Origin of the sequence: Nocardiopsis xinjiangensis YIM 90004, from assembly GCF_000341145.1 — a bacterium.
Classification (GTDB): domain Bacteria; phylum Actinomycetota; class Actinomycetes; order Streptosporangiales; family Streptosporangiaceae; genus Nocardiopsis; species Nocardiopsis xinjiangensis.
Genome location: NZ_ANBE01000056.1, coordinates 1 through 46,572 on the forward strand (window position 1 = coordinate 1; position 46,572 = coordinate 46,572).

Annotated in this window: 34 protein-coding genes, 1 pseudogene and 1 riboswitch; of the genes and pseudogenes, 17 read left to right on the forward strand and 18 right to left on the reverse strand. The window is 70.4% G+C overall.

Annotated features, from left to right (window positions below; all coding sequences use genetic code 11):
* The 4 genes from D473_RS27350 to D473_RS0122335 all read right to left on the reverse strand — a co-directional run.
* Positions 1–1,581 (reverse strand): DUF2510 domain-containing protein (locus tag D473_RS27350; protein WP_017611264.1); only part of this gene is annotated, 1,581 nt, incomplete at its 3' end.
* A gap of 100 nt (positions 1,582–1,681) precedes the next feature.
* On the reverse strand, positions 1,682–2,320 hold the full coding sequence (locus D473_RS0122325) for a hypothetical protein (RefSeq protein ID WP_026127206.1): 639 nt from the start codon (positions 2,318–2,320) through the stop codon (positions 1,682–1,684).
* A gap of 291 nt (positions 2,321–2,611) precedes the next feature.
* Positions 2,612–4,375, reverse strand: a complete 1,764-nt coding sequence (locus D473_RS0122330) for a substrate-binding domain-containing protein (RefSeq protein ID WP_017611266.1) — start codon at positions 4,373–4,375, stop codon at positions 2,612–2,614.
* Positions 4,376–4,676: 301 nt separating this feature from the next.
* Entirely contained in the window at positions 4,677–6,353 is a 1,677-nt protein-coding gene (locus tag D473_RS0122335; protein ID WP_017611267.1) for a substrate-binding domain-containing protein, read from the reverse strand.
* 515 nt (positions 6,354–6,868) lie between these two features.
* On the opposite strand from D473_RS0122335, the gene D473_RS0122340 reads away from it, so the two are divergent.
* The 5 genes from D473_RS0122340 to D473_RS0122360 all read left to right on the forward strand — a co-directional run bounded on the left by D473_RS0122340 (position 6,869) and on the right by D473_RS0122360 (position 13,048).
* Entirely contained in the window at positions 6,869–7,501 is a 633-nt protein-coding gene (locus tag D473_RS0122340) for a hypothetical protein (RefSeq protein WP_026127208.1), read from the forward strand.
* 193 nt (positions 7,502–7,694) lie between these two features.
* Positions 7,695–8,507 (forward strand): TrmH family RNA methyltransferase, encoded by an 813-nt coding sequence (locus D473_RS0122345; protein WP_026127209.1) that lies wholly within the window; start codon positions 7,695–7,697, stop codon positions 8,505–8,507.
* A 272-nt stretch (positions 8,508–8,779) separates the two neighbouring features.
* A complete protein-coding gene (locus D473_RS0122350; protein ID WP_017611269.1) occupies positions 8,780–9,700 on the forward strand; it encodes a 2-hydroxyacid dehydrogenase in 921 nt (306 codons plus the stop codon).
* Positions 9,701–9,831: 131 nt separating this feature from the next.
* Complete coding sequence (locus D473_RS0122355; protein WP_017611270.1) at positions 9,832–11,499, forward strand: bifunctional 3'-5' exonuclease/DNA polymerase; 1,668 nt, start codon at positions 9,832–9,834, stop codon at positions 11,497–11,499.
* 340 nt (positions 11,500–11,839) lie between these two features.
* Positions 11,840–13,048, forward strand: coding sequence for a C40 family peptidase (locus D473_RS0122360; RefSeq protein WP_026127210.1), 1,209 nt, complete (start codon positions 11,840–11,842; stop codon positions 13,046–13,048).
* A gap of 516 nt (positions 13,049–13,564) precedes the next feature.
* Here D473_RS0122360 and D473_RS0122365 read toward each other — a convergent pair.
* Together D473_RS0122365 and D473_RS27525 are read right to left on the reverse strand one after the other, a co-directional pair.
* Positions 13,565–15,376 carry a gamma-glutamyltransferase family protein gene (locus D473_RS0122365; RefSeq protein ID WP_017611272.1) on the reverse strand — a complete coding sequence of 604 codons (1,812 nt, stop codon included), beginning with the start codon at positions 15,374–15,376 and terminating at the stop codon, positions 13,565–13,567.
* Positions 15,377–15,690: 314 nt separating this feature from the next.
* Complete coding sequence (locus D473_RS27525; protein WP_017611273.1) at positions 15,691–15,828, reverse strand: hypothetical protein; 138 nt, start codon at positions 15,826–15,828, stop codon at positions 15,691–15,693.
* Positions 15,829–16,081: 253 nt separating this feature from the next.
* On the opposite strand from D473_RS27525, the gene D473_RS0122375 reads away from it, so the two are divergent.
* Positions 16,082–17,014 carry a glycerophosphodiester phosphodiesterase gene (locus D473_RS0122375; protein WP_033353858.1) on the forward strand — a complete coding sequence of 311 codons (933 nt, stop codon included), beginning with the start codon at positions 16,082–16,084 and terminating at the stop codon, positions 17,012–17,014.
* Positions 17,015–17,208: 194 nt separating this feature from the next.
* Positions 17,209–18,447 carry an alanine racemase gene (locus D473_RS0122380; protein ID WP_017611275.1) on the forward strand — a complete coding sequence of 413 codons (1,239 nt, stop codon included), beginning with the start codon at positions 17,209–17,211 and terminating at the stop codon, positions 18,445–18,447.
* A 58-nt stretch (positions 18,448–18,505) separates the two neighbouring features.
* Here the strand turns inward: D473_RS0122380 and D473_RS0122385 are convergent, their stop codons facing one another.
* Positions 18,506–20,164, reverse strand: coding sequence for a beta-N-acetylhexosaminidase (locus D473_RS0122385; protein ID WP_051043205.1), 1,659 nt, complete (start codon positions 20,162–20,164; stop codon positions 18,506–18,508).
* 292 nt (positions 20,165–20,456) lie between these two features.
* Here D473_RS0122385 and D473_RS0122390 point away from each other — a divergent pair, with 292 nt between their 5' ends.
* The 3 genes from D473_RS0122390 to D473_RS0122400 all read left to right on the forward strand — a co-directional run bounded on the left by D473_RS0122390 (position 20,457) and on the right by D473_RS0122400 (position 22,989).
* Entirely contained in the window at positions 20,457–21,335 is an 879-nt protein-coding gene (locus D473_RS0122390; RefSeq protein WP_017611277.1) for a DMT family transporter, read from the forward strand.
* A 16-nt stretch (positions 21,336–21,351) separates the two neighbouring features.
* The gene (locus D473_RS0122395; RefSeq protein WP_017611278.1) at positions 21,352–22,608 is read left to right on the forward strand and encodes a glycosyltransferase; all 1,257 of its coding nucleotides are present in this window, start codon (positions 21,352–21,354) and stop codon (positions 22,606–22,608) included.
* A 63-nt stretch (positions 22,609–22,671) separates the two neighbouring features.
* On the forward strand, positions 22,672–22,989 hold the full coding sequence (locus D473_RS0122400; RefSeq protein ID WP_017611279.1) for a hypothetical protein: 318 nt from the start codon (positions 22,672–22,674) through the stop codon (positions 22,987–22,989).
* A 95-nt stretch (positions 22,990–23,084) separates the two neighbouring features.
* On the opposite strand, the gene D473_RS0122405 is transcribed toward D473_RS0122400, so the two are convergent.
* Positions 23,085–24,044, reverse strand: a complete 960-nt coding sequence (locus tag D473_RS0122405; protein WP_017611280.1) for a LysR family transcriptional regulator — start codon at positions 24,042–24,044, stop codon at positions 23,085–23,087.
* A gap of 130 nt (positions 24,045–24,174) precedes the next feature.
* On the opposite strand from D473_RS0122405, the gene D473_RS0122410 reads away from it, so the two are divergent.
* Entirely contained in the window at positions 24,175–25,494 is a 1,320-nt protein-coding gene (locus tag D473_RS0122410) for a pyridoxal phosphate-dependent aminotransferase (protein WP_017611281.1), read from the forward strand.
* Positions 25,495–25,855: 361 nt separating this feature from the next.
* On the opposite strand, the gene pabB is transcribed toward D473_RS0122410, so the two are convergent.
* The 5 genes and pseudogenes from pabB to D473_RS27790 form a co-directional block, all read right to left on the reverse strand.
* Complete coding sequence (pabB, locus tag D473_RS0122415; RefSeq protein ID WP_017611282.1) at positions 25,856–27,931, reverse strand: aminodeoxychorismate synthase component I; 2,076 nt, start codon at positions 27,929–27,931, stop codon at positions 25,856–25,858.
* Positions 27,932–27,996: 65 nt separating this feature from the next.
* Positions 27,997–28,221 carry an aminotransferase class IV gene (locus D473_RS26165; protein WP_017611283.1) on the reverse strand — a complete coding sequence of 75 codons (225 nt, stop codon included), beginning with the start codon at positions 28,219–28,221 and terminating at the stop codon, positions 27,997–27,999.
* Positions 28,218–28,487, reverse strand: a pseudogene (locus tag D473_RS28755) (aminotransferase class IV); the annotation flags it as partial. The gene D473_RS26165 and the pseudogene D473_RS28755, both read right to left, overlap by 4 nt.
* 441 nt (positions 28,488–28,928) lie before the next feature.
* The gene (locus tag D473_RS28265) at positions 28,929–29,672 is read right to left on the reverse strand and encodes an SDR family oxidoreductase (protein ID WP_033353855.1); all 744 of its coding nucleotides are present in this window, start codon (positions 29,670–29,672) and stop codon (positions 28,929–28,931) included.
* A gap of 305 nt (positions 29,673–29,977) precedes the next feature.
* Positions 29,978–30,142, reverse strand: coding sequence for a hypothetical protein (locus D473_RS27790; protein WP_017611286.1), 165 nt, complete (start codon positions 30,140–30,142; stop codon positions 29,978–29,980).
* A gap of 257 nt (positions 30,143–30,399) precedes the next feature.
* On the opposite strand from D473_RS27790, the gene D473_RS0122440 reads away from it, so the two are divergent.
* Both D473_RS0122440 and D473_RS0122445 read left to right on the forward strand, forming a co-directional pair.
* Complete coding sequence (locus D473_RS0122440) at positions 30,400–30,642, forward strand: DUF6457 domain-containing protein (RefSeq protein WP_026127212.1); 243 nt, start codon at positions 30,400–30,402, stop codon at positions 30,640–30,642.
* A 194-nt stretch (positions 30,643–30,836) separates the two neighbouring features.
* Positions 30,837–32,252, forward strand: coding sequence for an alanine/glycine:cation symporter family protein (locus tag D473_RS0122445; RefSeq protein ID WP_017611288.1), 1,416 nt, complete (start codon positions 30,837–30,839; stop codon positions 32,250–32,252).
* 85 nt (positions 32,253–32,337) lie between these two features.
* On the opposite strand, the gene thiD is transcribed toward D473_RS0122445, so the two are convergent.
* The 3 genes from thiD to D473_RS0122460 form a co-directional block, all read right to left on the reverse strand.
* Positions 32,338–33,141 carry a bifunctional hydroxymethylpyrimidine kinase/phosphomethylpyrimidine kinase gene (gene thiD / locus D473_RS0122450; RefSeq protein ID WP_017611289.1) on the reverse strand — a complete coding sequence of 268 codons (804 nt, stop codon included), beginning with the start codon at positions 33,139–33,141 and terminating at the stop codon, positions 32,338–32,340.
* Positions 33,129–33,230: riboswitch (TPP riboswitch) on the reverse strand. Its footprint overlaps the gene before it by 13 nt.
* A 23-nt stretch (positions 33,231–33,253) precedes the next feature.
* Positions 33,254–34,183, reverse strand: coding sequence for a DUF368 domain-containing protein (locus D473_RS0122455; protein WP_017611290.1), 930 nt, complete (start codon positions 34,181–34,183; stop codon positions 33,254–33,256).
* A 325-nt stretch (positions 34,184–34,508) separates the two neighbouring features.
* Positions 34,509–36,194, reverse strand: a complete 1,686-nt coding sequence (locus tag D473_RS0122460; RefSeq protein WP_017611291.1) for an acyl-CoA synthetase — start codon at positions 36,192–36,194, stop codon at positions 34,509–34,511.
* A 368-nt stretch (positions 36,195–36,562) separates the two neighbouring features.
* Here D473_RS0122460 and rocD point away from each other — a divergent pair, with 368 nt between their 5' ends.
* Positions 36,563–37,831 (forward strand): ornithine--oxo-acid transaminase, encoded by a 1,269-nt coding sequence (rocD, locus tag D473_RS0122465; protein WP_017611292.1) that lies wholly within the window; start codon positions 36,563–36,565, stop codon positions 37,829–37,831.
* Between the two features lie 76 nt (positions 37,832–37,907).
* Here the strand turns inward: rocD and D473_RS0122470 are convergent, their stop codons facing one another.
* Together D473_RS0122470 and D473_RS0122475 are read right to left on the reverse strand one after the other, a co-directional pair.
* Positions 37,908–39,269: an SGNH/GDSL hydrolase family protein gene (locus D473_RS0122470; RefSeq protein ID WP_017611293.1), complete on the reverse strand. Its 1,362-nt coding sequence runs from the start codon at positions 39,267–39,269 to the stop codon at positions 37,908–37,910.
* A gap of 526 nt (positions 39,270–39,795) precedes the next feature.
* Positions 39,796–40,410, reverse strand: a complete 615-nt coding sequence (locus tag D473_RS0122475) for a superoxide dismutase (protein ID WP_017611294.1) — start codon at positions 40,408–40,410, stop codon at positions 39,796–39,798.
* Positions 40,411–40,703: 293 nt separating this feature from the next.
* On the opposite strand from D473_RS0122475, the gene D473_RS0122480 reads away from it, so the two are divergent.
* The 3 genes from D473_RS0122480 (at position 40,704) to D473_RS0122490 (ending at position 46,448) form a co-directional block, all read left to right on the forward strand.
* Positions 40,704–42,743: an acyltransferase family protein gene (locus D473_RS0122480; RefSeq protein WP_017611295.1), complete on the forward strand. Its 2,040-nt coding sequence runs from the start codon at positions 40,704–40,706 to the stop codon at positions 42,741–42,743.
* A 600-nt stretch (positions 42,744–43,343) separates the two neighbouring features.
* Positions 43,344–44,390: a class I SAM-dependent methyltransferase gene (locus D473_RS0122485; RefSeq protein ID WP_017611296.1), complete on the forward strand. Its 1,047-nt coding sequence runs from the start codon at positions 43,344–43,346 to the stop codon at positions 44,388–44,390.
* Positions 44,391–44,429: 39 nt separating this feature from the next.
* Positions 44,430–46,448, forward strand: coding sequence for a glycosyltransferase (locus tag D473_RS0122490; RefSeq protein ID WP_017611297.1), 2,019 nt, complete (start codon positions 44,430–44,432; stop codon positions 46,446–46,448).
* Positions 46,449–46,572 lie beyond the last annotated feature (124 nt).

Consider the following 46,572-nt stretch of genomic DNA (forward strand, 5'->3'; position numbering starts at 1 on the left):
GGGGGGCCCGCCGGGCCCACCGGGGTGGCCCATCGGTGCCCCGGGCGGCGGGGGCTGTCCCGGACCGCCCATGGGGCCGGGCGGCGGATACCCGCCGGGCGGCGGATATCCACCGGGCGGGGGGTATCCGCCGGGCGGGGGCGGGCCGAAGCCCTGCTGCCCGCCGGAGTAGGGGTTCGGCCCACCGGGGTAGGGGCCCTGTCCACCGGGATGAGGGGGCTGCCCCCCGGAGTGGTGCGGGGGCTGGTAGCCGGGCTGGGGGCCCGACGGCGGATACGGGGGAGCGCCGGCGCCGTACTGGGCACCGGATGCGGGGGCCTGCGGGGGCTGGCCGGGGGGCCGACCCTGCTGGGGACCGCTCGCGGGCCCGGGCTGTGCCCCGCTGGGTGCGTTCCCGGGGGCCTGCGCGGCGCCTGCGCCGGCAGCACCTGCGGCCGCCTCGCCGTGGCCGGGGGACTCGCCCGGGGCCTGAGCGGGCGTTTCACCCTGCGCGGGACCCTGACCGTGGTCCTGCCCGGGCCCCTGCTGCTCCTGCTCCGGAGCCTGGTCCGGGGCCCCCTGCCCCGCTGCCGCCGTTCCGCCGGACTCGGGGGCTGCGGGCTGCGGCTGTTGGGCGGCTTGGGCCTCGGCCTGGCGCTGGGCCTCGGCCTCCTGCCGGGCGCGCTCCTCGTCGGCCTGGCGCTTGGCCTCGTCACGCTGCTCGCGGCGCTCCTCGGACAGGTCGGCCCAGCCTTCCTTGAGGTTGCCCAGGAGCTGGTTGAACCGGCCGCCCTTCTTGCCGCCCTCTTCGTCCTGCGGGCCCTGTTCCTGCCCGGGAGCGCCACCGGAGAAGGCCGGGTCGTTCGGGTCGAAGACCGCCGTTCCGGCCACACCGCCGGGGGCCGCACCACCGGCCCCGCCTGCGGCACCGGGGTCGAAGACCGCCGTTCCGGCCGGGTTGCCGGCGTCTGCGTCGGGGGCGAACACGGCGGTACCGGCGGGACCGTCGGAGCCCGCATCGGGGTCGAACACGGCGGTACGCGGGGCCTGGTCGGTGGCGTCGGGCCCGCCCGGTCCGGCATCCGGAGCGGTCCGTTCGGGGTCGGATCCCTGGGCCTCGCGGAGTTGCTCGGCCAGATCGGCGGTGGGGATCTCGTCGCCGTCGGTGAGGTCGGCGGTCGTCAGCTCGTCGTCGTCACTGCCCGACGCGCTCCCGTGACCGGGCAGGGCGTCGGGGCTGATGCGTACGGTGCTGGGCTCGTCCTCGACCGGGGTGGGGGATTGGGGGGACGGCGCGGGGGAGGAGTCCTGTGCCGGGGGCCGGGGGTCGGAGGGGCTGATGCGTACGGTGCTGGGCTCGTCCTCGACCGGTTGGGGTTCCGGCCCGGACGTTCCCAGGCGTACGGTTCCTTCCTCGTCCTCACCCGTGTCGGGGCCGCCGAGCCGGGTCGTGGGGGGTTCGTCGTCCTCGGCGCCGCTCCCACCTCGAAGTTCGCTCAGTGAACGGGTATGGCGCGTCCACTCGTCACCGTTCCACCATCTGAGCGTCTGTGCGTCGCCCTGCGGGTCCGCGTACCAACCCGGCTCGATAGATCCACCCATGGCGGACAGACTAAGGGGTTTTGGTGCTGTGCTTAACCAGCAGTACCCGATTAGTGACGTTTGTCAGTAGGCGTTCCTGTTTTGGTTCCATGGCCAAATTTCACGAGATTGCTGTGGCGCGTGCGTTGTGGGATGCGTGCAGCCCGTTCTCGATGATTTCGGGGGTGAGCAGGCGCCCCACGTCCAGAAGCCCCGGGCCGGGTAGAAGCGAACCCGGAACCTGGTCGTGGCCGAAGTGCCCACCGCGCGCCCACATACGCGCCGTGCGCTCGCGCGCGAGCCGGTCACGGTCCGCAATCTCCGCTCCGGGAGGGCCTGCCGGCCAACGACGCGCCACCCCCCACGAGCCCAGCCAGTCCATGATCGCGGTCAGTCCCAGCATCGGACCGTCGGTGAAGGGAGCGCCTCGCTGCGCCACCACCGCCACCACCAGGCACACACGCCCCTCGTCGGCGTGGTCGACGTACTGTTCGTAGTACCGGGTCTCGCCCAGGGGCAGCTCGCTGCGGCGTGTGGCCGCCAGGGTCTGCACGGTCTCGCCGGAGAGCGGGTGCCACACCAGGTGCGGGGCACGGCCCTCCGCGACCAGCCGTTCGGCCTCCGCGCGGGCCGGGCCCGCTCCCGGGGCCGGGTCCGTTCCGGTCACGGTCCACACCGCTCGGGGCGCGCCCGCGCCCGGCGGCGCGTGTTCGTTCCCCCCTGTGAGTCGCTGCGCGCCGGGCATCCACGCGTCGGCCATGGCATTCCCCAATCCGGTCGTCTCGGGGCCGGTCCCGCGAGGGGAAGCGGGGCCGGCAAGACCTCTGGTCCCTTCTGGGTACGCCAGGGCCGGGGAGAAGTCCATAGCCGTTCGGCGCGGGGACAGGGTCATGTCACCTCGGGGACGTGTACGGGGTCCCCCGAGTCTCTCTCGCACACTCCGCGCGCCCGCACGTGTCTTGTGCACAAGATGTACGTATCGATCGCACGCCGCACACAAGGCGGGGCCCGGCCGACGGCCGGACCCCGCCCCAGGGGTGTCTTCCGCGGGTCAGCTGCCGCCGTCCTCGCCGCCGTCGTCATCGATCCGCAGCGAGAACGCCTGCACGAAGATCTCCCCGATGTCGCGGGGGTCCTCGGTCATGTAGGCGGCCCCGCCGGTGGCGGCGGCGATCTCCTGCAGCGGCTCCAGGTGCTGCACGTCCGGGCCGAAAGCGATCGTGATGATCGGGATCGGCCGCGAGGGACTGGAGAGCTCGTCGATGCCGTCCAACAGCTCCTGCAGCTCCATGCCGCCGGGGTGGTCGTTGTCGCCGTCGGTCAGCATGAGGATGACGTTGGTCCGGTCGGGTCGGTAGGTGCGCGACATCTCCTCGTAGGCGGCCAGATAGGTCTCGTACATGGCCGTGTCACCGTCGGGCCGCGGCTGGAGGCTCTCGAGTTCCTGGGCCATGACCTCGCGGTGGTCCGTGCCGTCCTCGCCGGAGGCCTGCAGTTCCCGGACGGGTGCGAGCTCCTGGTGGTGCAACCCGTCGTTGACGTCGGTGGAGAACTCCCACAGCCCCAGTTCCGAGGAGGGGGTGAACATGTCCAACCCGTCGTCGGCGGCGGCCCCGGTGACCTGGATGCGGCTCATGCCGGTGCCGGGGACCTCGGCCAGCATCGACCCGGACACGTCGACGATGGTCAGGACCCGCGAGTCCATCTTCAGCTGGTTCCAGGAGCGGGTGAGTTCCTCTACCGTCCCCCCGGAGGGGACCGGGAGCTCCTCGGGCACCTCTTCCCGGAACCCGGCGTCGGCGGCGAGCACCTCGGGGTCCATGTCGTCGTCGGTGTCGCGGAAGCCCTCCTTCAGGAAATACTCCTGGTTCTCCTCGGCACGCACCGCGTTGCGGAACTCCTCGGCGGCGCGGGTGATGGCGCTCTCCTCGCTGCGCACCACGTAGGGGTAGTCGAGGTAGTAGGTGCTGTCCATGTACCCGGCCCGGGCGGGGGCCTCGGAGTGCAGGTTGTTGTAGCGCCACACCGCCTGCTCTGACATGACCATGAGCGGCGGGGACTCCTCGCTGCCGCCGCTGAGCGCCAGGAACGCGGCCTCCTCGTCGGCGGAGGCGCCCTGGTGCAGGGACTGCAGGGCCGCGGTCATCTGCGTGTTGAAGGTGTCGGCGTCGGAGGAGGACTCCTGCAGGGTCCCGTGCAGGAGATAGAGGGTCCCCAGACCGGTGGAGCTGCGGACGGGGTCGACCACACGCACCGTGCGGTCCTGGCCCTCGCCGGGTGTGCCGGTGGGTGCGACGTCCTCCCAGGTGCTCTCCTGCGAGTCGTCGGCGAACTCCGCCAATTCGGCCGGCACAAGGGGCGTGCGGGCCAGGGAGGTACCGGTCTCGGTGATGATCGCGTCGCCGGCCTCGTTCTGCACCTGGCGCGGCCACACCGAGGAGTCGGGGATCCACACGTGGGACTCGGTGTCGCCCATGGTGGCGCCCGCGCCGGTCATGGAGTAGGCCACGTCGGCGGGGTCGGCCTGGCGCACGTCCACACGCACGCAATCGCCGTCGACGGTGTGCTCCTCGGCGTTGAACTCATCGGCCACGGTCTGCACGGGCGGGGTCATCTCGGGGGCCACGGCCACGTCCAGATCCAGCTGGGAACCGCAGCCGTCGGAGCGGTCGATGAGTATGTAGACGCCGGCCACCACGATGGCGAGCACGATCACCAGCGCGCCGGCCAGGGTGGCGATGGCGCCGCCTCGCCCGCGTCGTCCCCGGCGACCGCCGGAGGGCTCCTCTGCGTATTTTCCGCGGTGACGTCCCACAGCTTTCCTCACGGGGTGGTGTGCGGACCGTGCGTCCTCAGGGGGTGGACGCGGTCCGTCGGTAGGGGAGTGAACGGACCAAAACGGTGTTATTGGAGGGAACGGTACTCAACCGTGCCGAACCTTCGGGCGGTTCCTGTCATGTTTCGTGACCGAACCGGGGGACCCGTACGACCGGTCACCTCGGTGATCCCCGCCTGGTCCACCGAACCGGGCGGGGAGGGGACCGGTGCATTCCGATACCCGATCGAGACTCCTCCGGTGGGGTCCACGGGCGGATCCCAGGGCCCCGGTACGGTCCTCACTCGCAGTCGGGCACGCACAGGCGCCGGGAGATGGAACTGAGGAAGATGTCGCCGATCTCGTCCGGGTCGTCGGTGACGAAGGCCGAACCGCTCGTGGCCGACGCGACCGACTGCAGTTCGCTCTCCTCGGCCCCGTTGCCGAAGGCGATGATGAAGAAGCTGACCGGGCGCTCGGGGTCGAACCGGTCCTGGAGGGTCTCCACCAGCTCCTGGTGGCTGATGTCGCTGCTGCCGTCGTCGACCCCGGCGGTCAGCATGATGACGCTGTTGATCTTGTCCTCGTGGTAGTTGTCCTGGACCTCGGTGAAGGCGTCGAGCATGTTGTCGTACAGACGCGGCTGCCCGCCCTCGACCTCGATGGTCTCGGCGACCTCCGCGAGCTCCTGGCGGCGGGTGACGTCGGAGCCGTCGGTCGCCCCGAGCTGGTGCAGTTCGGCTGCTTCGTCGCGGCCCTGCCCGCCGAACTCCTCGGAGAGCATCCACAGACCCATGTCGGTCTCGTCGGGAAAGAGCTGCAACCCCGTCCGGGCCGCCTCACGGGCCGCCTCGATACGGGAGGGCCCGCCGTTGAGGCCGCCCTCCATGTTCTCGGAGGTGTCGGCCAGCACCAGGGCACGGCTGGGCATGGACAGGCGGTTCCAGTCGTTGACGGAGTCCACGAGGGCGTCGCCGGTCAGGTCGCCGTGCACCTCGGGCCCGTCGGCGACGATGTCCGACCGGCCGTCCAGGGTGGGGGTGGAGGAGCCGTCCGGGTCGCGAAAACCCAGCTCCTGCATCCTGTCGCGGTAGGCCTCGCCGCTCACCACCTGGTACAGGTCTGCGGCGGCCGAGTGCAGGTCGGCGTCCCCGGTGGTGGTCACGTACGGGTGGTCGAGCCCGACGGTGCCCTCTTCCGGATAGTAGGCCTCCAGGGAGGGGGCGCTCTCGGAGCGGGCCGTGTTGTAGTCGACGACCTCCTGCTCGGGCACGACCGCGAGCGGGGCGCGGCGTTCCTGGGCGGCCTCGGAGCCGCTGTAGAACGTGCTGAGGTCGATCTCCCCGAACGCGCTGTCCTGCTGGACCTCGCGCACGAAGTCGGTCATGCCGGTGTCGGCGTCGTCCCCGGTGCCCAGGTGGTCGCGGATCGCGTACATCGCGGCCATCCCGTCGGCGCCGCGGTTGGGATCGACCATGACGACCTGGCGGTCCGGGTCGAGCTCGTCGGGCAGGAGCGTCGTCCACGGGGCCTCGTTGCCGCCGGGCAGACCCTCGGCATCGGTCGGCGCGGCCATCACCACCGGCGACGAGGCCAAGGACGGCGGGTCGGTCTCGATGCCGTGCGCGCCCTCGGCCGAGACGCGCGCCAGTTCGACCCAGGCAGAGGACTCGGGCACCCACACGTGCGGGGCGATCGTGGAGTCGTCGGGGTGGCTGCCCGAGATGGCGTTCATGATGCGGTGCGGAGCGATCTCGTCGACCTGCGCGTACACGCAGTCGCCGCCGTAGGAGGGCGAACCGGAGTTGAACTCCGAGGCGGCCTCGCGCAGGACCGGGGCCATGCTCTGAGTGGTGGAGACCCGCAAGTACCGGGTCTCGCCGCAACCGAGCGCATTGAGGCCGACCGGAACCAGGATCGCGGCGACGGCGACGAGCGCGACGGCGATCGCGCTGATCCCCAGTGGCGACCCCACCATCTTGCGTGTGGTGGTGGCGGTCGGTGAAGGAAGTCGATGGCGTCCAGTCGACACAGGCACTCCGGGGGCGTAGCTGCGTCCGGCTCCGGTGCAGGGACGTCCGGGAACCGGAGGGTCGGGGGCGGCTGCGGGTACACGCCCTGGGCGTGGTTGGCGGGTGCGCGACCGCGAGCACTCCGTGGACGATGGGCGTGAACCAACGGACCGTGGATCACATCACACCCTATGGGTGAAGAAGAATGAACCAAGTGCCGCAAAGGCTCTGCAAAAGGACCTTACTCGTTGGTAATGCCGGAGCGAAAGAGATGCGCGGCCGCAGCACACGGATGGCGCGGTCCCTCCCCGGGCGCGGGTGCGTGTCCGTAGCGGGGTGACCGCTTTGTTACTGTGCTCCCCCAGAAGCACTCGCGGGCACCGTTAGTCTTGGGTGCCTCTTCCGCGAGTCCGTGCGCGATCCACGCCTGCCCCCGCGCGCCGGACCAACCGTGACCGACTGACCCCTGAGGGTTTTTGGCATGTCCCGAACGCACAGTAAAAACCGGAACCGAGCCCCCCTCGGAACCAAGTTGCTCGCCGGCTCCTGCTGTGTCGGAGCGCTGACCTACGCCGTTCTCGTCGGTCCGTCCATGCTCCCGCCCCAGCACGTGGAGACCACCAGCACCACAGGCACCGAGGAGCCGGCCGAGGAGCAGGTGGAGGAGCCGGCCGAGGAACGCGAGCTCGAGGCCCCCGTCGGCCGGCTGGAGGTCCAGGTCAGCGACCGCGACCGCGCCTGGGTGCAGACCCTGAGCTGCACCGGCGACCTCGAACGCGACCACGCCGCCTGCAGATCCCTGGCCGAGGCGGCAGAGGAGTTCGAGGGCGACAGCGACTCCACCGTCGAGGTCCCCGAGCTCCAGGAGGAGGAACCGGTCGAGGCCGGTGTCGACGGAGGCGGCCCCACCGAGGACCCGGACCGCGGCACCGAGGTGCTCTTCACCGAGGTACGCGACGGCACGGTGTGCACCGACACCGTCTACGGCCCCCAGGAAGCCACGCTCACCGGCGTGTGGGAAGGCCAGGAGATCGAGACCACCCTCTCGCGGCAGGGCTCCTGCGAAGAGGCCCGGTGGCAGCGGCTACGCGCCCTGACCGAAGAGCTGGCCTGACGCGGGAGCGGCCCGGCGCAGGAGCCGGCCCGGACCCTGTGCCCCGGCGAGTACGCTTCGCGCCACCGGAGCCGGGGCCGGCGGTCGAGCTCTGCTCCAGTGCCGCTGTCGAGCCCTCGGGCGGTTTGCCCAGCGGCCCCGAGCTGCGTTCCCGCGACCGGAGCGGTGCCCGGAATCGGTGATCATGCTGGACATGGAGATCATCAGGGTCAGTGACCCCGCCGACCCGCGCCTGGCCGACTACACACGGCTGCGCGACGTCAACCTGCGCCGCCACCTCGAACACGAGCACGGCCTCTTCATGGCCGAGGGCGAGAAGGTCATCCGGCGCGCCGCAGCCGCCGGGTTCACCCCGCGCAGTTTCCTGCTCACCGAACGCCGGGCCCGCGCCCTGGACGGTCTCGTGACCGACGCCGATGCGCCCCTGTACGTGGTCGAGGAAAAGACCGCACGCGAACTCGTGGGCTTCGACCTGCACCGCGGCGCGCTGGCGGCCTTCCACCGGCGTGCGCTGCCCGATCTCGGAACGGTACTGGAGAAGGCCCGCCGCATCGTCGTCCTGGAGGATCTGGTCGACCACACCAACGTCGGCGCCATCTTCCGCAGCGCCGCGGGGTTGGGCGTGGACGCCGTCGTGCTCGCTCCCCGGTGCGCCGATCCGCTCTACCGGCGCTCGGTCAAGGTGTCCATGGGCGCGGTCCTCACGCTGCCGTACACACGCCTGACCGACTGGTACGGCGGACTGGACACACTGCGCGAGGCCGGTTTCCAGCTCATGGCGCTCACACCGGGAGAAGGGTCGGTGCCGTTGCGCGAGGCCGTCACGGGCCTGGAGGCCGACGCGCGTGTGGGACTGCTGTTGGGAACCGAGGGGGACGGGCTGTCCGCGCGGTGGTTGGAGCGAGCCACCGCGCGGGTGCACATCCCCATGGCCGACCGGGACGTGGACTCCCTCAACGTCACCGCCGCCGCGGCCGTGGCCTGTTACGAGCTCGCGCAGAGCTGATCGTCCCGGCCCGACCTTTTCCGGCTCTCGTGACTGATCCGTGGGGCCGGCCTTCCCGCAGGCATCAGGCCGGCCCAGCCATGTGAGGGGCTCGGCCCCAGCGCAGGTGCACGGTGCTGGCTCCCCTGAGCCACAAGAGATCCGGACGCTCAACCACCGCCCCCAGGCACCACGAGAAATCCTGTCCCAGGCACACCAACCGACCCTGTCCCCCCATCAACGATCTAGTGTGGCGCGTGACGAGCACCGATGCGGAAAGGTTGTGCAGCCACATGGGCGGCCGAGCACTCGTGCAGTGGGAACAGAACCGGGACAATGCCCCCGCTCCACTGGAGATCGACCTCTACGCGGGCGGGCCCGCGCCCACGAGGGGGTTGGACAGGGTGCGCTTCTACCAGGTGCCCTACACCCCCTCCACGCAGGGCGTGGACGAATCCACCGACGTCATCGCGCGTATGCCGAACCTGGAGGTCGTGCAGCTGGTCTCCGCGGGCTACGAGCAGGTCCTGCCCCTGCTGCCCGACCACGTGACCCTGTGCAACGGGCGGGGTCTGCACGACGCGAGCACCGCCGAGCACGCGCTCGCCCTCATGCTGGCGGCCCAGCGCGACCTGCCCCGGTGGGCGATCGACCAGCGGGACCACCGATGGGGATCGGTGCCGCAGCGCTCGCTGACCGACTGCCGGGTCCTCATCGTGGGATACGGCAGTATCGGCGCGGCGATCGAGCGGCGCCTGCTGCCGTTCGAGACCACCGTGACCCGGGTGGCGAGCCGGCCCCGTCCCCAGGAGGACGTGCACGGGATCGACGAGCTGCACGAGCTCCTGCCCGACGCCGACGTGGTCGTCCTGGTCACCCCGCTCACCGAGGCCACCCGCGGATTGTTCGGGTCACGCGAGTTCGCGCTCCTGCCCGACGACGCACTCGTGGTCAACGTGGGCCGCGGACCCGTTCTGGACACCGGGGCGCTCCTGGCCCAGAACGGGCGGGTGCGCGCGGCCCTGGACGTCACCGACCCCGAGCCGCTGCCGGCCGATCACCCGCTCTGGGACGCCCCCGGGGTGTACATCACCCCGCACGTCGCGGGCGGCGCCGCGTCCTTCTACCCGCGTGCCCGCGCGTTCATGGACGCCCAGCTCGCGCGCTGGTCGGCCGGTGATCCCCTGGCCAACGTGGTCCGCCCCGGAGCCTGAGAACGCTCGGTCCCGGACACCGGGACCGAGCCCGTCCTGGCCCGGGCACCGGGACCACCCCGCCCCCTGGGCGCGACGTCCGGGCCGTGGTCCCGTGCCCGAATGTCGGTGCAGGGAGTGAGACTGGGGGCATGCGCATCGCAGTGGTCGCCGACGGCGAGGGCGGCGGATGGCTCCAGGAACTGGGCAGGGCCCGTCCCGAACGTGTGGGCGACCTCGCCGCTGCGGTCGGGGCCCGAGAGGCAGCAGCCGGCCTTCCGCCCCGGTGGGTGTGGGCCGCTTGGGAGGACCTCTACCCCGACCTCGTGCGCGCCGGGGTCCGGGTCCGCCGCTGCCACGACGCCGCCCTCACCGAGGCGCTCCTGCTCGGCCATGCCGGCCGCCACGGGGAACCGCGCTCCCTGGGTGCGGCCTGGGCGCGCCTGCACCACCTCCCGGTGCCCGAGGACCCGGTCCGCAGGGCGGGGGAGGGCGCCCACGCCCAGCCCGCCCTGTTCGAGGCCGACCGCTCCACCCTGCCACCGGGCACCGACCGCCTCGCCGCCCTCGTCGGAGTCCACGCCGATCAGAACCGACGCCTGGCGGACCTGCCCGACTCCGGAGGGCTGCGCCTGCTGGCCGCGGTGGAGTCGGCGGGCGGGCTCGCGGCGGCCGAGATGAGCCACGACGGCCTCCCGCTGCGCCCCGATGTCCACGACCGGCTGCTCACCGAACTCCTGGGCCCGCGCCCGGTGGCCGGGCAGCGCCCGCGCGTCCTGGCCGACCTGGCCGCCCGCATCGGGCAGAGCCTGGGGCAGGAGGTCAACCCCGATTCGCCCTCCCAGGTCCTGCGCGCGCTGGCCGGGGCGGGCCATCCGGTGCCCTCGACCCGATCGTGGGTCCTGCAGGAAGTCGATCACCCCGCCGCGCCCCTGCTGTTGCGGTACAAGGAACTCGCCCGGCTGCACTCGGCCAACGGGTGGGCCTGGAGCGAGCAGTGGGTGAGTCGGCGCCCCGGGCCGGACGGGACACGGCTCGGGCGGTTCCACCCCGACTACGTCGTCGCGGGTGTGGTCTCGGGACGCTGGGCCACCCGCGGCGGGGGTGGGCTCCAGGTCCCCAAGGCCCTGCTCGGTGCGGTGCGCGCCGACCCGGGGTGGGTGCTGGTGCGCGCCGACGCCGGGCAGCTCGAACCCCGGGTCCTGGCAGCGGTCTCGGGGGACCGTGCTCTGGCCGAGGCCGCCGCCGAGGACGACCTCTACGCGCGTTTGGCGGTGCATGTGGGCGGTGACCGCGACCGTGCCAAGATCGGGATGCTCGCCGCGATGTACGGCCAGACCACGGGGGACGCGGCGCCCCTGCTGGCGACCATGCGCCGTCTCTTCCCGCGTGCCCTGGAACACGTGGACTCCGCCGCCCGCACCGGTGAGAACGGCGGGACGGTGCGTTCCTGGCTGGGCCGCACCTCGCCCCGGCCCCACGATCTGCCCGAGGGCCCGGAGGGCGAACGTGCCCGCAGGGCCCAGGGCCGCTTCACCCGCAATTTCGTCGTGCAGGCCACCGCCGCCGAGTGGGCCTCGGTGCTGCTCGCGGCATTGCGGACACGGCTGGCCGACCTCGACCCCGCGCTGCCCGAGGGGGCGGGGGTGGTCTTCTTCGTGCACGATGAAGTGGTCCTGCACGTGCCCGCCGAGCGTGCCGATGCGGCGGTGCAGGCGGTGGCCGAGGCCGAACGCGAGACCCGTGAGCTGCTCTTTCCGTCCTCTCCGGTCCGGTTTCCGCTGGTCACGTCCGTTTCGGATGAGCGAACGCATATCTGACCGCCTTCCGTTACCACACACGGAAAGTGAACCGTTCCGTCAGTAATTCTTCTCCGGCGCGCAAGAAGTCCGCGGGACCTTTCACTGGGCTTCGAGGGGCAACCGCCGACGGAGTTTTCCCAGGACACAGAGGCCTTGCGTCGCAGCGGACCCGCATGTGAGGCAGAAAGACCGAAAGGGCGCACGGTGTCCGAGGGGTGGACGTCCGATATCGGACAGCTTCGGCTCCTTGCAAACTGGGCGCGGCCCAACCATTCTGGTCTCCCGGAAGCCATCGACGGGCCGTATGGCGCAGGGGGCTCCGGGCCCTGAACGGCCAGAGAAAGGGTGAGATCTCCCCGTGCGAACCCGTACCCGCGCCTGTACTTCCGCGGCTCTGGTGGTCGCTTTCACGGCCTTCGGTTCCGGCCCGGTCTGGGCCGAACCCGTGGTGGAGGAACGCCCTCCGTTGAACCAGCAGGTCGCCGCCGCTGCCCCCGCCGCTCCCGATCCCGAGGGGCCCAGCGGCTCCGACCCCCGCTCGTCCCAGCCCCGCGCGGACGAGGACGAGGGGGCCGCCCCCGACACCGCCGACACCGACCACCTCGACGGCGACATACCCGTGGAACCCTTCGACGAGGCACGCAGCGTCGAGTACTTCGCGGCCGCCCCCGAGAGCCTGCCGCGCGAGGCCGTGGAGGCGGTCCGCGACATCGAGGGGGTCCAGGACGCCCTCGGCGTGGACGCCGCCCGCTTGGAGATCGAGGGGGAAGAGACGTCGCTGTTGGGCGTGAACCCCTCCCTGTTCCGCAACCACGCTCCCGAACCCTCCGCCGAGTCCGACGCCATCTGGCAGGGCGTGGCCGAGGGCGCCATCGCCCTGTCCAAGGACGCCGGCACCGAACGCGATCTCGACGTCGGCACCGACGTGACCGTCGCCGGCGGTGAGGGCGAGGTCCCGATGGAAGTGTGGACCCACGCCACCTCCGGGATCTCCGGCATCGACGCGCTCGTCTCCCGTGAGCGCGCAGCCGAGCTCGGCATGCCCGAGGGCAACGCGCTCGTGGTCTCGGCCCCCGACGCGGACCTGACCGAGCTGAACGAGGATCTGGAGGAGGCCCTGGAGGGGCACGACGCCTCTCTGCAGCTGGTCGCCGACGCACCCGAACCGATGTCCGAGGGCGAGGCCGTGCCGCCCACGGTCGTGGAAGAGGTCATCGCCAACGCCGAGACCCAGCTCGGTGTGCCCTACGTGTGGGGCGGCACGAGCCCGAACGAGGGATTCGACTGCTCGGGCCTGCTCCAGTGGGCCTTCGCCGAGGCCGGCGTCAGTATCCCGCGCGTCACCCACGACCAGTGGAACGCCGGCAGCCGCGTCGACCACGAGGACATGGAACGCGGCGACCTCATCTTCTGGCGTTCGGACCCCACGGCGCCCGACTACATCTCCCACGTGGCCATCTACTTGGGCGACGACCAGATGTTGGAGGCGCCGCGCACCGGCCTGGACGTGCAGGTCACCTCGGTGCGCACGGAGAACCTCGCGGGCGTGGTGCGCGTACACGCCTGATCCGCGCACGGTCACTTCGGGGCACCCCGGTCTTCACGCCGGGGTGCCCTTTTTGTGTTCCGAATGTGACCGGTATTCCATGCGCTGCATTTCCTCGGGGCCCATTGCATTGCGCCCGTGGTAAAAGAGCCGGATCCGAATGGCGGCACACACAAAACACGTGGGCCGTGGTGCCGCTCGGGAAGCGGCGCCACGGCCCACGGATCTCTCCTTGTCCGAATGACCCAGCCGGGAGGGGAAGGCAGGTCTCGGTTGAGGAGGGGAGAAGCAGGGACGCCGCTGAGGGAGGGGGAGACAGCCGCGTGCCCTGCCGGGGAAAGTATGGAGTTCTGTATGGGAACGCTCACGATGGGTCTCGGCGTTTCCCGTCACAAGATCTACATAAGCAGTGACACGGAGATTTTGCAAGAGGTCGGACCAAGAGCGATACACAGCACGAAGCCCACCCTTCCCGAGACCCCTTCCCGCGCGGTGATGAGAGCGCCGGACCCGCCGGATCGGCGTCCGGCACCTGCCTCAGCGCCCGGCCGCGTACCCCTGCGCGCCCCGTGCGTCGGCGGCGGCGCGCAGCTCACCGGTGTCGGGGTCGCGGCCCACCGCGGCCAGCCGTCCCAGCGACCAGGGCTCGGCGACGGTGACCTCGTGCCCGCGCCGCCGCATCTCCCCGATGGTCTCCGGTCCGACCTCGGGCTCCACGACGAGGCTGCCGGGCACGGTCTCGCGCGGGTGGAAGGAGCTCGGGAACGCGTTCGTGTGGAACATCGGGGCGTCCAGGGTCTCTTGCAGGTCCTCGGCCCCGTGCAGGATCCGCATCAGCGCCGTGAAGGTCCACTGGTCCTGCTGGTCGCCTCCTGGGGTGCCGATGGCCAGCACCGCCTGCCCGTCCTCCCGGGTGACGAGGGTCGGCGACAGGGTCGTGCGCGGACGGCGCCCCGGGGACAGGGCGTTGGGGGAGTGCTCGTCGAGCCAGAACATCTGCGCCCGGGTGCCGAGCGGGAAACCGAGCGCGGGTACGACGGGTGAGCTCGACAGCCACCCGCCGCTGGGGGTCGCCGAGACCATGTTGCCGTGGGCGTCGACCACGTCCAGGTGGCAGGTGTCCCCGCGCCGGGCGGCGGGGTCTGCGGCGTCGCGCACCGTCGGCTCACCGGTGGTGCGGTCCGGCGAGGCCTGCCCGGGCAGGTAGGTCGGCGGCATGTAGGGCGTGCGCGTGCCCGGGGCGCCGGGGCGTTGCTCCGGATTCGCGGCGGCGTCCTCGACCAGGCCCGCGCGGGAGCGGGCGTACTCGGCCGACAGGAGCTCCTCCAGAGGCACGTCCGTGTGGTCCGGGTCGCCGTACCAGGACTCACGGTCGGCGAAGACGAGCTTGGCTGCCTCGGTCACCCGGTGCACGAAGTCGGGGTCGGTCCCCTCGCGTGAGGTCCCCGCCAGGTCACCGGTGCCCAGGACCTCGGCCAGACGCAGCTGTTGGAGCATGGTGGGGCCCTGGCCCCACGGCCCGGTCTTGTGCACGGTGTGCGAACCGTGGCGCACCGAGGCCGGGTCCTCGTAACGGGCACTCCACTCGGCCAGGTCCTGACCGCGCAGGAACGCACGCTGGGGCCGGCCGGTCGAGCTGGGCACGTCCTCGGACAGGAAACCGTCCAGCGCCTCGGCCACGAACCCCTGCGACCATGCCCGGCGGGCGGCGTCGATGCCGGCCTCGCGCCCGGCTCCGGCGGCCTCGGCCTCGGTGACCAGCCGCCGGTACGTGGCGGCCAGAGCCGGGTTGCGCAGGCGGGGTCCGGGGGCCGGTGCGCTGCCGCCGGGCAGGTACAGCTCCGCCGAACCCGCCCAGTGCCGGCCGAAGACCGGGGCGAGCGATTCCACGGCCGCCGCGACCCTGGCAAGGACGGGATAACCGCGCTCGCACAGGCCGATGGCGTGGTCGAGGACCTCGCGCACACCCATGGTCCCGTGGTCGCGCAGCAGCAGCATCCACGTGTCGAAGGCGCCCGGGACCGTGGCGGCCAGCACCCCGCTGCCGGGGACACGGTCGAGCCCGAGCGCGGTGTAGGCGCCGATCGTCGCGCCGGCGGGGGCCACGCCCTGCCCGCAGAGCACACGTGCGGGCCCGCCCGCGGACTGGAAGATCACGGGCACCTCGCCCCCGGGGCCGTTCAGGTGCGGTTCGACGACCTGGAGGGTGAACCCCGCCGCCACCGCCGCGTCGAAGGCGTTGCCGCCGCGCTCGAGGACCGACATACCGGTGGCGCTGGCCAGCCAGTGGGTGGAGGCGACCATGCCGAAGTCGCCGCGCAGTTGTGGACGGGTGGTCGGGGCCGGCATCGGGGGAGACCTCCTCGGGGCAGGGGGCGGCACGTCCCGGGACGGACGCGGCACGAGGGAAAGGGCAGGACCGGCGGGGCCGTGACCGCGCGACGACCGTATCGGACCGAGAAGTGCACCGGTATAACGATTCGCCCGGCGTGGAAGGCGGGAGCGTCCACACACTGGGCCGACACCGAAACGTCCTAGAGGGGTACGGGGAGGTGGTGAGCGTGGCCCAGGAGCCGCCCCCGGTGCAACACCGGTCCCGCCCAGGAACGACGGCGGCCCACGGCGCGAGCGCACCGCCGGCAGGGGTCCGGGCGGCCCGCACCTCAGGTGTCGATGGTGGGCAGATGCCAGGGCAGGTGCTCCCGCAACCGCTCCACTCCTCGGACCCGATCGGCGCGGTGGTCCGCTCCGCAACGGCCGCTTCCCCAGAGCGCGACCCACCAGGTGTGGTGCTTGCGCATACGAGCCCCTTCCCATCGACTACACCTGGTGATGAACTCAGTTCCCTGTGTCATGAGCGAAGGGTCCTACGGCCAAAGAAGTACACAAAGTGATCGAGGAGATCCATGAGGTGCCCGATGGGGCGGGGCGGGTTCTCCCAACCAGACGGTAGGGCGAGCATCATCCTGCGCTCGGCTCATGGTCACCGTGTTGTCACCAACTGCTCTCAGTCTGAGGTAGCACTCGGCACATCACTCGTACATGGGAGGTCCGGTGCGTCGCATCGCGATCGTTGTCGGAGCCGTAACATTCGCCGTGACGGCCGGCGGGGTCCCCGCCCTGGCCGGGCCGTCACTCTTTCCGTCGGAGCCGGCCGGCGCCGGTCCGGTATCGGCGGAGCAACCGTCCCCCGAACGCCCGCTCGTCGCCGTCGCCCACCGCGGAGCCTCCGGGCACGCACCCGAGAACACCCTTGCCGCCATCGACGCCGCCGACGAACTGGATGCCGGGACCGTCGAGATCGACGTCCAGCTCACCGCCGACGGTGAACCCGTGCTCATGCACGACGCGTCCCTGGAGCGCACCACCGACATCGAGGAGGTCCACCCCGACCTCGACTCCTACGACATCTCCGACCTGACGCTGGAGCAGATCGAGGAGGTCGACGCCGGAAGCTGGTTCGACCCGGCCTTCGAGGGAGAACCCGTTCCCACCTTCGAGGAGGCCCTGGACCGGTTGGAGAGCCTGGACCTCAACCTCTTCCTCGAGGTCAAGGACCCCCAGAGCCACCCCGGTATCGAGGAGGCCCTGGCCGGGGAGATCACTTCCCGCGGTTACTGGATGAGGAAGAACCCCCCTCGGGAACCGAACCGGCTCATGGTCCAGAGCTTCGACTGGGGTTCCATGGAAACCTCCAAGGGCCTGCTGCCCTCGATCCCGCACGGCCTGCTCGGAGAAGTGCCCGTGGACGAGCTCGGCGACCACGACTGGGCCGACATGGTCAACCCGAACCACACCGAGCTGACCGCCGACTACGTCTCCGCCGTCCAGGAGGCGGGTTTCGAGATCATGCCCTACACCATCAATGAGCAGGACCGCATGGTCGAGGTCCTGGAACTGGGTGCCAACGGTTTCGTCACCGACTTCCCCGACATCGGCCAGGACGCGATCGCCGAGTTCGAAGGCGCCCGGCAGGCAGAGATGTAGGAGGAGACGGAGCCGGAGGGAACCCAGGTGTACTGACCACAGAGGCTGAGTACAGCCGGGCCTGTGCGGTGGGCGCCGGCCCACCCCGTCGGCCGCCCCACAGGTGGGAGGATCGCTCCGACACACACCGGGCCCGCCCCGGGCGCCCACCGCGCCCGGGGCGGGCCACTGGAGCGAAAGGCGGAGCCGGCCCAGTGAGCGAGCGGTTGACCATCCCGCAGGAACACATCGACTGGCGCACCAAGGGGGTGTGGTGGCCCGAGGGCTCCCTCACCCTCGACGAGTTCGCGCAGCAGGCCGGAGGGCTGTTCACCGGCCCCTTCACGTGGCCCCTCATGGTGTTGCGCGAACCGGAACTGACCCGCAACATCACCGCCCTCGCCGGCTTCACCGAACACCACGGACTCACTTTCGCACCACACGGCAAGACCTCCATGGCGCCGGCCCTCATCCAGCGCCAGCTCGACGCCGGCGCCTGGGGCGTGACCGCCGCGACCGCCAACCAGGTACTGGCCTACCGCCGCTTCGGCGTACAGCGCATCGTCCTGGCCAACGAGCTCCTGGACACCCGGGCCCTGTCCTGGATCGCCGCCGAGCTCGACCGCGACCCCGGATTCGAATTCCTCTTCTACGCCGACTCGCCCGAGGGCGTGGCCGCGGCCGCCTCCGTGGCCGACCCCCGCGGGCGCCCGCTGCGGATCCTGGTCGAACGCGGCGTGCGCGGCGGACGCACCGGGTGCCGCGACCGCGCCGGTGTGCTGGCCGTGGCCGAGGAGGTGGCGGCTGCCCCCGGACTCGAACTCGCCGGTGTGGCCGGGTACGAGGGACCGGTGACCGGTGGGGCCGAGGCCGTGCGCGGGTTCCTGCGCGACCTGCGCGCCGACGCCGCCGAGCTCGCCGAGGACCACGGCCTGGGCCGTCCCGTCCTGTCGGTGGGCGGCAGCGCCTGGTTCGACCTGGTCGCCGAGGAGTTCGGCGGTGCCGAGGACGTGTGGACGATCCTGCGCAGCGGCGCCTACGTCGCCCACGACGACGGCCTCTACCGACGCACCACCCCCTACCGGCGCCTGGCCGAGGGACCCGACGCGCTGGCCGGGGCCCTGGAACTGTGGGCCCAGGTCACGTCGACCCCGGAGGAGGGGCAGGCCATCGCCGGCCTGGGACGCCGCGAGGCCAACTTCGACGCGGGCCTGCCCGTGCCGCGCCGCCTGCGCCGCTCCGACGGCACCCAGAGCTCGGCCGAGGGCGCCGAGGTCACGGGTCTGAACGACCACCACGCTTATCTGAGCGTGCCGGCGGAGCTCCATCCACGCCCCGGCGACCTGATCTCCTTCGGTATCTCGCACCCGTGCACGGCCTTCGACCGGTGGGCCCTCATCCCGGTCGTGGACGCCGAGGACACCGTGGTCGAGGCCGTGGCCACCTACTTCTGACCAGGACCGGTGCCGGCCGGGGACGGGGCGCACCGACTTGTCCCCGTTCCGGCGCCGGTCAGTCCCGTCCGATCACCCCGGGCCGGGTCTGCCACGGACGCGGACCCTCCAAGGGGCGGTATTCCACCCCCGCGGCGTCCAGGCGGAGCAGGTGGGCGCGCAGGCGCGGTTCGAACTCGGCGTAGTCGCGTGCGCCCGCCGACCACACCTTCTCCGCGAAGGCCGACAACCGGGGGAAGACCATGTAGTCCAGCCGCCGCGGCGTGTCGATGTGTTCGGTCCAGACATTGACCTGCGCCCCCAGCACGTGTTCGGCCTCCTGCGGGCTCAGTCCCTCCGGGACGGGTTCGGAGAGGTAGACGTCCTCCACCCGCAGGAGAGTGCCGACCTTGACCGGTTCGTCCTCGGACTCCGACTGGCGGTAGTCGAGGTAGGAGGTCTCTGTGGGAGCCATGACCACGTCGTGGCCGGCCCGTGCTGCCGCGACACCGCCCTCCTCACCGCGCCAGGACATCACGGCCGCACCCGCAGACAGGCCCTCGCGCTCGCCCTCGGGGGCGCGGGGTCCGTCCTGCCCGGCCCAGAGCCAGCCCTCCAGGATCTCGTCCCAGCCGACCATGCGCCGCCCGCGCGAGGCCAAGTGCTGGTCGAGTCGCCGGATGAACCAGCTCTGCAACTCGTGCTCGTCGGCCAGCCCCTCCTCCCGGATCCGCTGCTGGGCCGAGGGGCTGTCCTTCCATTGCGCCTTGGGGCACTCGTCGCCGCCGATATGGAAGAAGGGGGAGGGGAACAGCTCCAGCAGCTCGTCGATGACGTTGCGGTAGAAGTCCAGGACCCCGTCGGTCACGGCCAGGACCTCCTCGAAGATCCCCCACTGGGTCCCGACGGGGACGCGCCCGGCCTCGCCGAGTTCGGGGTAGGCGTGGATCGCGGCTCGGGAGTGTCCGGGCACATCGATCTCGGGCACCACCCTCACGTGGCGTTCGGCGGCGTGGGCCACGATCTCGCGCACGTCGTCCTGGGCGAGGTATCCGCCGTGGGGGCGCCCGTCGAAGACCGGCGGACGCACCGCTCCCACCTGGCTCTCGGTGCGCCAGGAACCCTCCTCCGTCAGTTTCGGATACCGCCTGATCTGCACCCGCCAGCCCTGATCATCGCTCAGATGCAGGTGGAGCACGTTGAGCTTGTGCATCGCCATCAGGTCGACGAAGCGCAGGATCTCGCGTTTGGGCTGGAAGTGGCGGGCGATGTCGAGCATCGCGCCCCGCCACCGGAACCGGGGCGTGTCGGTGATGCTCACGGCGGGCAGGACCCATTCCGCGCCGACCGGGGGAGCACCGCGGTACACGTCGGCGGGCAGGAGCTGGCGCAGGGTCTGCGCCCCGTAGAACACACCGGCGGCGTCGTGGCCGATGACCGAGGCGCCCTCGGAGTCGACGACCAGCCGGTACCCCTCGGGGGAGAGCCCTGCGCCGGGGTCCACGCTGAGCCGGATCTGTGCGTCGCTCTCACCGCCGCGTTCCAGGGGCAGCCCGATCGCGGAGCCGACCTCGCGGCGCAGCCAGGCCAGGACCCCGGCGGCCTCCGCTCCTGCGTGCACACGCGTGCGGGCGGTCAGCGCCAGGCCCGGGCCGTCGCCGGGGGAGGACTCACGGGGGCGGGGGATCAGGGTGTCGGACACGGCTGCTCCTATCCGGTCTAGACCATTGACGGACATCGTGTCACGCGCACCGGGGACGGCCCAGGGGTAGCGACAAACGGATCAGAAACCCCCACATTCGGGGTGTGCCGATACCCGACCTTGGCCCCGTGTTGATGTTGGCTCTGCCCCGAACGAGGCAACATCAGAGGCAGGGGCCGCAACAGCGCCACCCGGTCGGACTGCGTATCCGCTCTTCCCGCAGGGGAGGGGACGGGTGCGCGGTCCGCTGTGCGGTATGCACACCCGGCGGTACCCCGGCCATGTCCGAAAGGGGTAAGCACACACGACCGGAAGGGGGAGGGCGACGATGCTGTGGGCGGTGCCCGTCGCTGTGGTGGGGGCCTTCGCTCTGGCCCTCGGGTCGGCCCTGCAGGAACGCGACGCGGTCCGTGCCCCCGGGGGCCGGGTCGCCCGCGCCGGTGTCATGTTCCACCTGTTCGGGCGCCCGCGCTGGCTCATCGGCGGGCTCCTGGTCGTGCTGGGGGCGCTCCTGCACCTGGCGGCGCTCAGCGGCGCCCCGCTCACCATCATCCAACCCCTCGGTGTGACCGGCCTGCTCTTCGCGATCGTGCTCTGGTCGTTCTTCACCCACCGAGCGGTCGGCTCGCACCAGGTCATCGCCGGCCTCGCCGTCATGGCCGGTCTCACCGGTGTGCTGTGGCTGTTCCCGCACGTGGACGAGGCACCCGTGATGGACACCGGCACCGCCCTGGCCCTGGCCGGGGCCGTCATCGGCGCGGGGATCCTGTTGCACCTGATCGCACGCTGGTTTCCCAGTCCGGTCCGAGCGATCCTGCTCGCCATGGCCGGCGGCGCCGCCATGGGCACCACCTCCGGGTTGGCCCGTGTGATCCTGGCCGGCGCGCACGGCGACTGGTCCCAGCTGGTTAGCTGGCTGACCCTGCTGGCCGCGGGCACCGCGGTGTTCGGCGCCCTGTTGGTGCAGAACGCCTATCGCAGCGGCCATTTCGCCGCCGCCTACGCGACCCTGCTGGTCACCGACCCCGTCGTCGGTGTCGGTATCGGCGCGGTGATGCTCGGGGAGGGCGCCCCGGAGACACCGCTCGCCCAGGCCGGCGCGTCGGCCTTCGCGCTCCTGGCCGTGGTGGGGACCGTCGGCCTCGCCCGCAGCCGGGACCGCAACCCCGAGGCCGCGCAGGAGCCGCGATCCCACCGCACCCGTTGAACGAAGGAGCTCCGCCATGCTCAGAGCCGCACGCCCGCTGCGTGTCCTCGTCGCCACCGACACCTATCCGCCCGACGTCAACGGTGCCGCCTACTTCACCCACCGGTTGGCCGAGGGGCTCGCCGCGCGCGGCCACCTGGTCCACGTGCTCTGCCCCTCCGCGCAGGGCCCGCCGCACGTGTCGGTGGCCGGGGGCGTGACCGAGCACCGGGTGCGCTCGGCCCGGATCCCGTTCCAGCCGACCATGCGGGCCGCGCTACCACTGGGGTCGGGCGGACACGTCGACCGTCTGTTGGCCAGGTTCGCTCCCGACGTCGTCCACGTGCAGAGTCACTTCACCCTCAGTCGCACGGTGCTCGCACGGGCACAGGCCACCGGGATCCCCACGGTGCTCACCAACCACTTCATGCCGGACAACCTCTACGCCCACGCCCGTGTGCCCCGGTCCCTGCAGTCGGCGGCCGGTTCGCTGGCCTGGCACGACATGATCCGTGTCGCCGAGCAGGCCGACCACGTGACCACCCCGACCCCGCGTGCGTCCCGACTGTTGCGCGAACAGGGACTGAGCCGGCAGGTGGAGGCGGTCTCCTGCGGGATCGACCTGGAGCGTTTCCACCCGAGGGCCTCCGAACGCTCGGCCGCACGCGCCCGCCTGGGTGTGCCCGACCGCGACTCGATCGTCTTCGTGGGCCGTCTGGACGAGGAGAAGCGCATCGACGAGCTGGTGCGTGCCCTGGCCCTGCTCACCACCGATCTGGACGCGCAGCTGGTACTGGCCGGCACCGGTCAGCGCGAGGGGGAGCTCTCCGAGCTGGCCCGGGTACTGGGGGTGCGGGAACGGGTCCGCTTCCTGGGGTTCGTGCCCGACGAGTCGTTGCCCTCGGTGTACGTGGCCGGCGACGTCTTCGCGATCGCGGGGGTGGCCGAACTGCAGAGCATCGCGACCCTGGAGGCGATGTCGACGGGGTTGCCCGTGGTGGCGGCCGACGCGATGGCGCTGCCGCACCTGGTCATCGAGGGCCGCAACGGGTACCTGTTCCCGTCCGGGGAGGTGGAGGTGCTGGCCGACCGGCTGCGCGCGGTCCTGTCCTCCCGTGCCGAACGCGGGTTCCTGGGCGCGGCCGGCCGGGAGATGGCGGCCGAGCACGACCATCGCCGGTCACTGGAGCGTTTCGAGTCGCTCTACGCACAGTTGAGCGGGGCGGTGTCTGCCTCCGGCACCTCCGGGGAGGTGACGCGCAGTGACCGATATGAGCGCATTGTTCAAGGGTGAGGTTTCCGTGTTTTTTGCGCTCCAAACGGTGCCATTTATGGATTACCGGAAACAAGGCAGGGTGTGTGGTTCCAAGGCATCACCGGACAAGCAGGCCAGGGTCGGGAACCGACCGCCGACGGCCTGGTGGACAGGTTGAAGGACGCCGAGAACGACGCGGGCTGCTACGAACGTGACATGTCGGAATTCGAGCGCGAGCGCATCGACCTGGAACACCGGGTCAACCGTATGGAGGCCGAACTGGACTCCTTGCGCAAGAGACGACTCGAAACCTACGCACGCTGGTGGAACGCCCGTGACGGCAGGGACAGGGCCCTGCATGTGTGTCGCAAGCTCCGCCGCCGCATCGATCGCACCCGGCGCACGGGCGGGAAGGGATGAGCCCGGCGCGGCCCACCGGAAGAACACGAGACCGACCGACCCGAAGTGGCCCGGCCCGACGGCCGGGCCACTTCCTCGTGCGGGGCCCCGGGCGGTCACCGGCCCGCGTCCTCCGGTGCCGGGCCGGTCAGCACCGCCAACTGCTCCTCCACCGTGCGTGCCGCCCCGCGCAGCGCCGAGAGTGTCACCTGCACCGCCGGGCGACGCAGCGTCCCCGTGCGCAACACCGCATAGACGTGCCGTTCCGGCGTGGGTGCGGGCAGGCTGCGGCACACCAGCCCCGCCGGCGCGCTCACGGTCGCGAGCGCCGGGACCGCGGCAATGCCGATCCCGCTGGAGACCAGGCTCAGGATCGTGCCCAGCCCCTCGAACTCCCAGGTCGCCGAGGGCAGGCCGCCCACCTCGGCCATGAGGCGGTCGGTCCCGTGACGCGAACGCTCCCCCTCGGGTGCCACCACCCACGACTCACCCAGCAGTTGCTCCAGCACCACCGGTTGCGAAGGATCGGCCAGGCGGTGGGTCTCCGGCACCGCCAGTACGAGTGAGTCCTCGAGCAGATGCACGTGGCGCAGGCCGCTCTCGGAGGTGCGCCCCGGGTGCTGTCCGGTCCAGTCGTCGATCAGGGCGATGTCGACCTCGCGGGACTGCACCTTCTGGGTCCCGGACGCCAACAGGGTCTGACGCAGCACCAACTGCATCTCCGAGTGCCGGCGCAGCGGGGGCGCCAGCAAGGGTGCGAAAGCCACGGCAGCGGTCGGGAACGCCGTCACAGTGACCGTCCCCAGGGCCACGTCCGACTGCTCGGCCAGAACCGACTCGGTCGCCTCGACCAGAGCCAGGATCTCCTCGCTCTGAGCGACCAGGAGCCGTCCCGCGTCGGTCAGTTCCGCCCCTCTGGGAGAGCGGTCGAGCAGCGCCACAGCCGTTTCGCGTTCGAGGGTGGCCAATTGCTGCGAGACCGCGGAAGGCGTGTATCCCAGGGCGTTCGCGGTGGCCACGATGGTGCCGCGTGCGCTGAACTCACGGAGCAGTTGGAGGCGTCGAAGATCAAGCATAAGAACACCTTATGCTCACCATCGAAAAGGCGTGCTTGTCCTGATGGGAAGCGGCGGGCAGGGTTGTAGTGACAGACCGTGACCCAAAGGTGCGGTCAAGCGCCCAAGATGAGCCGGAGATGAGTCAGACATGACCGTCACTGTGTCCGCGACCCTCGCCGTGAACGAAGCCCTCCAAGAGAAACGCCGCCAGGGGGTGCGCGTGCTTCCGCTCGGCTTCGGTGAGGCCGGACTCCCGGTCCACCCGGTCATGCGCGACCAGCTCTCCGCGGGCAACGGCGCCAACGCCTACGGTCCCGTCGCCGGGTCCGCGGCCCTGCGCGAGGCCGCCGCCGGTTACTGGGAACGCCGCGGCCTGCCCACCGACCCGTCCATGGTCATCGCCGGTCCCGGCAGCAAGCCGTTGCTCTACAGCCTGCTCCTGGAGCTGGGCGGGGACACCGCGATCGCCGCCCCGAGCTGGGTCAGTTACGCCGCCCAGAGCCGCCTGGTCGGCAGCCGACCCATCATGGTCCCCACCGCCACCGGGCAGGGCGGGGTCCCCCAGCCCGACCTGCTGCACGCCGCCGTCACCGACGCCCGTGGCCAGGGCCGCACCGTCAACGCCGTCGTGGTCACCGTGCCCGACAACCCGACCGGGACCGTCGCAGGCGAGGAGACCGTACGCCGCCTGGCCGAGGTCGCCCGCGAACTCGACCTGGTCGTCATCTCCGACGAGATCTACCGTGACCTGGTCCACCCCGACCAGGACGAAGTACGGGTGCACAGCCCCGCCGACTTCGCGCCCGAGCGCACCGTCATCTCCACCGGGCTGAGCAAGAACCTCGCCCTGGGCGGCTGGCGCATCGGTGTGCTGCGCCTGCCCGAATCCGAGATCGGCCACCGTCTGCGCGGCGGGCTCCTGGGCGTGGCCAGCGAGATCTGGTCCAGCCCCGCGGCCCCGGTGCAGGAGGCCGCCGCCCACGCCTTCACCGAACCCGCCGAACTGGTCGACCACATCGACCGCAGCCGCCGCTTGCACGGCCTGGTCGCCCGAGGGGTGACCGAGGCCTTCACCGCCGCCGGCGCCGAGGTCGCGACCCCGCGAGCAGCCTTCTACCTCTACCCGGACTTCGAACCGCTCCGCGAGCCTCTGGCCGCCCTGCACGGGATCACCACGGGCCCGGAACTGACCGGCCTGCTGCTGGAGCGCTTCGGCATGGGTGTGCTCCCGGCGGTGGAGTTCGGCGAGAGCGCCGACACCCTGCGCATGAGGGTCGCCACCAGCCTGCTCTACGGCGACACCGAGGACCGCCGCTACGCCGCCCTGGCGGCCACCGACCCGTTGGCCCTGCCGTGGATCTCCGGTCACCTGGAGCGTCTGTCGGAGGTGTTGGGCGGGCTGCTGTCCGACAAGAGCCCCAGCAGGGTCATCCCCGCACCCGCCGGGATCGCCACCTCGGCGGTCTAGTTCTCTCGACCGGGCTCCACCGAACCCGGTTCGAGGAGAGGTGACCGCTCCGGCAAAAGGGGGCGGGGCGGACGCCTCGCACGAGGGGCCTCCCGGGATCCGCGGTCCCGGGAGGCCCCTCACCGTGTGTGCGGGTCAGCCGCGCACCGTCGTAACCGATGGGGGAACACCACATCAGCCCCGGTGTCCGGATCCGGGCAGCTCAGCCGGCCCTTCGGCAAGGCTGCTGAGCCGGTTCGCCTGGGCCTCTGTCACAAGGAGACGGTCGTGCTCGTCTCGGAAAGTGAAGACTTGAACGAAACTCATATGCACGGTCGCGTGACGCGCCCTCGGGCACATGGGTGAGCTGGTGCGCTGCTTTTCATGGCGCCGTGTTCCTGTCCGCTGCGGCCCCGAGCAGCGCGGCCGCGGCCAACCGGGACTTGACCAATGTTTCCTGGTATTCGAGATCGGGGTCCGACAGCTGTGTGATGGCGCCTCCGACCCCGAACGTCGCCCGGTCGCGTTCGACGACGACACTTCGGATCACGATGTTCAGTGCGAGGGCGCCGCTGAGCGAGATCCATCCGATCGCTCCGGAGTAGATGCCTCTCGGGCCTTCTTCGAGTTCATCGATGATCTGAAGAGTCCTGACCTTGGGTGCGCCAGTCATGGAACCGCCCGGGAAAGTTGCGCGAAGGCACTCGATGGGCGAACTTCCGGGGCGGAGGCTGCCCCGAACAGTACTGATCAGTTGATGCACCGAAGGGAAGGACTCGACGTCGAACAGTGTCGGAACATGCACCGATCCCTCTCGGCACACCGAGTTCAGATCATTGCGCATGAGGTCAACGATCATGAGGTTTTCCGCGCGATCCTTCTCCGCGGAGAGCAGGTCCTTCTTCAGGAGCTGGTCTTCCTCCTCTGTCCGCCCGCGCGGCCTCGTGCCCTTGATGGGGCGTGTCTCGACAGAGCCGTCGGCGCCGACGGTCAGAAAACACTCGGGAGAGGCGCTCAGCACGGAGAAATCGCCGTATCGCAGAAAAGCACCGTACGGCACCTGAGCATACTTTCTGAGGAGTGAGTACGTCTCGTACGGATCCACGCTCCCGGGGAACTCCAGCATGTTCGTCAGGCAGATCTCGTAGGACTCGCCCGCGCCTATGAGCTCCTGGCTCTCACGGATCTTTTCGACATAAGAGCGCCGATCGTGCCGGAACCTGAACTCGGACTCCAGGGTCGCGTCGTCAGGAATGTCGGCAGGAACAATATCCGCTTCTGGCTGACGGGTCCCGAAACCTAGGATCCGTCTCTCGGTGGCTTCGATCCATCCCTTCGAGGCCACATCGAGCAGCGACCCGGGATCACCGGACCGGAGAGCGAGCAAGAGGAACTCTCCGTTGCGGTGGTCGAACACCACAGCCCTCTCCACGAACGTCAGTCGGCTGTCCGGCATCGTTGACGGTGTCGGGTCAGCGACCGCGCATGTGTCGGCCTTGAGGCCGTAACCCAGGTAGCCGACGTAGCCGAGGCAGAAGTCCATGGTCGTCCGCGGCCGACGAAGGCAGTCGAAACGGGCCAGCTCGTCCTCCACCACCCGGAAGATGTCACCGTCCACCTGCTCTTGGCGGCCGTTGGCGAATTCGCGCAACGTGGTTCCGCTTCCCGCATGGTAGGTCAAGACGTGGGACAGCACCCCTTCGCACGAGCCCATGACGCTCATCTCGGATCGGCTGTCGTCACTGTTGCTGTCCAACCAGAAGCTTTTCTCGTCGTCCTTGTACAGGGCTTCGTGGACCACTGCGGGAGACACGTCCTTCCGGACCCGGCGGAGATCCACCCACCAGCTGTTCGCCGAGTCGCCGGCCTCAGCCGTGTCCATGGCGAGGAAGTTGGCGATGATCTGCAGCCCCCACCGGCTCAGGACCGACTCCGGATGGAACTGCACCCCCCAGAGGGGACGGTCGACGTGGCGCAGTCCCATGACTACTCCATCGTGTGTGGAGGACGTCACCCGGAGCTCGGACGGAACCTCCGAGACGGCCAGCGAGTGGTACCTGACCACGTCCAAGGTCGGAGGCAGGCCGGCGAACAGGGCGTCGCCGGCCTGCTGAATGGTGGAGACCCGACCGTGCATGGGCTCTGCGGCCCGCCTCACACGCCCCCCGAAATGGGTGGCCAGAAGCTGGTGACCCAGGCAGACCCCCAGGACGGGAACGGCGACGCGCTCTAAGATGTCCGCGCATATCCCCACGTCCTTGGGCACATCGGGAGCACCTGGACCTGGTGAGAGGATCACGTGAGTGATCCGTTCCCAGTCGATGTCGTCGAGCGGCACGTCGTTACGCACGACGGTGGGCCGGCGACCTGTGCACTGCGCGACCTGTTGGGCGAGGTTGTAGGTGAACGAGTCGTAGTTGTCAACGATCAGAACCTCGCCCGTGGTGGGAGCCGTCATTTTCCGTCCTTGTACTCACGAGCTTCGCGCTGTTCTGGTGATGCCGTGCTCGGCGAAGCGACGAGTCACGTAGCGACGTCTTGTTCCATGGCTTGTAGGTGTTCGCGAAACTCCGCGGCGATGCCCGCTTCGGCGACCGGTTCGCCGTCCCAGGCAGTGACCACGCGGATTCCGTGCAGGGAACTGAGGGGCCACAGTTCGTCGGCGGCACGGACCTCCCGTGGTCGCAGGGTCGCCTCATGACGGGCCCCGCTGGAGACCGCCGCGCGAACGACGGCGGCCTCCGTCACACTCGGCAGCCGTTGGGGGCCGATGACACGAGGAGGGTGCCATCGGCCCAGTGGACCACGCTGCTGTGGGCACCCTCGCGTAGGGTTCCGTCTTCGCCGATCATGAGCGCTTCCTCGGCCCCGTGGTTCTCCGCCTGGTTTCGGAAAGAGGCCTGGAGGGGCAACTCCGGCCCCTTGTGCCACGGAACGCGGCGCGAGTCGGGCCCTTCCGGGGTCCAGACGCTCACAGTGGCGCGCAACGCGTCGGGGCTGAGGGGACGCAGCCGGCGGGTGAGCCGCCCGTTCGGTCGATGTGACCGTCCATGTCCAGGACCCGGCTCTCACGCGCCAGAAATGAATCGTGCAGGACCGGAAGGGTACGCCTGTCCTCGGGAACGGTAGTCCTTCCTACCGGGCCCGGGTGGTGAGGGCTCATGTCAGTACCGCCCTCCGGCTCGGGCGCCGACGCTGTACGGAGCCCCTCCGGCCACGGGCCGGCCCGCTGCGTCAGGTGGCTCGCCTGGGCGGCCGTCCACGGTATCGCCCGCATCCGCCGGTTCGAGTGCAGGACGCGGAAACCCCTCGTCGCGGCCTCGGCGAAGCCTCATCGTCGTGGACGGCCGAGTCCGGCCGGGCATCGACGGCGAGTTGCACTTGTTGCCCGACCGTTGAGGCACCGGCGATGACCCGTGCAGCGGATTCGTCTTTCTCGCGGTAGATCTGCGCGGTCATCGATCACCCTCGGCGAACCACTCATCGAAGCCGGGGCCCACGGTCTCGGCGCTCGGCCCGGGGATGAGCGCGCCCTGGCGCATGGCCTTGCCTGCGGGACCGGGGGCGGGAACCGACAGCGGTAGTGCGCCCTTGTTCTGCAACACCCGGGTCATGCTCCACAGCGACATGACCTCCGGTCCGCAAACGTCGTATGCCTTTCCCTGACGCTCACCGTCGATGCACTCGGCCACCACTTCCGCGACCGCGTCGAGCGCTACGGGCTTCACCTTCATCTGCGGAACGATCGCGAAGGGGCCGACCTTCATACGATCGAGGTTCTTCCTGGCGAACTCATACCACAGGGTCGAGCGCACCAGCACGGTTCCGTGGTTCTCCTCCAGAGCGACCTTCTCCTGGGCTGCATTGCCGGCGTAGTAGCCGTTGGAGGACATGGCGTCGGCCTCGCAGTTGACGATGGAGATCAGCACATGCTTGCCGATTCCAGATTCCTGTGCCCAATGGTTGATGTTCCGCGTGGAGGCCTGGAAGAAGTCACGAGCGATATCGAACTTCTGGGTAAATACATCCGTCGCTTCGACCACGGCGTCGATGTCCGGTCGCGGTGTCATGGTCTCCGGTTTGGTCACATCAAATCCGGCGCGCCTCGACAGGACGATCACTTCGTGGCCTCGGCGTTCCAGTGCCGATTCGACAGCACTTCCGAGGATGCCGCCTCCAACAATTGCGATCTTGGTCATGATTTGACATCTTCTCCTTCGATTTTCTTCTTCTCGGTCGGCCTGCGATCGAGGTTTGGCATTCTCGGAGGGATCTTCTGTGCGGCCATGATATGACGATGCCCATGTTCAACCAGGCCGCTCTGGCCGTTTTCCGAGTACTTCCGGCCTGAGTTTCACAACTGCTCGATGGGGGGAGTATCTCTCGCTCGGAACCTGAAAGATTCGCAAATAATTCTGGTCGATCAATGCGGTCTCTGTCGAGGTGAAGAAGCCCTCGATCACCGGGTTGCCGAAGCACGATCCGGTGCGCCCTGCAGTTGTGCTCATGTCTTGTCATGATCCCCGCGCTGCTCGTTCGGCCCGGCCTCGGCCGTGTGGCCGTCGATGGGCGCCCGGTCGTAGGAGAGCTCGCGGACGATCTCCGGGCCGGGTAGGACGTGGCTCACGGCGGGGACACCGACCACTGCGATGTGGGCGCGACGGGCCATGGCGGTGCTCCGGTGGACAGACGGGCGGTCGGCGGACGAGAGCGGCCCCCGCGGTCGCGGGTCGGTGCGATCGTCGGCGTATGCCGGGCCGTCCCTGCGGAGTGCACGGTTTTCCTGCGGGTCGGGACGCGGGTCCCCTGTGAGAGGGCGGGTCGACCGTTCTAGAGTGCGGTACGGCGACGGCACAGGAGTACCGCCGCAGAGCAGGCGACGCGTCACGGTCGTCGGACCGAATCATCGCGCAGAGGAGTGAATTGGTGACCCTCGTGGAGTGGGCGGACCTGGTCCGCGCGGAACTGGAACTGGACGAGAACGAACGCCTGGACCGGGCCGACGTCGACCGGGTCCTGGACCTGGCCAAGGACGCCGCACACTCGGTGGCCCGGCCCGCCGCACCCTTGACGACCTTCCTGATGGGGATCGCGATCGGCCGCGGCGGCGACCCGGAGGAGGTCGCCGCGCGGCTGAGCCGGTTGGCGCTGGACTCCGCGCAGGAGTGAGGGTCGGGCCCGGCCCGACCCGCAATGCTTGCGTCGAATAAACGTGACGTAGGCGTGATGAACCAATGCAAACCTGTCACCACCTCATCAAATGTCTGTGACCTGTTGCACGTTGACCGGCCACCGTTTCGGTGTGCAGCAGGGCGCGGGCACACGGCCGTGCCCCGATCCGAACGTGATACGGAGATCCCCGCATGGATCAGATCCTCGGGATGGCCGAGATCGTCAGCAGTGTGCTCTGGGGACCCTTCGTCCTCATCCCTCTGCTGTTCGGTGTCGGCCTGTTCCTCACCGTCCGCCTGAAGCTGCTCCAGCTCCTGCGGTTGCCCCACTCGCTCTGGCTCGCCCTGATCCGGCGCAAGGAGGACTCCTCGGTCGAGGGGGACATCTCGCACTACCAGGCATTGAGTACGGCTCTGGCCGCCACGGTCGGTGTCGGCAACATCGCCGGTGCTGCTCTGGCCATCGGTGTCGGTGGTCCGGGCGCGCTCTTCTGGATGTGGGTCGTCGGTCTCCTCGGCATGGCCACGAAGTACAGCGAGGCGCTGCTGGGCGTGAAGTTCCGCCGCACCGACGCCAAGGGTGAGCAGAGCGGCGGCCCGATGTACTACCTCAAGTACGGGCTGAACGGCTGGCTCGGCACCGTGCTCGGCGGTGCTTTCGCCGTCTTCGGAGCCATCGCCGCCTTCGGTATCGGCAACGGGACCCAGGCCAACACCGTCACCCAGCAGGTCACCAGCCTCGTCGAGGTCGAACCCTGGGTCGTGGGCCTGATCCTCATGCTGCTGGCCGGTGCCGTCATCCTCGGCGGGATCAAGAGCATCGGCCGGGTGGCCTCGGCTCTCGTGCCGATCATGATCATCGGCTACGTGGCCTCCTGCCTGCTGGTGCTGGCCATCAACTGGGCCTCGGTCCTGCCCGCGCTGCAGCTCGTGTTCACCAGCGCCTTCAGCTACACCGCGCCGGTCGGTGGTTTCGCGGGTGCGGGCCTGATGCTGGCCATCCAACAGGGTTTCTCGCGCGGCATCTTCTCCAACGAGGCCGGCCTGGGCACCGGCGCGATCGCCGCCGCCGCGGCCAAGACCCGCGAGCCGGTCCGCCAGGCCATGGTCTCGATGACCCAGACCTTCATCGACACCATCATCGTCGTGACGATGACCTGCCTGGTCATCATCACGACCGGGGTCTGGCAGGAAGGGGACGTCGACGGTTCCCTGCTGACCACCCTGGCCCTGACCGAGGGGCTCGGTCAGGCCAGTGCCGCACTGGCGGTCGCCGGGCAGTACATCGTCGCCATCGCGGTGACGGTGTTCGCCTTCACCACGATGCTCGGCTGGTCCTACTACGGCGAGCGCTGCGTGGAGTACCTGGGTGGGCGCAAGTTCGTGACGCCTTACCGGTTCGTGTTCCTCGCGGTCGTCTTCATCGGCTCGATCGCCGCACTGGACGAGGTGTGGCTGTTCAGCGACATCGCCAACGCGCTCATGGCGTTGCCGAACCTCCTCGGGCTCCTGCTGCTCTCCCCGCTCGTCGTGGCAGAGACGCGCAAGTTCTTCAACCACCCGGAGTGGCGCAACCCCGACGTGGTCATGGAGGACATCCGCAGCTGACGCGGGTGCCCGACCGACGCCGAACGCACGAGGGGGACCGGCTCCGGGCCGGTCCCCCTCGTGCGTGTCCATGGCGGGAAGGCGCTCACCACCATGCGTGGAAGTGGTGCACCGGCCCCTGGCCGCCTCCGGCACCGATGTCGCCGGCACGGCGCAGCGCCTCGGTCAGGTAGTCCTTGGCGCCCCGCACCGCCGCGGCCGTGTCCGGGTTCTGGGGGAGCAGGGCGGCGATGGAGGAGGAGAGCGTGCATCCCGTGCCGTGGGTGTTGCGGGTGTGTACCCGGGGCGCGGAGAACTCCACCGGGGCCGCGTCCTCGACGGCGAGCACGTCGATGCTGTCCTCGGAGTCCAGGTGCCCGCCCTTGAGCAGGACCGCACGCGGCCCCAGCTCCAGCAGCTCCGCGGCCTGCTCGTGCATGCCCGCCAGGTCGGTGGCTTCCTCGACCCCGAGCAGGTCGGCGGACTCGGGCAGGTTCGGGGTGATGAGGCCGGCCCGGGGCAGCAGGACGGTGCGCAGGGCCTCGGTGGCCGACTCCTCCAGCAGGCGGTCGCCGCTCTTGGCGACCATGACCGGGTCCACGACCACGTCCTGGAGCCCGTGCCGGTCGATCGCCCCGGCCACCGCTTCGGTCACCTCGGCGGTGCCCAGCATTCCGACCTTGACCGCGTGGACCGTCGCGTCCTCGAGGAGGGTGTCGAGCTGACGGGTGACGAACGCGGCCGGGATCCCGTGCACGTCGGCGACCCCGCGCGTGGACTGGGCGGTCAGGGCGGTCACCACACTCATCCCGAAGACCCCGTGAGCGGAGAAGGCCTTGAGGTCGGCCTGGATCCCGGCGCCTCCGCTGGGGTCGCTCCCGGCCACGGACATGACGTTGAAAGCGCTCATGGCGTTCCTTCGCTAGTACGAACTAGGGCAGGTTCGACGGGTGTGCTCTCAGCCGGACCGGTGAGGTTCCGGCACCCCGCGCCTCTATCGGGAGATTCTAGGGGGTCCTGTCTCAGCGGACGAGGGCGGAGTCGTGTCCGTGCTCGCGCTCCCGGCGGAGCCGCTTGCGGTGTTCCCACACCAGCACGGTGGTGACCACGGCGAAGCCCAGGACCATGAAGCCCACGGTCAGCGGGAGGTCGGTGGCCGGCACGACCTCGCGCTCCTCGTTCTGCCAGGGCCACAGCGCGCGCAGCGAACCGGCCATGATGCCGGTGAGCACGACCAGGGTGAGGCGCCGCTTGTTGTCGAGCAGGTACTGCAGCAGCTTCACGAACAGTGCCAGGCCGGTGGCCGCGCCGGCGGCGAAGGTGAGGATGAAGGCCACGTCGATGTCGCGCACGGCCTGCAGGACCGGTTCGTACAGACCCACCGTCAGCAGGATGAAGGAGCCGGACATACCCGGCAGTACCAGGGCGCAGATCGCCACCGAGGCGGCGAAGAAGATCACCACGGGGTGCACCGGCAGGTTGGCGCCGGGCAGGCTCATGACGAAGAACGCCAGGACCGCGACGACGAGGCCGGCCACGTAGTGCATCGGTCGCCACGGCAGGCCCGCGGCGCTGTAGGGGATCCACAGACTGGCCAGCACCAACCCGAAGAAGAGGGCGTAGGCGTACTGGGAGTGGTCGTGCAGGATCGGTTCGATGAGGAGCATGGCCAGAACCAGGAAGATCGGCATGCCGATCAGCGCGGGAGCGAGAGTTCCCCAGTTCGCCTGAGCGAACTCTTCCTTGGCGCGGCCCATGCCCTTGCCGCGCAACCCGTCGGTCACGGCCAGGCGGATCCCGCTGACCATGTGTCCCGCGCCGCCGATGAGATCGTCGTAGAGCCCGACGATGAGGGCGACCGTGCCGCCGCTGATGCCCGGCAACGCTTCCGAGGTGCCCACGGCCCCGCCGCGCACCGCGTTGAAGATGTAGGAGCCTACTGACTTGGCCATGTGAGCTGTAGGGCGCCCTCCGGAGCCGGAAGGAGCCTTACCTCCGTCCTAGTGGTGTCGCCGACCCACTCCGCCTACGCCGGGCTGGTGGGTCGGAAAGGGGTGCGGTCCGCGCGGGAGGTGGCCGACCTGAGTACAGGGATGGGAACCACGCAGCCGCGGAAATCGTGGCGTGCCCGGGCCGGCAGACGGGGGAGGCGGCCGACGAGTGCGGACCAGGCCAGTCTAATGGTGCTCGGGCGTGCCGAACCCTGACCCGAGGGCGGGTTTCGGTTGTGTGTTCTGAAGGTGACCTTGTGGCCGAAAGGGCAGGCCGGGTGGCCGATCACCACACCGGAGGAGCGGAGACCGTCTCTCCGGCGTCCGTGCCCCGCCTGGCCACCGAGGACGCCCACCGGTAGTCCTGCTTGCCGGCCGCCGTGCGCCGCACCTGGTCCACGAACCGCACACTGCGCGGAACCTTGTAACCGGCCAGGCGCCCGCGGCAGTGCGCACGCAGCCCCTCGATGTCGACCCGGCCCCCCGGGGCCACCGCGACCACGGCGCTCACCCGCTGGCCCAGGGTCTCGTCGGACAGGGGCAGCACGATGGCGTCCACCACCTCCGGATGGGCCTTGAGCGCCGCCTCGACCTCCTCGGGGAAGACCTTCTCCCCGGCGGTGTTGATCACTACACTGCCCCGTCCCAGCAGAACCACCGAACCGTCCTCACCACGGGTGGCGTAATCGCCCGACAGTGCCCACCGGTGGCCGCGCCGGTCCACCGGGAACGTGCGTGCCGTGGCGACCGGGTCGTCGTAGTATCCCAACGGGATGTGGCCGGTGCGCGCGATGCGCCCCACCTCCGTCGATCCGGCCGGCAGGGGATCGAGCCGCTCGTCGAGCACTGCGACACTGCCGCCCATGGCGAAGTTCGGTCCGCGCTCGGTCTCACCGGAAGGGTCGGCGCCGGGTGCCACCCCCGCGTCGGCGGTCCCGCACACACCGGTCTCCGAGCCCCCGTAGGAATCGGCCAGGGCCAGGTCGGAGCGCCAGGAACGCCACAGGGCACGCACCGGGTGGGTCAGCGGGGTGCCGCCCGAACGCACCGAGGCCAAGGACGGGCACCGGTCCGGCTCGGCCAGCAGGCGCATCACGAACGGACGGGCCATCGCGTCGCCCACCAACTGGAGGGTGTGCACCCTCTCGCGATGGGCCAGGGCGACCAGGCGGTCGGTGTCGAAGACCGGGTCGGTGGAGAGCACCACACGCTTGCCGCACAACAGCATGCTCAACGCGTTCCACTGGCCGGCCGCGTGCATGAGCGGGCCCAGCACCAGCATCCGTTGAGGGAAGCACCGCGCGGCGCGTTCGGCCACGTCGTCGAGGTCATGGGCACGCGGCGCACCGGGGGAACGGCGTTCCAGGGCCGCCCGGAAGATGTCGGCCTGGCGCCACAGCACACCCTTGGGGTGACCGGTGGTACCGCCGGTGTAGAGCAGGTAGTGGTCCGAGCCGCTCGTGGACGGGAGTTCGGCCGGGTCATCGGGGTGCTGGGCGGCCAGCGCCGTCTCGTAGTCCATACCGGCCAGGGACGTGGGGTGCGGGCCGCCGTCCTCGATGAGCAGCACGTGCCGGAGCCGGGGGAGCCCGTCGCGTACGGGTGCCACGGTCGCGGCCAGGGACTCCTCGGCGACCAGGGCGACGGCGTGGGAGTCGGAGAGCACGTGGTGCAGTTCCCCGGCCACATAGCGGTAGTTGAGGTTGACCGGGACCGCGCCCGTGCGCAGGATCCCCAGGAAGGACTCCAGCCACTCGGCGCGGTTGTGCGCGAGCAGCGCCACGTGTTCGCCCGGCCGCACACCGGCGCCCGCCAAGTGGCGGGCCACACGGGTCGAACGCGAGTTCAGGGCCCGGTAGGTCAGGCGGCGCGGGCCGGCGACCACGGCGACACGGTCGGGTACGGCTTCGGTGACGGCCTCGAACAACCGGGCGAGGGAGAAGGGTGCGTCCGGGTACGCGGAAGGGGGCACGCAGGACCTCCCAGGCAACGGTGGGGCGCCGTCCCCGGCGTGGGGGCTCGTGGCGGCGCGGGACTCTGCCGGGACCGTACCCCTCGGGGATGGGGCCGATACCCGGCGGGAGGATGGTGCGCGTCACCAGCACCGGGAGTTCAGGTCACAGCGTGAGCAGGGCAGGCGGGTCGATCCTGCTCGGAGGCGTGGCGGGCCTGTGCCGCGGGTGTTTCGGCCCACGCGGCGATCGTGTGAGTCCCACCACCCCTTGTGGGCTCACAGGCTCATCTGCTCAACTTTTGGAGACCTTCTGCCGGAGGGCGCCACCTCGCCCGACGGTGGGTATCAAGTGCGAGACATCGATCAATGGTGATCGGAGCTACTCGATGAGCACGACCCAGAATCTGGGACAGAACGACCCCGCCGGTGACCCCGGCGCACCGTCACTCTCCAGCTCGGACCACATCGCCCTCGCGGAGGAGCGGTCCGCCCACAACTACGCCCCCCTTCCCGTGGTCGTCGCCGAAGGCCGCGGTGCCTGGGTGACCGACGTGGAAGGACGCCGGTACCTGGACTGCCTGGCCGGTTATTCCGCGATGAACTTCGGCCACCACAACCCGGACCTGCTCGCGGCCGCCCACCGCCAGCTCGACCGTGTGACCCTGACCAGCCGGGCCTTCCACAACGACCGGTTCGCCCCGTGGGCGAACGCCCTGGCCGACATGGCGGGCAAACAGAAGGTCCTGCCGATGAACACCGGGGCCGAGGCGGTCGAGACCGGTGTCAAGGTCGCCCGCAAGTGGGCCTACGAGGTCAAGGGTGTGCCCGCGGACCAGGCCACCATCGTCGTGGCCGGCGACAACTTCCACGGCCGCACCACCACGGTCGTCTCCTTCTCCTCCGACCCCGAGGCCCGTACCGGCTTCGGTCCCTACACCCCCGGGTTCCGGTCCGTGCCCTACGGGGACGCCGCCGCGCTCGAGGCGGCGATCGACCACACCACAGCCGCCGTACTCATCGAACCGGTGCAGGGCGAGGCCGGTGTCGTCGTCCCGCCCCCGGACTACCTGCCGCGGGTGCGCGAGATCTGTGACGCCAACCGGGTTCTGTTCATCGCCGACGAAGTGCAGTCCGGCCTCGGGCGCACCGGCACGATCCGGGCCTGCGAGCACTTCGACGTGGTCCCCGACGCCTACCTGTTCGGCAAGGCCCTGGGCGGCGGTATTCTCCCGGTCTCGGCGATGGTGGCCGACGAGGACGTGCTCGGAGTGATCAGGCCCGGTCAGCACGGCAGCACCTTCGGCGGGAACCCGCTCGCGGGTGCCGTGGGAAGCACGGTCGTGCGCATGCTCACCGAGGGGCCCTACCTCGACAACGCCCAGCGTCTGGGCGAGGTGCTCAAGCGGCGCCTGAAGGGGCTCGTCGGCAACGGTGTCGTCTCCGCGCGCAGCATCGGCCTGTGGGCCGGCGTCGACGTCGATCCCGACCTCGCGGACGGAAAGGAACTGTGCCGGCGCCTGGCCGAGCACGGGGTGCTGGTCAAGGACACCCACGGCTCCACGATCCGGATGTCGCCACCGCTGGTGATCTCGGAGGAGGACCTCAACTGGGGCCTGGACCGTTTCGAGGAGGTCCTCACGGGCCTGCGCCGCTGACCGCTCCGGCCCCGCACGCCCCACCGCTGGTACGCGCGGCACGGCCTGCACGCCGTGCCGCGCGTACCCAGCAGGGTCAGGAGGTACCGGCCTCCTCGGGGACGACCTCGTCGACGGACTCCTCACCGGGCTCCACCGGGTCCAGAGGGCCGCCGAGCTCGGACCTCAACAGCTCCTGGTCCACCCGCTCCACGGTCTCGCGCGTCACGTAGAGGGCGCGCTCGGGCCCCTCCTCGATCTGTCTCCGCACACGTTCGGCCATCGACATCTGTCCCTCGGCGGTGGGGTGGAAGCTCGCGCGGTCCACCTCCAGCCCCTCGCCGAGCTCGCCCAGGACGATGCCGTTGAGCCAGGCCTCGTCCGCGCTGACCTCGTACCCGTTCAACGAGCTGAACACGTTGACGTACTCGGTGCTGCCGACGTCGCGTTCACCGTAGACGTCGCCGTCCACACGGTAGACGGTGTCGCGGATCGCCTCGTTGAACCGCTGCGCGACCGTGTTCAGCCACTCCTGGTCGCTCACGCTCAGCGTGTAGTACATGCCCGTGGGGTCCTCGGGGAACAGGCGCGGGTACCCCAACACCAGGATGCGTGCGTCGGGTGCGCGCTCGTGGATCTCCTCCAGGACCTGGGTGAGGGTCCCCTCGAACTGCTCCATCCGTTCGGAGATCTCCTCCTCCTGGTCCACGCACGCGGTGTTGTCCAGGATCGGCATCCGCACCATGCAGGTGCGCAGCACGGGGATGAAACCGAGGTCGTTGCCGCCGATGCCGACCGTGACCAGAGAGGTGTGGTCGGTGACCCGTTCGATCTGCGACTCGGGTGTGCCGAGCTGGCTGAGCATGTCCTCGCCCTTGTGCGAGGAGCACGCGAAGAAGGCGAGCGTGCCGGAGAACTCGTACTCCTCGGAGATGAGCCGCGGGTAGGCGTTCTCCGAGCGCCAGCACCCGCCCGGTTCGGCGGTCGAGGGGTCGTAGTCGCCGGCGCCGTCACCGGAGGAGTAGGAGTCGCCCAGCGCCACGTAGTTGCCCCACAGCGCGGCTTCCTCGGGGTCCACGCGCACGCGCCAGTCCAGCTCCTCCTGTTGCTCTTCCTCGGTGAGGGGAGGCGGGTCGCCGGGGCACACGCCTCCGGTGACCTCGCACCAGAAATCGGTCATGCTGTCGCGGGTGGCGGGGACAGCCACCGTGACCACCAGGATCAGGATCAGGGCCGCCGCGGAATACAGGGCGATACGTGCGCGGCGGGTGCGCGGCCGTTTCCGGGAGGTGTGGGGAGCCGCTGTTGCGCCGTTGCTCCCGGAGACCTGCTCGCCATCGGCGGCCCCGGGCGTCTGTTCCCCGCCCGTGCCGTCGGTCGGTTGCTCGTCCCGGCTGTGTTCCCCGGGGCCGGGTTCGGGCTCGTCGAAGTCCGAGGGGTCGTCACCACGCGTTGACACGGCCGCTCTCGTCTCCCGGTCCTGGACGGCTGATGGTCTCGGACCAGACTACCCGCGGCGGTTCGGTCCGATCGGGCCGAGAAGACCGCGGTCGCAGGGCCGCCAGGTGCCGGTACCAGGGCGGCGATTGGCCCTGAGGGTCCAGGGGCGCCGGTAACGGAAGGGATCGTCGTTCCCCTCACCCTCGCGGGGCCGTAGTTCGCTCTCTTCCACGCGGTGTCCTTCGTTCGCGGTCCGGCGGGGGCGGGGCCCCAGCGGCGGCCAATCCCGCTGGGACCCTCCCGCCCCCCATCTGCCAGGGAGGCACTTCGACTCTGCCGGTCGGACATCGCCGGGGACACCGTTGAAAACCACAAAAATCCCGCCGGAACCTCGTTCCGCGACACAGGGTCACCGGTCGGCTGCGGGCAGGTGAACGGGCCTGCCCGGACATGCGGGAGGGCGGCGCCCGCCGTGCGGGTGCCGCCCTCCGCCGTACTACCCGGGTCCGACCGGGATGGGCCCCAGGGTCCGGGCCGCGGGATCTCTAGGCGATCTCGACCTTGCGGGCGTCGGCGAAACGCTGCTGGACGTCGGCCCAGTTGACGACGTTCCAGAAGGCCTTGACGTAGTCGGCCTTCACGTTCTTGTACTGGAGGTAGAAGGCGTGCTCCCACATGTCCAGCATCAGCAGCGGCTGGCTGCTGAGGGCAGCGTTGCTCTGCTGGTCGTAGAGCTGCTCGATGACCAAACGCTTGCCCAGGGCGTCCCAGGCCAGGATGGCCCAGCCGGAACCCTGAATGGTGGTGGCGGCGGCGTTGAAGTGCGAGCGGAAGGCGTCGAAGGACCCGAACTGGTCGTCGATGGCCGCACCCAGCTCGCCCTCGGGCTTGTCGCCGCCCTCGGGGGAGAGGTTCTTCCAGAAGATCGAGTGGTTGACGTGACCACCCAGGTTGAACGCGAGGTTCTTCTCGAGCATCGGCACGGTCCCGAAGTCGCCGGACTCGCGCGCCTCCGCCATCTTCTCGAGAGCGGTGTTGGCACCGGCCACGTACGTGGCGTGGTGCTTGTCGTGGTGCAGTTCCATGATCTGCCCGGAGATCCAGGGCTCCAGGGAAGCGTAGTCGTAGGGCAGCTCAGGAAGCTCGTACGGCGCAGACATCTCTGACGCACCTTTCCAATGACGCGATTCGTTCACCAGCGATGGGATCGCTACTGAGCAAGCTATCAGCCGAGCGGGCCGGGACCCGAGCTCAGGCCGTCGACACCCGAGTCCGGGAATAATCCGGGTTCTGGGCGACTACGGAGCGGTCCCGGGCGTGAACACCGACGTTGGCTGCACGTTCTCCACCGGTTCACCACCGCAACATCGTTACAGGGCACGATGCATCGGTGAAGCCGTGCGTCAGCGCTCCGTAGATGTCATCTCCCCACCCTGTGAGGCCACCCCCACCCATGTCCGCTGCACCGAAAACCGGATCGCATCACCGTCCCGAGGTCGAGGGGCTGCGTGCGGTCGCTGTTCTGCTCGTGATCGTCTACCACGTCTGGTTCGGCCGGGTCTCCGGCGGTGTGGACGTCTTCTTGCTGATCACGGGGTTCCTCATCACCGGGTCGTTGTTGCGGGCGCTGGAGCGGGACGGGCGGATCTCCTTCGCCGCGTTCTGGTCGCGCCTGGCCCGGCGGCTGGTCCCGGCCGCGGCGGTGGCACTCGCGGGGATCCTGGGGGCCACGTACTTGTTCCTGCCGTCCTCTCGCTGGTCGGGTGTGCTGGAGGAGGTGCGCGCGGCCGCGCTGTACCACGAGAACTGGGTGCTGGCGCAGAAGGCTGTGGACTACCTGGCGCGGGAGGAGGCGTTGAGCCCGGTCCAGCATTTCTGGTCGCTGTCGATCCAGGGCCAGTTCTATCTGCTCTGGCCTTTGCTGCTGGCCCTGGCCGCGCTGGTCGCCGCCCGCCTGGGAACGAGCGTGCGGCGCGCCGCCCTGACGGCCGTGACCGTGGTGTTCGCGGTGTCCCTGGCCTACTCGGTGTGGATCACCGGCTCCGACCAGGCCTGGGCCTACTTCGACACCGGGGCCCGCCTGTGGGAACCGGCCCTGGGCGCGGCCCTGGCTCTGGTGGTGCACCGACTGGACCTGCCCGTCCGGCTGCGTCTCCTCCTGGGCTGGCTCGGTCTGGTCGCGCTGGTGCTGTGCGGGGCGCTGGCGCCGGTCTCGACGATGTTCCCGGGCTGGATCGCCCTGTGGCCCACCGGCGCCGCGGTGCTGGTGATCGTGGCGGGTGCGACCGGCCACCGCCTGGCCGCCGACCGGTTGCTGACCTGGCGCCCGCTGACATGGTCGGGCGGGATCTCCTACGGGCTCTACCTGTGGCACTGGCCGGTCCTGGTGATCTACCTGCACGCCACCGAACGCACGGTCGCCGGTCTCCACGGCGGTGCTGCGGTCGTGGCCCTCTCCTTCGTGCTGGCCTGGCTCTCGCACCGGGTCGTGGACGGCGGTCTCACCCGTCTGGTGCGGGAGCGCCGCACCCCGGGCCGTTCCCTGGCCCTTGCCGCCTCCTTCCTGGTCCCGCTCATGGCCGCCTCCCTGGTGTGGTCGGGCCAGATCGTGCGTGAACAGCAGGAGCGGACCGAGCTCGCCACCCAGGTCACGAACCACCCCGGCGCGCTCAGCATCGCCGGCGCCGAGGCGGTCCCGGCCCAGAACGCGGCGCCGGCCCGGAACGGTGTGCCGGCCGAGGAGGAGGTAGCCGTGCTTCCCGACCCGATCGTGGCCGAGGACGACCTGTCCGACCACCACGACCAGGGGTGCCACGTCAACCTGGAGGAGAGCGAGGTGGTGGTCTGCGACGAGGGGGGCACGGACGCCGAGCACACCTTGGCGATGGTGGGGGCCTCCCGGGTGGCCCACTGGTATCCGACCGTGCAGGAGGTCGCCGAGGAGCACGGGTGGCGGCTGGTCTCCTTCACCAAGAGCGGCTGCCAGTTCAGTACCGACACCCCGATGCGGGAGGGCGAGGTCTTCACCGAGTGCGAGGAATGGAACGCCGAGGCCATGGAGGTTCTCGCTGACCTGCGTCCCGACGCGGTCCTGACCTCCTCCACCACCGCCAACCCCAGCGGGGAGCGCCTGCCGGACGGGTTCGTGGAGCGCTGGGAGGAACTGGGCGCTCTCGGCACCGAGGTCGTAGGGGTCCGTGACCTGCCGCGCCGCGACTACCAGGGTGCCGAGTGCGTCGAAAGCGGCTCCCTTGCGGACTGCACGTCCCCGGCCGCCTACAGCCACGCCGGCAGCGACCCCGCCGAGAGCCGCGACCTGCCCGGGAACGTGACCACCTTCGACCTGACCGAGTACGTGTGCCCCGACGGGCGCTGCGACGCGGTGGTCGGCAACGTGCTCGTGTTCTGGGACCACTCGCACATGACGGCCACCTATGCGCGCACGCTCGTGCCGATGATGGAGGAGGCCGTGTTGGAGGCCACCGGTTGGTGAAGCCTGTCCCGAACACGGGGAACCTCCCGGAACACCCTTATCACTGAAGGTGAATGCGTGTCGACTTAGTGTGTTGGGCGTTTCTGCCCCCGTCGACCCACGCGGAGAGGTGTCCATGTCCGTGTCTCCTGGGCTTCGTTCGGTCGCCGCCCCGGGTGCGCCCGCCGGGCATCGCGGCTCCGGGGGCGGGTGCCGTCCGAGGTCGAGGGGTTGCGCGCGATCGCTGTGCCCTCCGCGCTCGTCCAGCACCCCTGGTTCGGCCGGGTCTGCGGCGGTCGACGTCCTGGCGGCCGTTCTCACCGCTGCCGACGCATTCCTGCCGAACTCACGTCGGAAACGGTTCTGGGCCGCTCGCACACGGCCGCCACGTTTTCCGGAACACGCGCGTCCGTGGTCGGTCCCGCCGTGGAGGGGGTCCTCGAACAGGGGACCGCCCTGGCACGGAGAATTCTCGGTCGATCCGGGCAAAGGAAGAAGCGAGGGGAAGGTGAACGCAGAGCGAATTCCATGGCTTTTCTTCCGGGAAAGGCCTATTTGCGCCCTCGACGCATTGTCGGGGTCGTTAACATCGGACCGAAAAACATGTGGAGGTCACTACTCATGCGCTCCCTGCGCCGTCGTCTTCTCCCGCTCCTCCTCACCGCGGCGTCGGTGGGTGCGATCGCGGTCCTGATCCCCCCGACGCTGGCCGCCTTCGGCCTCCTGCCCTGGCCACAGGCGCTGATCCTGAGCGGCTTCGTGCTCCTGGGCGGGGCGGTGTGCGGTCTGGCCGCGGGGTTGCTGCTCGTCCGCCGCGCCGTCCATGCCCTGTCCGCGGAGGTGCGTACGCACACCCGTGTCGTCACCGAGACGGTCGCGGCCGAGCGCCTGGAGATCGCCGAAGCCACCGAGGACCTCAGCGAGGTCCGCGTCACCGTCGGGCGCCTCGAGGAGCAGGTCCTGCCCCGGCAACGTCGCCAGATCCGGCGGGACATGCTCGCCCAGGGCCGGGACAACTACGAGCAACACGTGGCCTGGACCGAGCTGCGCGAACACCTGGACACGTCCGCGTTCATGCCGTCGCTGCGAGGGTGGGCGGCCTCGCCCGACCTCATGCGCCTGGTCGTGCGCCACATCGACCGCCTGCAGCCCGGACTCGTCGTCGAGTGCGGCAGCGGTGCCTCCAGTGTCTGGATGGGTTACGCGCTGCGCCGGCAGGGCCGCGGTCGGGTCGTGGCGATCGAGCACGAGGTCCACTACGCCGAACAGACCCGCGCCATGGTCGCCGAACACGGGCTGGACGACGTCGTCGAGGTACGCCTGGCGCCGCTGGTCGAGATCGAGCCGACGACCCTGACCGACCCGGACGGCGAGGAGTTCACCACCGCCGACCGCTGGTACGACACCTCCGCCCTCAGCGACCTGGAGGGTATCGGGCTCCTGCTCGTGGACGGACCCCCGGAGGCGACCGGCCGCCAGGCCCGCTACCAGGCCCTGCCCGCCTTCTGGCCCAACCTGGCCGACGACGCCGTCATCGTCCTGGACGACACCGACCGCAAGGACGAACGGGCCCTGGGCGAGCGCTGGCTCGAGGAGTACCCCGAACTGCGGCGCACGGAGGAGCCCGCGGAGAAGGGTGCCCACGTCTTCTCCCGCAAAGGGGCCTGAACCGGTCACCCGCCACCGCCGACCCCACGAGAGCAGCAGATGATCAGCACAGTCCTGCGAGGCGCCCTGCGCGCCCGAGGCGACGAACCGGCGGTGCTGGGCCACACAGGTGAGGGCGCCCGCACCCCTCTGGCCCGGCTCCGGACCCGCCGCGGCGACCGGATCGTCGACCTCGACACCCATCCCATGGGCAAGCCCGCCGCCGAGGGCCACGACCCGGAGGCCGGGCTGGTGGCAGTCGTCGCGGCCACCCCCACCGACCTGCACCGCACCCTGACCACGTCGGTCCACCTGCCCAGGGCCGCCCACGTCCTGGTCGCGATCCTGGCCGCACCCGGGCACCAGGAACCGCCCCTGCCCTCCGCGCCCGGGCTGGGGCAGTGGCGCGACCTGTACGAGATGCGGGTACGGCGCGTGGACCGCGACGGCTGGGTGTGCGAACTCTTCTTCCCCCGCGCGACCGAACCCGACCAGGTCCTCGACACCGTCCTGCACGGCATGCGCGGCCGCAGGCGCGGCGCGGCCCTCACCCCACTGGCCGCCCTCCACGGCACCGAGGGCGCGCTGTGGCGTCCCGGCGACACCGGTGCGCAAGGGGTCGAGGAGCCCGGGCCGGTCCCTCTGCGGCGGGTCACACCCAGGGCCGACCTCGCCCTGCGGGTGGGCCGGGAACCCCGTGCCGACTGGACCGACCCGAACGTGCCCGCCCTGGGGGCCGAACCCACCGACGCCGACTCCTGGGACGGGCTGGTGGGCCCGCACGCCCCCACACGCGCCCGCGCCCAGGTGCGCACCCGCTCGGCGGCCGACGCGGACGGCCTCGTGCACACCGTCGCGCCGATCGACGAGCTCACCGTCAACCCCACCGGGTTCACCAAGGCCGAGAAGGGGGCCCTGGGCGACCTGACCGTGCACGGCGGCCGCGCGGTGGTCCGCCAGGGCCGCAAGGTCCTGGTCACCGTCGCCGCCGACGGCACCGTCACCGACGTCGACCTCACCCGCCTGCGCCACCTGCGCGGGGTGCGGGTGGACTGGTCCGGGCACACCGGTCCCACCGCCGCCGTCCGGGCCGTGGCCTCTCTGGCGGCCGGGGGTGTACCCCTGCTCAGCGGCCCCGTGCCTACATGGGCTGCCGGGCTCGGCAGCCGGCTGACCGCCCTGCTCACCGACGCCGACGAGCACGTCCTCGGCGACCGTCTGCGCCGCGAGGAACACAGCGTGCGCCTGCGCCGGGCCGCCTTGGAACTGCACGGCACGCGTTCCCGGTGGAGGGCCCTGGCGCGCCGCGCCGGGATCCCGACACCGCCCGAACCGACCGTATCCGTGGTCCTGTGCACCCGCAGGCCCGAGATGGTGGGCTTCGCCCTCGCCCAGATCGCCCGCCAACGCGGCGTCGACGTCGAGGTCGTACTGGCCCTGCACGGGTTCGGCGCCGACCGCACCGAGGTGGCCTCCGCCCTGGGCCGGTTCGACGCCACCGGGATACCGCTGACCGTCCACGAGGCCGACGGGGCCCAGGTCTTCGGCGCCGTGCTCAACGACGCCGTGGCCCGGGCCGGCGGCACCCTGATCGCCAAATGGGACGACGACGACTGGTACGGGCCCGACCACCTCTCCGACCTGCTGCTCGCCCGCCGTTATTCGGGGGCCGAACTCGTGGGCACCGGGCAGGACTTCGTCTTCCTCCAGGAGGTCGACCTGACGGTGTGGCGCAGTCGCGAGTCGGAGACCGCCACCCGTTTCATCGCCGGCGGCACGATCCTCGTCGACCGGGTGGTACTGGAGGAGACCGGAGGGTTCCGCCCACTGCCGCGCGCCATCGACACCCAACTCCTGCTGGCCGTGGTCCGTGGCGGTGGCCGTATCCACCGCACCCATGGTCTGGGGTACGTGCTGCGCCGTACCGGCAGCGGCCACACCTGGTCCGAAGACATGTCCTACTTCCTACGCAACTACGCACGACAGTGGTCCGGCTGGCGGCCCAGCTCCCTCTTGGAGGGGGAGCCCGCCCCGTTGGGCACGCCCGCGGCCACCCACACGATGGGGGAGACACCATGACGACTCCGGAGACCACCACGGCCGAGTTCCCCCGGCCCGAGAACCCGGTCGGCGTCGAACGGCCCTATGTGGTGCGCAACGATTACGGTTCGGTGGTCGTGCCTGGGTTGGGGGAGTGGGAGCC

Excerpts from the sequence above, each read along its gene's own strand:
- D473_RS0122395 (WP_017611278.1), top strand. The coding sequence starts at position 21,352 with ATGCTCAGAGCCGCACGCCCGCTGCGTGTCCTCGTCGCCACCGACACC.
- D473_RS0122365 (WP_017611272.1), bottom strand. The coding sequence starts at position 15,376 with ATGCCGGCCCCGACCACCCGTCCACAACTGCGCGGCGACTTCGGCATG.
- D473_RS0122410 (WP_017611281.1), top strand. The coding sequence starts at position 24,175 with ATGACCGTCACTGTGTCCGCGACCCTCGCCGTGAACGAAGCCCTCCAA.
- D473_RS27525 (WP_017611273.1), bottom strand. The coding sequence starts at position 15,828 with ATGCGCAAGCACCACACCTGGTGGGTCGCGCTCTGGGGAAGCGGCCGT.
- D473_RS0122485 (WP_017611296.1), top strand. The coding sequence starts at position 43,344 with ATGCGCTCCCTGCGCCGTCGTCTTCTCCCGCTCCTCCTCACCGCGGCG.
- D473_RS0122455 (WP_017611290.1), bottom strand. The coding sequence starts at position 34,183 with ATGGCCAAGTCAGTAGGCTCCTACATCTTCAACGCGGTGCGCGGCGGG.
- D473_RS0122475 (WP_017611294.1), bottom strand. The coding sequence starts at position 40,410 with ATGTCTGCGCCGTACGAGCTTCCTGAGCTGCCCTACGACTACGCTTCC.
- D473_RS0122340 (WP_026127208.1), top strand. The coding sequence starts at position 6,869 with ATGTCCCGAACGCACAGTAAAAACCGGAACCGAGCCCCCCTCGGAACC.
- D473_RS0122335 (WP_017611267.1), bottom strand. The coding sequence starts at position 6,353 with ATGGTGGGGTCGCCACTGGGGATCAGCGCGATCGCCGTCGCGCTCGTC.
- D473_RS0122355 (WP_017611270.1), top strand. The coding sequence starts at position 9,832 with ATGCGCATCGCAGTGGTCGCCGACGGCGAGGGCGGCGGATGGCTCCAG.
- D473_RS0122390 (WP_017611277.1), top strand. The coding sequence starts at position 20,457 with ATGCTGTGGGCGGTGCCCGTCGCTGTGGTGGGGGCCTTCGCTCTGGCC.
- D473_RS0122385 (WP_051043205.1), bottom strand. The coding sequence starts at position 20,164 with ATGTCCGTCAATGGTCTAGACCGGATAGGAGCAGCCGTGTCCGACACC.
- pabB (WP_017611282.1), bottom strand. The coding sequence starts at position 27,931 with ATGACGGCTCCCACCACGGGCGAGGTTCTGATCGTTGACAACTACGAC.
- D473_RS28265 (WP_033353855.1), bottom strand. The coding sequence starts at position 29,672 with ATGACCAAGATCGCAATTGTTGGAGGCGGCATCCTCGGAAGTGCTGTC.
- D473_RS0122350 (WP_017611269.1), top strand. The coding sequence starts at position 8,780 with ATGGGCGGCCGAGCACTCGTGCAGTGGGAACAGAACCGGGACAATGCC.
- D473_RS27790 (WP_017611286.1), bottom strand. The coding sequence starts at position 30,142 with ATGGCCCGTCGCGCCCACATCGCAGTGGTCGGTGTCCCCGCCGTGAGC.
- D473_RS0122445 (WP_017611288.1), top strand. The coding sequence starts at position 30,837 with ATGGATCAGATCCTCGGGATGGCCGAGATCGTCAGCAGTGTGCTCTGG.
- D473_RS0122405 (WP_017611280.1), bottom strand. The coding sequence starts at position 24,044 with ATGCTTGATCTTCGACGCCTCCAACTGCTCCGTGAGTTCAGCGCACGC.
- D473_RS0122480 (WP_017611295.1), top strand. The coding sequence starts at position 40,704 with ATGTCCGCTGCACCGAAAACCGGATCGCATCACCGTCCCGAGGTCGAG.
- thiD (WP_017611289.1), bottom strand. The coding sequence starts at position 33,141 with ATGAGCGCTTTCAACGTCATGTCCGTGGCCGGGAGCGACCCCAGCGGA.
- D473_RS0122490 (WP_017611297.1), top strand. The coding sequence starts at position 44,430 with ATGATCAGCACAGTCCTGCGAGGCGCCCTGCGCGCCCGAGGCGACGAA.
- rocD (WP_017611292.1), top strand. The coding sequence starts at position 36,563 with ATGAGCACGACCCAGAATCTGGGACAGAACGACCCCGCCGGTGACCCC.
- D473_RS0122325 (WP_026127206.1), bottom strand. The coding sequence starts at position 2,320 with ATGGCCGACGCGTGGATGCCCGGCGCGCAGCGACTCACAGGGGGGAAC.
- D473_RS0122345 (WP_026127209.1), top strand. The coding sequence starts at position 7,695 with ATGGAGATCATCAGGGTCAGTGACCCCGCCGACCCGCGCCTGGCCGAC.